Source organism: Devosia ginsengisoli (genome assembly GCF_024707105.1).
GTDB lineage: Bacteria > Pseudomonadota > Alphaproteobacteria > Rhizobiales > Devosiaceae > Devosia > Devosia ginsengisoli_A.
The window spans coordinates 961,992-1,018,288 of record NZ_JANQAJ010000011.1 but is presented as its reverse complement, the minus strand read 5'-3'; the positions used below and the strand labels follow the sequence as shown (position 1 = coordinate 1,018,288).

Below are 56,297 nucleotides of genomic sequence, written 5' to 3'. Positions count from 1 at the left end.
CAATCCCTCCCCATCAAGGGGAGGGAGGCGCTAGCTGCGATACCATGTTCATCGTCTCCCTCCCCTTGTGGGGACGGATCAAGGGTGGGGGTGTTTGGCCCCGATCCGGAGAGGTAGGCCTCAGCCCTCCAGCCCCGGATGCCTTGGTTTGCGGCGGTCCGGGAAGAGCGGGATGACATTGTCGGTGGCACGGCGGGTCGGCACGGGATGCGGTGTCGGCAAGGGGGCGCGATTGCGGCGGTCGGGGCCGCGATAGCCGCCCAGGACGCCGACGACGCTGCGGGTACGCAGGCGCGCCTGGATGCGCTGCAGCAGGTGGCGCGGGGACATCGGCTTGATGATGACTTCGTCGATGCCGGCGCTGATGGCCTGGTGGCGCATCGGCGGAGTGACGGTACGCGTCAGCGCAATGACCGGCACATCCTGGCTGATGAGATCATTGTTGAGGCGGATGGATTCGACCATTTCATAGGCGGGGCGCCCTTCGCGGTCGAAATCGCAGACCAGCATGTCGAGCGGGGCGATGCGCATATAGGCGATGAGCTCAATATCGCTCTCGAACTGACGCACCTTGAGATGCGAGTCGCCGGCCACGACCATCGCCAGCAGCGACGACAGCGCAGTATTGGCCGCAATAATGGCAACGACCTTGGTCGGCTCTGACACTGACTTCCCCGGATAGTAAATGAAGCGTTACCATGGGGAAATGTCGGGAAGAAGAGGCCGGTTCCAGAAATGGATAATGGCTGGGGGAAAAAGATGAGGTGGGCATGAAAAAGCCCGCCGGAGGGCGGGCCTGGATGTTTTCACAAGCTCGGTGTCATCCCGGCCTTGAGCCGGGATCCATCCTGAGATGCATCATGGAACCACCTTGCGGCTGCGGCTCAATCTCGGGATGGGCCCCGGCTCAAGGCCGGGGTGACATCGTGGGTGGGGCGAGATAGTGCCCTTAAGCCGTGGCTTCGTCGAACATCAGCTCGACGTGTTCCCAGTTCACCAGGTTGTCGAACCAGGCTTCGAGATATTTCGGGCGGGCGTTGCGGTAGTCGATGTAATAGGAGTGTTCCCACACATCGACGCCCAGGATCGGGTGGCCGCCATGGACCAGCGGCGACTCGCCGTTCGGGGTCTTGGTGACTTCGAGCTTGCCGTTCTTGACGGACAGCCAGGCCCAGCCGGAGCCGAACTGGGTGGTGCCGGCATTGATGAAATCGGCGCGGAACTTGTCGAAACCACCCAGGTCGGAGTCGATGGCCGCCTGCAGCTTGCCCGGCAGCTTGTTGCCGCCGCCATTGGGCTTCATCCAGTTCCAGAAGTGGACATGGTTGTAGTGCTGGCCGGCATTGTTGAAGAGGCCGGCATTCTTGCCGTAGCTCTCCTTGACGATGTCCTCGAGCGGCAGGATTTCCAGCCCCGAGCCTTCCAGCAGCTTTTCGCCATTGGTCACGTAAGCCTGGTGGTGCTTGTCGTGATGGAATTCGAGCGTTTCCTTGGACATGTAGGGGCCAAGCGCATCATAGGCGTAGGGCAGGGGCGGCAGGGTGAATTTCGTGGACATTGTGGCCTCCGATTTTGGGATAGACGCTGAGGAATTCGGCCAAGCTATAGGCCGATTGTGACGACAGAACAATCAGTTGGAACCGAACGTTCCTTCCAATCCGACCGCATTGAGCGCAAAGGCATAACACTCGGCGGTTTCCTTGAGGCGGTCGAACCGTCCCGAAGCGCCGCCATGGCCGGCCCCCATATTGGTCTTGAGGTATAATGGCGCATTGCCGGTCTTGGTTGCGCGCAGTTTTGCCACCCACTTGGCCGGTTCCCAATAGGTGACGCGCGGATCGGTCAGCCCGGCCAGTGCGAATATGGGCGGATAGGGTTTTGCCGCGACCTGCTCGTAGGGGGCATAGGCGGCGATGCGGGCATAGTCTTCGGCCGAGGCGAGGGGATTGCCCCATTCGGGCCATTCGGGCGGGGTGAGCGGCAAGGTTTCGTCGAGCATGGTGTTGAGCACGTCGACGAACGGCACCTGGGCGATGATGCCGCCCCAGAGATCGGGGCGCAGATTGGCGATGGCGCCCATCAGCATGCCGCCGGCCGAGCCGCCCTGCGCCACGATGCGGCCCCTGGCCGTGTAGCCCTTGTCGACCAGCATTTCGGCGGCGGCGATGAAATCGGTGAAGGTGTTGGTCTTGTGCTCGCGGCGGCCCTCTACGTACCAGCGATAGCCTTTTTCCATGCCGCCGCGGATATGGGCGGTGGCATGGACGAAGCCGCGATCGACCAGCGACAAAGCCGAGATGGAAAAGGCCGAAGGCATGGACATGCCATAGGCGCCATAGCCATAGAGCAGGGCCGGGGCGGAGCCATCGAGCTTCGTGCCCTTGCGATAGAGCACGGTGACCGGCACCTGCTCGCCATCATCAGCGGTGGCGAAGAGGCGCCGGGTCTCGTAATCGGCGGGATTGTGGCCGGAGGGCACTTCCTGCTCCTTGAGCAGGGTGCGGGTGCCGGTTTCGAGATCCATGTCATAGGTGCGCGACGGGGTGGTCGGCGAGGAATAGGTGAGGCGGAAGACGCTGGTGTCGAATTCGTAGCCGACCGACATGCCGAGCGAATAGGCCTCCTCGTCGAACTTGACGGTTTCCTCCGTGCCGGTGCGCAGGTCGCGCACGACGATACGCGGCAGGCCTTCGAAGCGTTCGAGCCGCAGCAGGTGATTGCGGATGACGATGGTGTCGAGGATCAGCACGCCCTGCTGGTGCGGGACGAGGTCGGTCCAGTTCTCGGCGCCGGGATTGTCCACGGGCGCGACGGCGATCTTGAAGTCCTCGGCCCCATCGGCGTTGGTGCGGATATAGAGGACGCCGTCGCGCTCATCGATATCGTATTCGCGGTCGGTGAGGCGGGGGGCGACAAGGCGGGGCTCGCCACCGAGTTCGGCATCGATCAGCCAGCATTCCGAGGTCTGGTGATCGTGGGCGTCGATGACGATGTATTTGTCCGAAAGGGTGCGGCCGACGCCGACGAAGAAGCCGGGGTCTTTCTCTTCGAAGATGATGGGGTCGCTGGCCTGATCCGTGCCGATGGTGTGCAGGCGGATGCGGTAGGGCCGGTGGTTGTCGTCATATTCGGTGTAGTAGATCGCCTTGCTGTCATTGCTCCAGACATAGGAGCCGGCGGTTTCCTTGATGACTTCGGCACTGTCCTTGCCGGTATCGAGGTCGCGGATGACGATGTCATAATATTCCGAGCCGGCGCGGTCGGCGGCCCAGGCGAGATAGCGGTGGCTGCGATCATGCTCGGCCCCGGCAAAGCCGAAATAGGCGTCGCCGGCTTCCACATTGCAGTCGAGCAGGATGGTTTCGGGGCCGCCGTCGCGGGCGGTGCGGACGATGAGGGGATACTGCTTGCCCTCGAGCATGCGCGAATTATAGGCGAAGGGGCCGTCGGGCGAGGCAATGCCGCTGTCGTCCTCTTTGATGCGGCCGCGGATTTCCTTGTAGATGGTATCGCGCAGCTTTTCGGTGCGGGTGCCGAATTCGGCCTCGTAGAAAGCGTTCTCGGCTTCGAGATAGGCGCGGATGTCTCCGTTCAGCGTCTCGGGTTTCTGCATCACCTCCTGCCAGTTATCCGCGCGCAGCCAGTGATAGGGATCGTCGCGCTGGATATTGTGGAAGGTGACTTTATGCGACTTCCTGATGGCGACGGGGGCGGTGGGCTTGGTCATGGCAGGTTCCGTAAGGGCGGGCTCATTCACATAGGACTGCGCGGGAAGGATGGGAAGGGGGCGGGCTCTCGCCTCGTGGCTCCCGTCACCCCACCCTCGGTCCCTCCCCATCTAGGGGAGGGAGGCGCATGGGCGATGTCAGTGATCCAATATTGCCTCACACGCCGCCCGGCTTCCCTCCCCCTTGTGGGGAGGGAGTGAGGGTGGGGTAAGCCACGAGCTCAAACTCAAGACCTTGCGCAGAACTGGGTATCGCGTGCGACCTTCGTTGGACAAACTCCCGCAGCGGGCCGTTTTGACTTGTCGCAGGGTGATCGTTCGATATGGTCTTGCCGCAAGCCGGCCCACAGAGTCGGTTCCCGGGAGTATTGGCGGTTGGGGCTGGGTATGGATGCAAGCATAGCGCTGGTGGCGATAGCGCCATTTGTCGCCGCTTTGCTGGCGCCACTGGTCCATCGCCTCGCCAAACCTTTTGCCGGCTGGGTGCTGGCGCTGGTGCCGGGCGGAATATTCCTCTTTCTGCTGACGCTGATCGAGCCGGTGGTATCAGGCGGGGCCATTTCGGCGCGCATCGACTGGGTGCCGGCCTATGATCTGGATCTGTCCTTTCTCGTTGACGGGCTGAGCCTCACCTTCGCGCTGACCATTTCGGGCATCGGCACGCTGATCGTGCTCTATTCGGGGGCCTATCTGAAGGGCCACCCACACCTCGGGCGGTTCCTCGGTTTCCTGCTGGCCTTCATGGGGGCGATGCTGGGGCTGGTGCTGGCCGACGGCATGCTGGCACTGTTCATGTTCTGGGAGCTGACCTCGGTCACCTCCTTCCTGCTGATCGGTTTTGATCACACGCGGCAGGCGGCGCGGCGTGGCGCCATCCAGGCGCTGGTCATTACCAATATCGGCGGCATGGCGCTGCTGGTTGGCGCCATCATGGTGCACTGGCTCACCGGCCAATGGGAGATGAGCGCGCTGGGCGACGAGATACGCAGCAACGGGCTTTACGGGCTGGTGCTGGCGGCTTTCCTCGTGGCGGCCTTCACCAAGTCGGCGCAGGTGCCACTGCATTTCTGGCTGCCCAATGCCATGGAAGCGCCAACGCCGGTTTCGGCCTTCCTGCATTCGGCGACCATGGTGCAGGGCGGCGTGTACCTGCTGGCGCGCACCACGCCCTGGCTGGGTGGCACCGAGGCCTGGACGCTGATCCTGGTCTGCTTCGGCGGTGCGACTTTGCTCTGGGGCGCGCTGGGCGCGCTCAGGCAGACCGACCTCAAGCAGATGCTGGCGCAGACCACCCTGGCCTCGCTGGGGCTGTCGGTGCTGCTGATCGGGCTGGGGACCGAAGCGGCCATTGCCGCGATGGTGCTCTATTTCGTGGCCCATGCCTTCTACAAGGCGGGGCTGTTCATGGTGGTGGGCGCCATCGACCACGAGGCCGGTACGCGCGACATCACCATTCTGGGCGGACTGGCCGACCGCATGCCGCTGACCTTTATCGGAGCGGCCCTGGCGAGCCTTGCCATGATCGGCCTGCCGCTGACGCTGGGCTATTTCGCCAAGGAAGAAATGTATCTCGGCCTTTTAAGCGGACAGTGGCGCGACATTGCCGTGCTGGTCGTGCTGCTGGCGGGCAATGGCCTGCTGGCGGGCGTGGCCATGCTCGTGCTGGTGCGGCCTTTCCTCGGGCCGGTATTGCCGACGCCGAAACTGGCGCATGAGGCGCCCATTGCCATGCTGGCGGGGCCGCTCGTGCTGGGCGCCGCGAGCATCGTGGCCGCCGTGAGCACCGACTGGCTGGGGCATACGCTGCTCGAACCGGGGGCGGGCGCCATTCTCGGCGAAGCCGTGACCAGCCACCTGACGCTCGCCATCAATCCGGCCAGCGCGATCTTCTGGCTGTCCATCGCCACCTGGGCCTTAGGCTATCTGGTCTATCGGCAGGCCGCGACATTGCGCACGCTGTTGCGGCGCTTCGAGGCGGCTTTGGGCTGGACAGCCGATACGGTGTTCGACGCCGTCATGTTCGGGCTGATCCGTTTCTCGGGCGCGCTGACCCGGCTGCTGCATCACGGCAGGCTGGAAATCTACCTGGTGACGGTCTTTGCCGGGCTGGCGCTGGCGCTGATCGCGCCGCTGGTGGCGCTCAAGGGCTATGACGCTCTGCTGCCGACGGCCGAACTGGGCAATTGGGCGGCCAAGCTGAGCTGGCCGCAATTGCAGCCCTATGAATGGGGCGTGATCGCGCTGGCGCTGATCGGGCTGAGCGCGGTGCTGATGGCCAACAACCGGCTGATGGCCATCCTGGCGCTGGGCATCCAGGGCACGTCGGTGGCGCTGATCTTCCTGCTGTTCGGCGCGCCGGACCTGGCCTTCACCCAGTTCATGGTGGAAGTGCTGTCGGTGGTGATCCTGGCGCTGGTGATGACGCGGCTGCGGCTCGACGAGCGCGACCAGCGACCGCTGGAGGATCTGGCGCGCGACGGCACGCTGGCGCTGGTCTGCGGCGTCGGAGTGAGCCTGCTGCTGATGGTGGTGCTGTCGGGCGTGCTCGATACGCGGCTGTCGGACCTGTTCACCGCCACCAGCGTGCCGATTGCCCATGGGCACAATATCGTCAACGTCATCCTGGTCGACTATCGCGGTTTCGATACTTTGGGCGAGATTTCCGTGGTCATGGCGGCGGGCATCGCCATCATGGCACTGCTGCGCAGCCGGGCGAAACCGGCCGTGCCACAACCCAAGCCGGCGCCGCGGCGGCGCAGGAAGGCGGCGGCATGAACACGATCATCTTCCGCACTATCGCGCCGCTGATTGTGGCGATCATGCTGATCTTTTCGGTCTATGTCTGCCTGCGCGGCCATAACGAGCCCGGCGGCGGCTTCATCGGCGGGCTGATCGCTGCCTCTTCCATCGCCATTCTCGGCATGGCCAATGGCGCGGAGGAGACGCGGCGGGCGCTGCGCATCGATCCGCTGGCCATTGCCGGATTCGGCGTGTTCATCGCCGGGTTTTCGGGCCTGCTGTCGCTGTTCACCGGTTCGCCCTTCATGACCAGCATCTGGCTTTACCTCGAACTGGGGCAGACCACGGTGCCGCTTTCGACGCCGATGGTGTTCGATATCGGGGTCTATTTCGTGGTCTTCGGCACCATCGCGGCCGTGGCGCTGGCGCTCGAAGGCGACGGCGAGGAGGAGCGCTGATGGATTATGTGCTCGCCGCGCTGGTCGGATGTTTCGTGGCGCTCGGCGTCTATCTGCTGCTGTCGCGCTCTGTGATCCGCATGCTGCTCGGCATGACCATTCTGGGCAATGGCGTGAACCTGCTGATCTTCACCGCCGGGCGGCTGACGCGCGAGATTGCGCCTATCGTGCCGCCGGGGCTGGAGCAGCCAGACGGTCCCATTGCCAATCCGCTGCCGCAGGCGCTGATCCTGACGGCCATCGTCATCGGCTTTGCCATGTTCAGCTTCCTGCTCGTGTTGGCCTTCCGCGCCTATCAGAGCCTCGATGCCGACAATACCGACACCATGCGCGTGGCCGAGCCGGTCGACGAGCCCAACCCGCCGCTGAGCTACTGACATGGTGGAATTGCCCCCTGCAATGATCGAGACCATGACATCAGCCGCCGACTGGGTGGTGGTGCTGCCGCTGGTGCTGTGCCTGATGGGCGCCGCCGCGACGCTGATGCTGCGCCGGTCGGGCGCGCTGACTTTCGTTTTCACCCTGCTGATCCTGGTCGCCGTCATCGCTTGCGAGGTGACGCTGCTGCTGCGCGTACTCGATAGCGGGCCGCTGAGCATGACGATGGGCAAATGGCTGCCGCCCTTCGGCATCAGCTTTGCCGCCGACATTTTCGGCGCCGGCTTCGCGCTGACTGCGGCTGTGGTGACGCTGATCGTGCTGGTTCATGCACAGGGCGAACGCGGCGCCGAGGATGGGCGCGACGGCTTCCACTCCATGGTGCTGTTGCTGCTGGCTGGCGTCACCGGCTCCTTCCTCACCGGCGACCTGTTCAACCTCTATGTGTGGTTCGAGGTGATGCTGATCGCCTCCTTCGGCCTGCTCGTGCTGGGCGGGCGCCCGGCGCAGCTCGACGGCGCGGTGAAGTATGGCTTCATCAATTTCCTCGCCACCACATTTTTCCTGCTGGCGCTGGGCCTGCTCTACGGCCTGCTCGGTACGCTCAACATGGCCGACATCATGCGGGTGGCGCCGGCTGCCAATCCGGCAGCGATGGCGGGCGTGGCGGCCTTGCTGCTGTTGGCCTTCGGCATGAAAGCAGCCGCTTTCCCGGTCAATGCCTGGCTGCCGGCTTCCTATCACACGCCCCCGGCGGTGGTGTCGGCGCTGTTCGGCGGGCTGCTGACCAAGGTCGGTATCTACGCCATGCTGCGGGCGCTGGTCGTGCTGCTGCCCGCCAGCCGCGACCTGCTCGAGCCGGTGCTGGTGGTGATCGCCGTGGCGACGCTGCTGATCGCGCCTTTGGGCGCCATTGCCGAAACCAATCTGCGCCGCGCCCTCGGCTTCTTCGTCATCGGCGGGGTCGGCTCGGTGCTGGTCGGTATTGCCCTGCCGTCGCTGGCCGGGGTGAGCGGGGCCGGGCTCTATGTGTTCCACGCCATCCTGACCATGACGGCCTTCTATCTCGTCGCCGGGCTGGTGGAGCGACGGACGGGGCAGACCGATACCAGGCGCATGGGCGGGCTCTACGCGACGACGGCGCCGGTTTCGATCCTGTTCTTCGTGCTGGTGCTGGCCACGGCGGGCGTACCGCCGTTCCTCGGCTTCTGGCCCAAACTGCTGCTGTTGCAGGCCGGGCTGGGTGAAGGGAGCTGGCTGGGTGGCCTCGTGGCGATCGCATTGCTGGTCAATGCCGTGCTGACGCTGATTGCCGGCTCGCGGCTTTGGGCGCATATTTTCTGGCGCGCGGCGCCCGAGGGCGCAGTCGTGCCGCCGGTCGCCGGCGGTGCTTGGCTTCGCGTCGGCACGACCGGCGCGCTGGTGGCCATCGTGGTTGCGGTGGGCCTTTGGCCCAATGGCATGTTCGAAGCCCTGCGGCTCGGTGCGCCAGACCTGCTCGATCCGTCCCGCTATGTCACCGCCATCGGTCTTGCAGGAGGCACGCCATGAATCCGGCCATGACTGTCGTCGTGCTGGCCCTGATCTGGGCCGCCATTACCGGCACGTTCAGCGGGCTCAACCTGCTCCTGGGCGCCGCCATCGGCATTGTCGCCGTGCTGCTGCTGCGGAAGAATCTCGGGCCGCCGCGCCGCTTCCGCCAACTGCGCAATGCGGCGTCGTTGGCCGCGCTGTTTCTCTATGAACTCGCGGCGAGTGCCGTGCGGGTGGCCATCGTGGTGCTGACGCCGGATATGAAATCGGCGCTGAAGCCGGCCATTATCGCCTTTCCGCTGAGCGTGAAATCGGATGCCGAGATTACCCTGCTGGCCAATCTCATCACCCTGACGCCGGGCACGCTGAGCGTCGATGTGAGCGAGGATCGCAGCCTGCTCTATGTCCATGCGCTGAATTTCGGCACCCGCGAGGGGCTGATCGCCGATATTGCCGGCGGCTTCGAGGCCAAGGTGCGGGAGGTCTATTCATGAGCCCCGCCGACGCCTTGTCCCTGGCCACGCTGATCGCCCTGGTGATGCTGGGGCTGGCTTTGCTGATCTCGGTGGTGCGCATCATCATCGGCCCGACCCTGGGCGACCGGGTGCTGGCGCTGGACCTGATGACGGTCATCGCCATGGGCTTTGTCGGCACCATCGCCATCCGCACCGGGTTGATGCTGTATCTGGATATCGCTATCGCCTTGGCACTGCTGGGTTTTCTCGCCACGGTGGCCTTTGCGCGCTACATCCTGTCCCGCGCGGCAATGCGCAAGGGTGATGCACCATGATCGCCGCCATCGCCATCTATGCCGGCTGTATATTGCTGCTGCTGGGCGCCCTGTTCAGCCTGATCGCGGCCATCGGCGTCGTCCGCCTGCCCGATCTCTATACCCGCATGCACGCCGCCTCGAAGGCCGGGGCAGTGGGTGGTGGGCTCGTCCTGCTGGCGGTGGCTTTACTGTGTTTCGACGTCGGTGTGGGGCTGCGGGCAATTATCGGCTTTGTATTCCTTTTGCTCACCACACCTGTTTCGGCGCATCTCTTAGCAAGAGCAAGTTATCGCACCACTGATCAGTTACAAATGAAGATGGTAGTTGATGAACTCAAGACTAAAGGTGGCCCCAATTCTGCCGCATGATTGGCCATATTTGTAACATGTTAATTGCGGTATATCTGGTTGCGGCCGGCAATAAACAGTCATAGGAATGAATCATGGCTGTGACTGCCCCTTGTCGTGGCCTAATAAGAATAAATGGAAGGTTGAAATATGAGTGACACCGCCGGTGCGGCGACCGGTTACGAGCATGACCTGATTGAGCTCAGTACCGACATCGTCTCAGCCTATGTGAGCCACAACTCCGTCAACGTGACTGATCTGCCCAAGCTGATCACTGACGTGCATGGGGCCCTGCGCGCTCTACAGACTAACGAGGTCCAGGTTCCCGTCGAGGAACTCAAGCCTGCCGTGCCTATTCGCAAGTCCGTTGCTGCCGACTACATCATCTGCCTCGAAGACGGCAAGAAGTTCAAGTCGCTGAAGCGTCACCTGCGCACCCACTACAATCTCTCGCCGGAAGAATACCGCGAGAAATGGGGCTTGCCCGCCGACTACCCGATGGTTGCTCCCAGCTATTCGGCAACGCGTTCCAAGCTGGCCAAGGATAATGGCCTGGGCCGCAAGGCCGCCTGACGCATACCCTCCGCTAAGAGACGTCGCGTCCATCCGGACCCCGGCGACAAAGACGTTCAAACGGTCGCCCCACGGGGCGGCCGTTTGAATTTGTGCGGGACTTATCCCCACGGGCTTTACTCGTTGCAGTATGTAGGAATAAATTCCTTGACTGCGATGAGGCATGCCGATGTACGACTCTCTCTCACCCTTGCATACCACGGTTTCCAGCGCCTGGCGGGGCAGGACGCAATGTGCCTGTGACGAGGTGATAGCCTTGGTGGCACGCCGGAAAAACGTGCCCATTCGTCTGCTTACCCACAAAAGCCGCAGCCGCCTGCCGGTGGCGCGGGCGCGGCAACTGGCCATGTATCTTTCCCATATCGTCCTCGGCCGCAGCCTGCTTGAAATCGCCGAGGCCTTCGGGCGCGATAGGACAACTGTCTCATATGCCTGCGCCGTCATCGAGGATATGCGCGACGACCCACGCTTCGACGAGGAGGTGACCGCGCTCGAGCAGCAAATCGAGGCGGGCATGGCGGGAGCGGAGGCCAGGCACCATGGCTAAGATTCGCGACGACGACGTGCTGGCGCGCCTGGCTGCGCGCGATGCTGCCGGCTCGGCCTTTCTTGCGCCGCACCACCTGGCGGCGGCCGAGCGGCTCGAGCAGATGATTCGCCGCGCCCAGCTCGCCCCGCGCGTGACCATGTCCTACAATCCGGCCAGCGTGGGCGGGGCGCGGGCGGGCAATGGCGTCGAAACGGCCTCGCAGGGCGCCGCCGATGCGCGACTGCGGCTCAGCCGGCTGGCCGGCATGCTGCCGGCCGATTGCTGGGGTGTGCTGTTCGATGTCTGTGGCCTGGGCAAGGGCCTGCAGATGATCGAGGCGGAACGGCGCTGGCCGCGGCGCAGCGCCAAGCTGGTGCTGCGCATCGGCCTCGACCAGTTGGCACAGCAGTTCGGCCTGTCCGCGCATGCGACCGGCACCGGGCGCGGCACGATCGATAGCTGGCTGGAGGCCCGCCTGCCGCTGATTGCCGAGGTCTTAACTACATCTTGAACGGACATAACCGGCTGGTCCGCGGCGTGGTAGAAACAGGCATGCGGCAAAAGTTCGTCACCATCCAATACCTGCGCGGATTTGCGGCCATGCTTGTGCTGGCCTCCCATGCGCTGCTCTATCCATTGGTGGAGGAGAATCTCGGCTATAGCCGCCTAGGCTGGCTCGGCGTCATCCTGTTCTTCGTGATATCAGGCTTCATCATGGTCGCCGTGACCGGGGAGGGGCGATTCTCCGCCCCGGCCTTCCTGCGCCGCCGCTTCATCCGCGTCGTGCCGATGTATTGGGGCGCGACGCTACTGGCCGCGGTGCTGGCGCTGCTGGCGCCGCAAATCTTCAAGACCACGGTCTACGATACCGGGCAATTGCTGCTGTCGCTGCTCTTCGTGCCCTTCTACAATCCGGTGAGCCACGGTATCCACCCGCTCTACAAGCTGGGCTGGACGCTGAATTACGAAATCTTCTTCTATGTCTGCTTCGCATTGCTGGCTTTTCTCGGCGCGCAATCGCGTGTGGTCTGGCTGACCATTGCCTTTACTGCTTTGGCAGTATTGGGCGCATTGTTCCAGCCCGAACCGGCTATTGCCCAATTCTATACCAGCTTCATGCCGCTGGCCTTCTGCGCCGGCGCCTGGCTGGGGCTGGCGACGCTGCGCGGGCGGCTGGGCAGATTATCGAGCTGGGCGATCGGCCTGGCGCTGGTGCTGGGGCTGGCCGGACTGGTGGAAGGGTTCGTCTTCGACCGGGGCATCATGGAAGACGGCTTCGCCTTTATCGGCTTCGTCACCTTCGCCTCGGCGCTGATCCTGCTGGCGGTGCATTTCGAGCCGCGCCTGCCGCGCGTGGCCCTGTTCGAGCATATCGGGGACGCGTCCTACTCGATCTATCTCGTGCATATCTATGAAGTGGCCATCCTGGCCGGGCTCGCCTTCCGGCTGCTCGACCCTGCCGACCTGTGGGCGGACTATTTCGTCGCGGCTGTGTCGATCATGGGTGGCACGCTGGCCGGCATCTTGCTCTATCGCTATGTCGAGCAGCCGGTCCTGCGCTTCTGCAATGGCCTGTTTGGCGGCAGACGCCCCAAAGTGGAAGCCGCTCCGGCCGAGTGATCAGCTCAGCGCCTTGCCTTCGGCCCGGATGCGATTGACCATCGCCACCAGGCCATTGGAACGCTGCATGCCCAGATGCTCGCTCAGGCCGACTTTCCTGAACCAGGCTATGGCATCGGTATCGGCGATTTCCGCGGCCGGACGGCCCGAATAGAGCGCGATGAGGATGGCCACCAGACCCTTGGTGATGATGGCATCCGACTGGCCCCGGAACCGCATGACGGCAAGGCCGCCGGAGCGGTCCACGCTGGACACCAGCCAGACATTGGACACGCAGCCCTTGACCTTGTTTTCGGCAGTCTTGTCGGTCTCGGGCATGTCAGGCAGCGCCTGTCCGAGCTCGATGACGTAATTCAGCCGATCCTCCCAATCGTCGAGGAAGGATAGGTTTTCGGCAATGTCCTGGAAGGCTTGGGGTTCTCTCATGGCCGATTATCTAGTCAAAGCCGCGCGCCATTACCAGAGCCGCCTTGCCGGCGGCTCCGGAGGAATTCGGGTCAGGCCATGGCGGCCTGCTGCCCCGCTGCGGCATGCGCCGGTGCATAGGTGTTGCCACGATAGTGGCGCGTGCGGCGAAGCCGTTCCCGCTTGCTGTCGCGCTTGCGCGGCAGAGGAAAGGCGGGGCTGTGGTAAAGGGCGACGAGGTCGTCGCGGCCGAATGTCGTGCCGCCGACCTTGAGCATGGCGCCATGCAGGCTCACCGGCGCGGCCTCTTCGAGGGCGAAACGGATGGCCTGGGCGGCAGTGGCAAAGGATCGGCCACCCTGCTCGATAGCAGCGTGCCGGTCGCTGCCGAGATAAAGCTCGGCGCGAGCGTGGTAGTCTTGAAATGTCATTATTGTCTCTATGGCCCGGGCCAAGCCGCAGGGCCTTGTCTATGCCCCGGCAATGCCGGAGGCGGCATCCGAGCCCCCGGTGGGGGCTCGGAGCAGTCTTACTTTACGAGCGTCAGGTTCGTCGCCGAAATCTTGCCGTCACGGCCATTCTCGAGCTCATAGGTGACCTTGTCACCTTCATAGAGCCCGGCAAGGCCGGAACGTTCGACGGCCGACACATGGACAAAAGCGTCCTTGCTGCCGTCTTCGGGCGAAATGAAGCCGAAGCCCTTGGTGGAATTGAAGAATTTTACGGTGCCGGTAATCATGGCTTTAATCTCTCAGGTCGTGCCCCGGCCAAAGGCCAGATAGCATCATTGCTGCCGGACACATGTCGGGCAGGGCTAAACGCTCTCAAAAACAGGGGGGTATGACCAAACCGGCGAGCCGGGATCAGATAGCCATGTAGCTCAAACGTATGGACAACATATAGGCGCACCTGCTGCCGATAGCAAGGCAATGGTGTTTGGGCAGGAAAAAGCCCCAAGCACGGGGCAGCGTGCTTGGGGCCAAGGCCAGGGGTCGCTGGAGTGCGTCGCTTGGGGAAGTGACGCGAGCCCTGGGGTCTACTGTCGGGGCCTGGTGGCTCCCGTTAACCCGCCCAGTCCGGCCGAGGCCGGGGCATGGGGGCCGGACCAATCGTCGGAGACTCATGCATGGGTGTACCGACGGACGGGGAAGACTGCAGCGCCGCGGCAATGACGGCCTTGCCGCCGGCGCATTGGAAACTGTCGCATTCGATAGCCTGGATCTGTTCGGCAATGACCTGCTGGCCCGCCGCCATGGCCTGTGCGGACATGGCCTGGGCATCGACGAAGTCGACACCGGGCTTGATCACCATATAGGCGACCGTCAGCCAGAAAACGGAACGAACGACCAGAAACATTGCTTCTTTCCAAGGCTTTGGCAGGACCTTTGCGGCCTGCATCACCGACATTAGAGCGGCCGTCTTAAGCGCCGCTGGGACATTTCGATAAAATTTTAGACAAATGCGCCCGATCGTTTCGGTAGAGGGCAACGGCTTGTTTACGCTAACCCAAGAAAGGACCGCGCCGGGACGCATGGAAGTCTCTGCGGGCGACAGGATTTAAGCTGGCCTTTAGCTCTTGGTCCGCAGGGTAGCGGCAACGAGACCTGAGCCATTCAGGCGTAACTGGTGCCTCCGGCATCCATGACTGCTGGCGTCGTGATAGTGAGTAATGCGTATGCGTAGCCTGTTCTCTTTCGGCGCAAGCAAAGAGATGTCCCTGGCCGTTGCCGGCACCGGCCACCGCCCGGAAATGCTGCGCCGCAAGACGCTGGCCAACAATGCCCGCATCCTGATTCTGTTCAGCGCCCTGGCCATGCCCTTTGCGGTCTATGGGCTGGTGACGGGCACTGCTTTCCCCTTTGCCGTCGCCGTGCTCGGCCTTGCCGGCGGCATGATTACGCTGGCTCTGCATCAGCGCCGGCTGTTCGAAGAAGCGGCGGCCGGACAGGTCTGCATCCTGCTGGCGCTCGGCTGCATGCTGACCCTGGCCGATCCGCGCCTGGGCGATGCGGGCTTGGCCATTGCCGTCATGGCGCCAATCCTGGCCTCGCTGGTGGGGCGCAAACCCCTGCGGCACCAGAGCTGGGCCCTGCTGGCCGGCGTGGTGGGGCTGGCCGGGATCGGCGCGGCTTTTGCAATGCCGGCGATTCCGGTTGGAGCAGGGGCGTTGATGGCCACCGCCATCGTCGCCTTCGTAACCAGTGTCGCGATCATCGCGCATACCGCCAACCGTATCAACGCGGCCTATGAGGTCTATGACAAGGCGCAGATGACCGCCTATCGGCACCTGATCGAGCATGTGCAGGATGGCGTGATCCGCTTTTCCAGCGATGGCGAAATCCTGCTGGCTTCGCGCTCGTCCGAGCAGCTTTTCGGCTGCCGCCGCTATGAATTGTCGGGCGGTGGGCTGGGCGAGCGGCTGCATGTGCTGGATCGCCCCGCCTATCTCACCGCCTTTGCCGACGCCAACCAGGGCGGCAAGTCTCGGGTGATCGAAGTGCGGATGCGCCAGGACGATCCGCGCGCCATGACCAGCGTGCCCCGCTTCATCTGGGTCGAAATCAGCTTTTCGCCGGTGCAGGACGCCGACAATGCCGGGTTGCGGCATGAAGTCGTGGCTTTGTTCCGCGACATTACCAGCCGCAAGGACAATGAACTGGCCATGGCCGAGGCGCGCCGCACCGCCGAGGAAGCGTCGGAGGCCAAGTCGCGTTTCCTCGCCACGATCGGGCATGAATTGCGCACGCCGCTCAATGCCGTGGTTGGCTTCTCGGAAATGATGAGCAGCGGCATCGGCGGGGAGCTGTCGACCACGCATCGTGAATATGCGGGCCTGATTCACCAGAGCGGCAAGCACCTGCTCGAAGTGGTGCGCATGCTGCTCGACATGTCCAAGATCGAGGCCGGCAAGTTCGAATTGCAGACCGAACCTTTTGTGGTCGAAGACATGATCGAGCCCTGCCTCAGCATGGTCGAGGCCATGGCGGCCAAGCACCAGGTGACGCTGGTGACCGATATTGCCAGCCCGCTGCCCCCGCTGGTTGCGGATGAGCGCGCCTGCCGGCAGATCCTGCTCAACCTGCTGTCCAATGCCATCAAGTTCAGCCATCCCGGGGGCAGGGTGACGATCAGCCTCAAGCGGCAGGGCCAGAGCCTCAACCTGTCGGTCAGCGACCATGGCGTCGGCATGGCGCCCGAAGCGCTGACCCGAATCGGTGAGCCCTTCTTCCAGGTGCAGGACGGATTGTCGCGCCGTTATGAGGGGACGGGGCTTGGCCTCTCCATCGTCAAGGGCCTGGTCGACCTGCATGAGGGCACTTTGCGGGCCATGTCCGAAATTGGGGCGGGGACAACGGTCACTGTTTTGCTGCCTATAAACGGTCCGGCAATAAAGACCGACGAAACTGCCATCGTCACTCCTCTCCGCAAAGAGCCAGCCGCCGCTCCTGTTCATTCATGGCAAGACGAAAAAAGAAAAGCGCAATGACGGCAACCACTTTCACCCGCCTGCCTTTGCTGGCGGGCACCGCTGTTGCAACCTCGCTGGGCCGCGCCGGCCTGTGGACCATGTCCCGCTACATGCGGGCGCCACTGGCCTCGACGGGCATGCTGGCGCTGGTCACCCTGACCGCGCTGGCGGCGAGCAACGCCCTCTATTTCCAGACCGCACGGCACCCCGCGCCCTTCTTCGCGCCGGCCATGGATGTGCCGGTGGCCGAGCCGGCCGCCGCGCCCGAGCCCATGCCCGCGCCGGTACGCGAAACGGCCGTCGTCACCACGCCGGTGACGCAGGAAACCACCGGCAGTGTCGCGGCCCCCGCGCCGGTGATTCCCGCTGCGCCCGTCGGCAATAGCGACGCCTTTGCCGTGCAGAAGAAGCTGACCGAACTCGGCCTCTTCAACGGCACGGTCGATGGTTTCTACGGGCCGATGACGGCCAATGCGATTCGCGCCTTCGAGGAGCGCAACGGAATGACGCCGACCGGCGCGATGACGCGTGACGTGATCGACGCGATTCTGCGCGCCGATACGGCGGGCCTGGTGCCGGTGGCCCAGCCGGCGCCGGCGGTGCAGCAGGCGGTTGTCGTGCAGCCTGCGCCGCAGGTTACCCAGCCGCAGCCGGTGGCGCAGCCTGACCGCGTCGTAGCGCGCCTGCCGGATTTGTCGCCGGTGGACCAGGCGGTCGATACGATCGGCAATGCTGCGGCTCAGACCATTGATTCCATCGTGGCCGCCGTCGACGGTGGCCGTACGCCGCCGGCCGCTCCTGCGGTCAAGCCGATTCCGGCCCTGCCGCTGGTGGCGGCGCCCCAGGCCCAGCAGATGCCGGCACCGGTGCAGGTGGCTTCGCTCGAACCCATGGCTCCGCCCGCAGCGGTGGCGCCGGCCAATAATGTGCAACTGGTCAGCCAGATCCAGACGGGACTGGCGAGCCTCGGTTTCTACCATGGTTCGATCGATGGCCATCCGGGCGACGCCACGGCCAAGGCCATCCGCGAATTCGAGAACTTCCACAGCTATCGGGTGACCGGGCAGGTGAACCCCGATCTGGTCGGCCTGTTGCGGCAGGCCGGGGCGGCGATCTAAGCTGGTCGCATGAACAGCATGATCTTACCGGCCCTTGCATGAGGGCCTTGCGCAGCGATTTGTGGTGCGGCGTTTTCGTTCGCCGCCACAACGATCTCGGCAATATTTGCGTGGTGGCGCGCCGCGGCGACCCCATTGCCGGCCAGGTTTTCATCGAGGTCGATCATCTCGATGGCACCCGTTCGCTGTTCACGCCGGCCCCGATGGCCAGCCGCCAGGACGATGCGAGCCTAATCTTCCAGCGCCGCTTCAATCGCGTGGAGCCGCCCAAGGTGACGGAGCGCATCGCCCAGGAGGTCAAATTCGACCCCGATCTCTGGGTGCTGAGCCTCGACCTGCGTGGGGACGATCTCGGCATCGAGGTCATCCAGTAGTCCTCATGGTGAGCCTGTCGAATCATGAGGGCGTGGCAGGATAGCTCCACTCGCTCGACCTCGTGGTTCGACAAGCTCACCATGAGGTCTCTGTTGTTCTCGTAGAGGTTCAGCTCGCGCGACGGGCGCCGATGCGGGCCAGGGCCTCGATGGCCTGATCGACCACCGGATTATGGGCCGGAGCCAGCGTATTGGCCGGGGCACGGCGCGGGGCCGCTTCGACGAAGGGCCTGTATTCGGGCTTGTTGAGCTCGAGCAGGTTCACCTCGCCGCGCCAGGCGCTCATCAGGTAAGCCATTGATTCCGGGGTGACATTGCCGAACAGGGTGGCGAAATCGGCCAAAGCGCGGGAGCGCTCGCTGTCGTGGCTGGTGGCGTGGATCAGCACCTTGAGCCCGTCATAGGCGGTGCAGCCAAAGGCGCGCAGGATGACGAAGAGCGAGGCGCCGGTAACGTCATGCGCGATCTGGCCACAGCGCACTTCGTCGAGCCCGCTGATCTGGGACAGCAGGCGGGTGACTTCGGGACGGCGATTCTCGGAGAAGAGCTTCATCAGCGCCTTGGTCAGCTCGGCATTGGCGACGGTGATCTGCTCGATGGTCTTGCTGATCGGTGCCTTGGGCGTTTCGCGATGGGCGAAAGCCTGGATGACCTTGACCCGGTCGATGTCGGAAAGGTCGAAGAAGGCCGGAGCCAGCAGGGCGGCGTCGAAGTCGGCGCGCTTGGCCAGCGATTCGGCGACCATGTGGTCCATCTGCGCGGAGCGGGCCAGGGCGCTGAGATAAGCGCCGCGCGGCACGATCGAGGTATTGGACGCCAAGGCCCGGTAAACCTTGCGCGAATTCATCTGGAACAGCTTGGCCAGGACGACATTGGAGAGATCGGCGCGGGCCGCGATGGTGGCCGCCGCCGGTACGTCATAGCGGGCGATGATGTCGAGCATGGTGGGCTCGGAGAGGTCGACGGCGCCGGAAAGGAACTGGTTGAGGTCTTCCCCGATATTGTCGACCACCAGTTGTTCGAGGGCAGGGGACAGCATTTCGGCGCGGCCCAGAATGGCGGCGCCCTTGGCGCGGGCCTGCGGGCCGGCAATGGGGAAGAGCCGCCCGGCCAGGGCTTCGAACTGTTCCAATTCGGGATGGGTCGGCTTGCCGCGCCGCGCATAGGCGTCGCAGGCCGCGATCAGCAAGGTATTCGTACGGTCGACGCCGCCCGTCTCGATGAGCAGTTGAAACGTCTCGTAAGGCTGAAAACCAAGCATATCTGGAGGACCGTCTATCCGGAATCGCATCACATTCGATGCGCATTCACTCTTGCCGCGAATTCGTTAGCAGACTGTTAACCTTGACGATCTCTTAATGCGGCTATGAGCGGGTCGGTGCGAGGGGCGTCACGCGACTGATTTGCAGCGCAAAACCGTGGCCTCCAATGGGAATGGAGGAGCGAGCGAACTGGAGGCCGGCTTGGGAAAGCTCGTTAAATTCGATCAGCGGCCAAGAGCCACAAAAGGTGGGGCGGACAAGCCCGGCAACGCCCAGATCCTTATTTTCACCGGGGTACGTTATGAGCGCGGGACATCGCAGCCGCCAAACACCAGGCTCGATCCTACGCGGCCCAAGCGTAAGCGTGGATAAGTTTTCTCGCCTGGCCGGCGCATTGGCCCTGGCCGCCGTGCTGGCCGGCTGCGTCGCGCGACCCGTGGGGGATTTCGGTCGCGCCGCGCCAAGCTGGACCCATGACACGGCCATGCCTGCCGCCGGCGAGGTTATCGCCGCCAACAGGCGGGAGCCGGTTTCGAGCTTCAACAAGACCGACCAGGAAGAGGAGATGCATGACCGCGTCTGGCGCTTCCTGGTGGCCGTTCATGCCAAGGACTGGCAATTCGACAGCGCCGTGGAACTGCAGCGCACCCGCATCGTGCGGCCGCGCGACGAGCGCTTCACCATCGAGCGCTATTACAACTGGCTCAAGACCACCCAGTATCAGTCCTCGCGCACGCGCTATGCGACGGTGGGCCGGCATGTGACGGCCGATATCGACACGCTGCCGACGACCTTTATCGCCATCTGCAAGGTGATCGAGATCGACCGGCAACGCGCCATTGCCTATGGCGGGCTGGGCCACGACCTGCCGCCACGCCTCGGCGAAGAAGTGGCGGCGCGGAAATATGAAAATGACGCTTTTATCGACTGGTTCGTGCGGGCGCTGAACTATCGCTATTCGAGCTATGACTACGCGCTCGACAACCTGCTGGTGGAAACCCCGCATGAGCAGTCGCTGGCGGTGGACGAGGCCTTGCGGCGCATGGCGGTGTTCGTGAACCGGGCCAATCGCCGCGATTTCTGCGCCTCGCCGGGTGGGCATCCCGGTGGCGGAGGCGGTGTCGTCATACCGTCACGCTTCCAGAATATCGGCGACACCGAGATCGTGCTGCCGAAATAGGGCGGTGAGTTGGGGGGTGGGCGTGGAGAGAGCAGCGAGAACCGGCACGGCCGACGAAGTGTTTCTCGCTTTCCTCAAGCTCGGACTGACCTCCTTCGGTGGGCCGATTGCCCATCTCGGTTATTTTCGCGACGAGATCGTGGTGCGGCGGCGCTGGCTGGGCGAGGCCGAATATGCCGACCTGGTGGCTTTGTGCCAGTTCCTGCCCGGACCAGCATCGAGCCAGGTCGGGTTTGCGCTCGGGCTCTATCGGGCCGGGCCGCTAGGGGCGCTGGCAGCCTGGGCGGCATTCACCCTGCCATCGGCCGCCTTGCTGGTGGTCTTCGCGCTGGGCGCGGCCATGCTGGATGGGCCGGTGGCGCAGGGCGTGCTGCATGGCTTGAAACTGGTGGCCGTGGCCGTAGTGGCGCAGGCCGTGTGGGGCATGGCGCGCAGCCTGACGCCGGACCGGCAAAGGGCGACGATTGCCGTGGCGGCGGTTGCCGTGACGATTCTGCTGGCCGGATCGCTGGGACAGGTGGCGGCGATTCTGCTCGGGGGACTGGCCGGGCTGGTCTTCTGCCGGGACGGGGCGGGGATGGCGGCGCCGATGACGCGGTTTCCGGTGAGCCGGACGGTTGGCTTGGTGTGCCTGGGGCTGTTTGCCGTGCTGCTGGTGGGCCTGCCGATACTCGCGGCGTCGGTCAATGCGCATGGGCTGGACCTGTTCGACGCCTTCTATCGCGCCGGTTCGCTGGTGTTCGGGGGCGGGCATGTGGTGCTGCCACTGCTCGATGCCGAGACGGTGGCCAGCGGCTGGGTGAGCAAGGATGCGTTTCTCGCCGGCTATGGGGCGGCGCAGGCCGTGCCGGGGCCGCTCTTTACCTTTGCCGCCTATCTGGGCGCCATGGGCGGGCCGATGCCGAATGGGGTGCTCGGCGCGGGTATTGCGCTGGTGGCGATCTTCCTGCCGGGCATGTTGCTGCTGGTGGGCGCGCTACCCTTCTGGGACGGGCTGCGGGCGCTGCCGCTGGCCCAGGCGGGCATGCGCGGCGCTAATGCCGCGGTGGTGGGGATACTCGGGGCGGCGCTCTACGATCCGGTCTGGACCAGCGCGGTGCTGACACCGCTGGATTTCGCGCTGGCACTGGCCGGCTTCGTGGCCTTGGTGGCCTGGAAGGCGCCGCCCTGGATGGTCGTGCTGCTGCTGGCACTGGCCGGTGGGGTGACCGGCGCGCTCGGATAGGCCACAAGACTGTATGGCGAATCTGCCTTGCGGCAGGCGCGGACAGTCTGGAGATGGTCATGGGTGAACGGGTGCGTATCGCGGTTTTGTTCGGTGGACGGTCGGCCGAACACGATGTTTCGGTACTGTCTGCCACCAATGTGCTGGCTGCGCTGGACCCCGCTCGCTACGACGCCGTGCCTGTTTTCGTGACGCGCGAAGGTCATTGGCTGCTCAGCAGTTTTGATGACGGCGTGCCGGCCCAACCGGCTACAGGCACAGAACTCTGCCTTGTGCCGGGTGGGCGCGGGCGGGTGCTGGCACTGCCGACCGATGGCGCGGCTTACGCCTTGCCCGATATCGATATCCTGTTTCCGGTGTTGCATGGCCTGTGGGGCGAGGACGGCTCGGTGCAGGGACTGGCGGCGGTGGCGCGGGTGCCGCTGGTGGGCTGCGGCATTGCCGGCTCGGCCAATGCGCTCGACAAGGACCTTGCCAAACGGCTGCTGAAGGAGGCCGGGGCGCCCGTCGCGGCGTCGGTCACCATTGTGCCGGATACTGCCCCGGACTTCGCTGCGCTGCGGGATGCGCTGGGCCTGCCGATCTTCATCAAGCCGGCGCGGCAGGGCTCGTCGGTGGGTGTCAGCAAGGTGTCGTCGGAGGCCGACTATCGGGCTGCTCTCGTCGAAGGCTTCAAGCATGACAGCAAGCTGCTGGCCGAGGCCTTCATTGCCGGCCGCGAAGTGGAATGCGCGGTGCTGGAGGACAAGGACGGGAGCTTGTTCGTCTCCCGCATGGGCGAGGTCGTGCCGGCCGCAAGCCACGGCTTTTACACCTATGAGGCCAAGTATATCGATGCCGACGGGGCGGCCCTGCTGGTGCCGGCCAGCCTGCCCGAAACGGTCGAGGCCGCGATGCAGGCGGCAGCCGCCAGGGCGTTCCGGGCGCTGGGCTGCGATGGCATGGCGCGGGTGGATTTCTTCGTGACCGAAGACCTGAAATTCCTGGTCAACGAGATCAACACCATTCCCGGTTTCACCGATATCAGCATGTATTCCAAGGTGATGAATGCCAGCGGCGTCGGCTATGCTGATGTGATCGACCGGCTGGTGGAGCATGGACTGGCGCGCGGCGGCTGACGGGGCAGGATTGCACCATCTCGCGCGGGCGCTATTGTGCCCCGGTTGGCCGGAGGGCGGGGCGTCGGACTTCTGTGGCTTCCGTCACCCCACCCTCAATCCCTCCCCATCAAGGGGAGGGAGGCGCCAGCGCTGACGCCCGTGTTCATCGTCTCCCTCCCCCCTTGTGGGGAGGGATCAAAGGGTGGGGGTGGGCCAAAGCGCCGGACGAATGAACAAGTCGAAATGAACACTTCCGGCTGGCTAGAGGGGATGACATGCATAAGGGGTCCTGCCTGTGCGGCGCGGTGCGCTTCACCGTCGAGGGTGATCTGGCGGCGCCGACGGCCTGCCATTGCACGAAGTGCCGCAAGCATACCGGACATTATGAAGCCGGCACCGATGTGAAGCGCAGTGCACTCACCGTGTCCGGCGAGGAGCATGTGACCTGGTTCTGGTCGTCGGAGAAGGTGCGGCGCGGCTTCTGCGCAATCTGCGGATCGTCGCTGTTTTTCGATCCGCCGCAGCGGGACTGGATCGGCATCTATATGGGGGCCTTCGACACGCCGACGCATGTGAAGCTCGCCATGCATATCTTTGTGGCCGACAAGGGCGACTATTACGACATCGCGGACGGGCTGCCGCAGAACCAGCAATGACTGACGTGGGCGGAGATCGGGTTTGATGGACGCCATTGTGCTGACCGCCACGGTGCATGATCCGGTAGGACGGCTCGCGCCGGCCACGCGGCGGCTGGCCGGTTCCTTGCGGCAGATTTTTCCGCATATCGCCCTGAATGTGTCGGATGCGACCAGGCCCGAAGTGCTGGCGGAACTGGAGGCACTGGGCGCTGATATCATGACCCATGCGGCGGGCGAGGCCATTATCGGCAAGGCGCGGCGCGATGCGGTGGCCATGGCGGCGGGGCGGCCGGCGCTTTATGCCGATTTCGACCACATGCTGCGCTGGATCGAATGCGATCCGGAAGACCTGAGCCATGTGCTGGCCGAGCAGCCGGAGGTCGACATGCTGGTGGTGGGGCGTTCACCCGAGGCGCTGGCGCGCGAGCCGCAGCGGCTGCAGCAGAGCGAGCGGCTGGTCAACCATGTCCACGCCCTGCTGACCGGGGAGAACTGGGACCTGATGTTCGCCATTCGCCGCCTGTCGCCGGCGGCGGCCGACCTGATCGTGCGGGAGAGCCGGGTTGATACGCTGGCCAATGATGTCGACTGGCCGCTGCTGGTGCGTGGGGCGGGGATGGCGCTGGGCTATGCCGAGTCCCATGCGCTGTTCTACCGGACGGTGGAAGAATTCGGCGACGCAGAAGACAGTGGCGATGACGAGCCGCTGCAATGGATCAGGCGACTGGAATTCGCCGCGCAGCATGCCGCGGCGATGCGGCCTTATCTGCGGGGGAAATGAGAAGGGGGCTTGCGCCCCCTTGCCAGGTCAGTGGATGGGGCCGAGGACATTGCCTCGACTGTCTTCCGGCGGGAAGCCGGAGCCGCGAAGCTCATCGAGCGTCATCTCGTTGACGGCATCGATGATCGCCGCGAAGGCCCGCGTCGAGCGCACCATGCCCTCGGTCGGCACCAGTTCGGGCGTGTCGAGGCTGGTGTGATAGATCACATGGTTGATGATGTGGAATGACGGGGCCAGGCCGCCATTCTTGGGCCCATCCTCGACGCCGTAAACCGAGACACCGAAGTCCACGAGCTTCTGCAGCGCCATCTCCTCGAATTCGACGCTGCCAAGGGCATTCCAGCGCGAGGCGCTCATGCTGTTGGTAGGCGTCAGGTTCTCGTTATACATGTAGAGCAGGGTCTCGGACGGATGCTCCATGGTGAGCTTGAGCGCGACCTTGCTCCAATCGTATTGCTCCTGGAAATAGTCGCTTTCCACCCCTTCTTCGGCATCACCATGGTGATGGTCGGGGAAGGAGATGAACTTCATCGTCCTGGGGCGTTCCTCCACCGGCAGTGCCGCATAATGGCGGGCGATTTCGAGCGCGCTGGCCATGCCGGAATTATTGTCCGTTGCGGCCTGGAAGTAGCCGTCTGTATGGGCCAGGACCATGATCTCCTCCTCGCTCGAGCCGGGCAATGTGGCGATGGTATAGGCCGTCTCCACATTGAGGGTTTCGGGCAGGTCGAGATTGAGGGTGAACTCCACGGTTTCACCGGCGCCGAGCCGATCCCGCAGCGCAAAACCCTCGTCCTGGCTGATGGTGACCTGGGGGACTTCCTTGATCCCGCCCTCAGGCTGGAACTGGCCATTGCCGGGCACCGCGATCACATTGATGATCATGGCCGCGCCAAGATCCTTCGCGCGCGTATTGGCATCGAACAGGCCAGCGCGATCGGAAGCCGAGTGGCTTCGTCCGCCCGGCACGAAGGTGGAGTAGATGACGACGGCCTTGCCCGCCACGTCGCGGCCAAGGAAGTCGGCCTCGGCGCCGATACCCACCCAGATGGCTTCGGCCGTCAGGTCTTCCGCATTCGTGCCCATCGTCCCGGAAGCGGGGAAGACCGTGTTCAGCGTGACTGGCTCGCCCCCATCGACGGTATAGCTGGCCGTCCAGCCATTGGGGCGCCAGTCCTGCGGGATGACGAAGGGTATGGTTTCGATGGTCATGCCCAGACGCTCATATTCGTCCGTCATGTATTTCATGCCCTCGCGGTCGGCGTCGGTGCCGGGGAACCGCCCCCACCACTGGCTGTTCACACTGTCCCGATAGTCGAGCGCGATGGCGGAGAGGTTGACGATATCCTGCTTCATGCGGGGGCCGTCGATGTCCGCATAGGCCTCCTGGCCCGGCTTCAGGGGGAATTCGGGATATTGCTCGTCGCTGAACAGCGTCGTGGCGTGATCGCGGGGCAGGCCAACGCCGAATTGCTCGGCGGTGGCGGGGCCGTCATCCATCTGCGCGAATGCAGGACCGGCGGCGGCAACCCCCAATGTCACGAGGGTCGCATTCAGCAATCTCCTGGTCGTTCTGGAAAAGTTCGTCACAATATTGCTCCTCAAATAGTCAGACTCCGGCCCATGCAGGCGGGTCGAAAAATGGAGCCGCGTGCTCTCCTCGGGTCCGGTGCCCTCCTCTTCGCAAGTCGCGTGCCAAACGGAAAAACCTGCAGATGGGCGCGTTTTATCGGCGCATCGGCAATTCGTTGCCGAGGGTTCGCGGGAATTTGGCAAGATATTGCCGATGGAGGCCTGTCGCCGCCGGCGCTTCTAGCCCCGCGTGCCGCATTCGACTTCGGACAGTTCCTGTTCGAAGCGGTGGCGCATGGCCTGGTGGGGCGGGGCGAGGCGGACGAGGATGAGGAGCTGGTCGCTGGTGGATTCGACCACGAGCAGGCCTTCGGCGATGTCGAGCTGCTGCTGGGCCAGCAGGCGTGTCTGGGCCGCGTTGAAAATGCCCAGTTCGAGCGTCTTGCCGATGCCGTCGCGATTGGTGGTCGAATAGGTGACGATGCCGGACGTGTTGAACAAGGCTACCGACCAGAAGGCCTCGGGCAGCACGCCGCTGACATAGGCGGGGCCATTGTCCAGATCGACGCGGCAGAGGCCGTAGGCCAGGGCGGGGTCGAGCCCCAGCGAATTGGGCTCGCCGGCCACGACGCGGGGCAGGATGACCATGCGGTTATCGGCATCGAGATCGGCCACGCGGCTCCACACCGACTGTTCGGCCAGGGCCGGCAGGGTGAGGATGACCACGATATGGATGATGCCGCCCAGCACCACGCCACCCAGCAGCCAGAGCAGGAAGCGGATCATGCGCATGCCCCACGGATGATCGATGGCATCGAGGCATCGCTGGAAAAGCCGGAAAAGGCAGCGGTGTCGTAAAGGGTCAGCACCAGCTTGAACGGACCTTCGCCGGTCAGCTCCAGCCAGTTGAGGGGCTGGATCTGCGTGCCGACATTGATGATGATGGAGCCATCTTCGGCACGGGCAATGGCGCTGCTGCGCATGGCGGGGGTGACATCGGGCGCGGCGATATTGATGCCGGCCTCGTCCTGCGCCACCAGGGTCCAGAAGGTGGCGAGCGGGGTCTTGCCGTCGATGCGATAGGTGCAGTTGCGGGTGAGCGGCTGGCCGTCGCTATCCGACGTGGCAGTGAATTGCAGGCCCTCGGACTGGCCGAGCTCGAAGGCGGCGGTGCGCGCGAGATGGCCGCGCGTATAGGGATTGGGCGCGTTGGCGCCGACATCGGGCCAGGCGGCCCACGGCCCCACCTGCGCCACGCCGAACAGGCGCCCGTCGGTGAGGGCATAATAGCTGAGGCCGAACCCGACCCCCAGCGCCACCGCAATCATCATGAGCAGGTAGAATACGAAGCGCACGGTTCAGCGGCTCGGAAATGCTGGAATCGGCATGGGCGGCGGAACCTGAGCGCGGAGTAGCTGGACTGGTTGTAGCAAGGGGGGGCGGGGAGGCGGAAGGGCGGTTATTGGCCACCGGTCAATTGGGTTGGACCATCGTGGTCGTCATTGGCCGCACGGGCCGATAGCTGCAGCCCCAGTGCCCGCATGACTCCCAGCAGGGTGGAGAGGCGCGGGTCACCCTTGTCGCTGAGGCCTTGTAAAGTCCTTCACGGGCGCCCGATCTTCCGGGGTTTTGAGGAAGTCCTGAATATCAAACTTGGTGGTTTCGAGGGGCATCAGAGTTCCTTTGCCATCTGCTTGCCTGGCGATATCGCGGTTTTAGGATGGGTCTGACATCAAATCAGATCGTCGATTGTGACGCGCAGGGCTTCGGCCAGCTTGCGCAGGGTTTCGACGGAGCCGGTTTTGCGCCGGGCTTCAATGTCGGCGATCTGCACGCGATTGACGCCGGATGCGGCGGCCAGGGCGGACTGGGTCATGCCGCGCAGGTTGCGGAATACACGGACCGGGCTCTCGCCGTCGATCATGCGGTCGACAAATTCGGATGGAATCAGCTCTTCGCGGCCTGCCGCAAGGTCGGCCTTGATACGATTGTAAGTCTCAAGATCGGCAAGATCTTCGGCTGCCTCGCGGAGGCGATCGTATTCGGCACGTGGAATTGTGATCATTTCGTTCAACAGCGATCTCCCTTACCCATAGATACTGCCTCTCGGCCCGATCTCCAGAATTTCAAGGACGACGCCATCATCCATGATGACTCGCCAGTCACCAACGCGAAGCCGGATCAGGTTGCTGCCGTGCAGGGCCTTTATATTGTTGGCCTGGGACGATGGCTCGGCGGCGAACTCGTGAATCTTGTCGCGAATGCGCCGCGCGGTGTTTTGCGGCAGGCGGCCAAGGGTGCGCAGCGCGGCTTTGGTGTAGACGACTGGCTTCACAAGCCTAAATGTAGCTCGGGACTACATTGTAGTCAATAACTACATCCCCTGCATCCCGGCCGGCACGCTCGCCTGATGCCCTGCCGGCACGGCGGTCTCCAGCGTCGCCGCAAACCGCCCGGCCAGGTCGACCAGTTTGCGGGCGGCGGCAGGGGTGAGGCTGGGGGGGCGCTGGATGATTTCTTCTTCCAGCGCATCGGGATCGGCTTCGGCGACCACCTGCGGTTCGGGCACGAAATCGACGCCGAAGACCGGCAGGATTTCGATATTGGTATGGGCATAGGCCATGAATTTCTGCCAGGCCATGGCGGGCAGCGTACCGCCGGTGAGGTTGCGCGTGGCATGATAGTCGTCATTGCCCATCCAAACGGCGGCGACGTAGTTGCCGGTAAAGCCGCAGAACCAGGCATCGCGGTAGGATGAGGTGGTGCCGGACTTGCCGAGCACGGGCACGCCCTCGATGCGGGCGCGGGTGCCGGTGCCGCCGGTGACGACGCCACGCAGCATGGAATTCATGTTGGCCACGGTGGTTTCGCTGAGCACGCGCTCGCGCGGGGCATCGGGATCGACCTCATAGACCAGTTCGCCATTGAGGGTGGTCATGCGGGTAATGCCATAGCCCGGGGTCTTGTAGCCGTGATTGGCGAGCACGGCATAGGACGAGGTCATGTCCAGCACCGACACCGAGGCGACGCCCAGCGCCAGCGAGCGGGTGACCGGATAATCGGCCTGCAGGCCCATGCGGTGGCTGAGTGCGGCAATGGGCTCGCGACCGGTCTTGATCGAGAGGGTGACGGGGACCGTGTTGAGCGACTGGGCAAAGGCGCTGGCCAGGGTGACCGTACCCTTGTAGTTGCGGCCGTAATTGACCGGGCACCAGTCGCCGATGCAGACCGGGCGGTCGGTGATCAGATCGCTGGGCGTCAGGCCCAATTGCTCGAAGGCTTCGGAATAGACGAAGATCTTGTAGGCCGAACCGGGCTGGCGGGTGGAGACGATGGCGCGGTTGAACTGGCTCTTGGCATAGTCGGTGCCGCCGACCATGGCGCGAATGGCGCCCTGGGTATCGGTGACCACCATGGCGGCCTGGCTGACATCGTATTGCGCGCCCTGTTCGAGAATGGTCGAGACCACGGCCTCTTCGGCATATTTCTGTAGCGTGGTGTCGATCGTGGTACGGACGACGAAATTGTTGCTCGCGTGGTGATGCGCCTCGATCAGGTCCTTGGATTGCTCGAAGGCCCAGTCGAGGAAGTAATTGGGAGAATTGGCATCGTCGGCTCGGCTGATCGGGGTGGCCGGATGACGCCGTGCCGCAGTGACCTGGCCCTCGGTGAGGAAGCCGGCCGCCACCATGTTGGAAAGGACCAGATTGGCGCGGCCGCGTGCGGCAGCCAGATCGACGTGGGGCGCATAGCGGGTCGGGGCCTTGAACAGGCCGGACAGCATGGCGGCCTCGGCCAGGTTGATGTCCTGCACCTTCTTGCCGAAATAGTAGTCGGAGGCCGCCACCACGCCGAAATTGCCGCCGCCCATATAGGCGCGGTCGAAATAGAGCTTGAGAATCTGGTCCTTGGAATAGTGCCATTCCAGCCAGACGGCGAGGAAAGCCTCGATGATCTTGCGCTCCAGCGTGCGCTCCGAGGAGAGGAACAGGTTCTTGGCGAGCTGCTGGGTGATGGAGGAGCCACCCTGGGTGGAATTGTCACCGGCGGCATTGCTCATCAGCGCGCGCAACGTGCCGACCACGTCGATGCCGAAATGGTCGTAGAAGCGCCGGTCCTCGGTGGCCAGCGTCGCCTTGAGCAGGTAGTCGGGCATGTCGTCGAGGGCGACGGAATCGTCCGAACGGATGCCGCGGCGGCCAATCTCGGTACCATAGCGATCCTGGAACAGGACCGAATAATCCTCGGCCTTGTTGAATTCGCCCGAAGCGGTGGCGTCGAAGGCGGGCAGGGCCAGGGCCGCCATCAGCACGCAGCCGATGGCGAAGAAGGAAAAGCCGTCGCTGAGAATTTCCACGAAGAAGCGGCGGATACCGGCGACGTGGAAAATGCTCATGAAATCCTGGAAGCGCGTATAGCCACGGCCCAGCGCCTGCCAGAATTCGTAGAGCGAGGAATCCAGCCACGCATCGGCGGCGAGCATGCTGCCCGATTTCTTGCGCTTTTCCTTGGTATAGAACGGATCCTGCACCAAATGTCCCCGGAGCTGGTTTCACGGACTGTTGTCCGCAAGCGGCGATCAACGCAATGCAATCGCTGGAATATGATTGCGTTGCGTCACAGACAAGGGCAAACCGGCAACAGGCTTAGCGGCTGCCCGGAAAATCTGCTCTGGCGGCCAGAGCAAGTTTCCAAGCAGCCTTTTACCAGCCGCGAGTTAAAATGGCCTTCTGGGAAGAAAAAACGCTGGACGAAATGACCGATGCGGAGTGGGAAGCCCTCTGCGACGGCTGCGGCCGCTGCTGCCTGATCAAGCTGGAGGACGAGGAGATCGGCCTGCTGATCACCTCGGACGTGCGCTGCCAGTTGCTCGACGGCGATACCTGCACCTGTACCGACTATCCCAACCGGCAGAAGAAGGTGCCCGACTGCATCAAGCTGACGCCGCAGAATGTGCGGGAAATTCCCTGGATTCCCACCACCTGCGCCTATCGCCGCATTGCCGAAGGCAAGGGTCTGGCCTGGTGGCACCCGCTGGTCTCGGGCGACCCGCAGACGGTGGTGGATGTCGGCGTCTCGGCGCGGGGCCGCACCTTCGCCGAAAAGGACGTCGCCCCCGGCGAATGGGAAAACCACGCCGTAGACTGGCCCGAATGGGACCCGCCGGAGCGGCTTTAGCCTGTGTTGAGTTTCGCGTGATGGCGGCCTGCAAACGACAGCTTTCTGCGCTTCCGGTGCTCACGTACCAAACGTACGCTCCGCTCGGGTTCTCGAAACCCGCCGTTTTTGGCTCGCCCTGACGTGAGACTCAACACAGGCTAGGACCGCACGAAGGCGAGAAGCGGTGCAAAATCGTGATTATCGGCCGCATGCAGGGCGGCCAGATAGGCTTGGCGGGTTGCGCCGGCGGAGTCGAGGCTGTGGCGGCCCCAGGTGAAGGGTGCGACGCCGAGCTGGCGACACATGAGGTCGGCGGCGAGTCGCGTATGGCGTCCGTTGCCATTGGTGAAGGGATGGATCAGCACGAGGCCATGATGGAATCGCGCGGCCAGCTCGTCAGGCGGCCAGGTCTGGTTGGCGCGCCAGTAACCCACGTCATCGAGAAATTGGCGCAGCCGAATGGGAATCTCGTGCGGCAGGGCGCCGATATTGGTTTCGACCTGCCGCAACTGACCGGCCCATGACCAGACATCGTCGAACATGCGGCGGTGCAGCCGGCGCAGGTAGTCTTCTGACGTCAGCGCGACCCGGCTGCGCAGCGCCCAGGCGCGGCCGGCAAGGATATTGGCTTGCTCGGCCGCGTTGAGCTCTTGGCGGGTAGTGATCCACGATTGGCGCAGGCCGCGCTGATCCCGAGGGTGGAGAGGTGTCGATCCCTCCGGCCCGGCAAAGATGTCAGTCATTGTCGCGCCACAGATCGCGTTCGGAGATGTGATCTTCGATATAGTCCCTGACCTGCTGTCCCAAGGGACCGGTGACCTGCTGGTCCTCCAGCGCCATAGTGTGGGCAACGCCGGATATGGCGGCCATGGCCAAGGCCTCGGCGCGCCGTTGCACCAGGGCTTCCAGCGACGTGTTGGGGACCAGTGCATAGACCAGGGTGCAATCCATGGCGGTGGCGGCCCGACGTAACGTGTCGAGCGTTATACTGCCCTTTGCTTCGGAAAGCTCCATATCGGCAACGGACTGCCGGCGAACGCCCATTATCTTGCCGAGTTGGTCGGCGGACATTCCCAACACATCCCGCATAGCCCTGACCCAGCCTTTTTGCCGGGGGGTGATACTGGCCTGCCGGTCGCAATGGCGCGAGCCGGTTGTCCAGCTTTTCGCGGGCGTGCAGCAGTTTCCGATTCCAAGCCATCGCATGCTCCTTTGCAGGTCATGACCTGACATTACGAAAATTTTGGCAGGTTAAGGCCTGTCATAAAATATAACTTGTAAGGCTATAGCCTGTCAATATATGTCAAATAGCAGGGTATAGCCTGTCATCAATTTGGTCTGGTGGGAGGTCTCTCCTACGTATTTACACGTCATTAACCATTCCTGTGGCCTGATCCCGCGCAGCGCGAGCCTAGGATGGGCGATGACCATGACCGACACCGCGATTATCAAAGATCAGAGCGAGCCGTTCTGGACCCGGGTCCGGACGGCTTTGGCGCTGTTGCGACCTGTGCGGCAGGAGCGGGTGCCGGCCTATGGGCAGGCGGCCATTGCGCGATCCATCGGCATGAAGCCCAAACTGGGCGAGCGGATCGAAGGCGAGCTGGTGCGGGGCTGGAACCATGCGGCGGCGCGGCATGTGTCGCTGAGCCTGCTGGTGATCGAGATCGACCGTTTTGCCGACTATTTCACCGCCTATGGCAAGGTTCAGGCCGACCAGTGCCTGCTGACCGTGATGCGGGCCATTGCCGATGTGCTGCCGCGCGAAGGCGATAGCTGCCTGCGACTGGGCAGCGCCAGTTTCGTCATCGTGCTGCCCGACATGCCGGCGCTGATGGCGCGGGCAACGGCCGGCAAGATTGCCGAAGCCGTGCGGCAACTGGCCATGCCGCACAAGGAAAGCCATGCCGGCATCGTGACGCTGGGTATGGGACTGGCCGTGACCAATCCACGCGGCGGCTATGACAAGAAATTCTTCGAGGCCGGCGCCGAGGCGCTGAAGAAGGCCCGCCGCCGCGGCATGGGCCGTATCGAAGGCGTGGATCTGCGGCCGGCGCAGGAGCGCAAGCGCCGGGCGGCTTGAGGCCGGCCCCGTCCTTCCTTCTCCCCTTGCGGGAGAAGGTGCCCGAAGGGCGGATGAGGGGTTTTGTCCTTTACATCTAGGCATGGGGTAACGCAGACCCCTCACCCGCTTTTCCGCTGACCGCGGAAAAGCCCCCTCTCCCGCAAGGGGCGAGGGGGCGGCTCCACTCCAGCCGATATGGCTCCACTCTTGTTGCTGGTCCGGCTTGCCAGCGGTGGCGTGAGCCACTAAGAAGCCCGTCCCAAATCTTGCCCGTCGCGTTTTCCGAACCGGAAAGTGGTGCCCACTTTTCGGAAAGCGCTTTTTGCGCCGGCGGGCGCTTTCCTTTCGGATGGCAGCCATGACCCTTGTTTGCGGCCTCGACTTCGGCACGTCCAATTCGACCATTGCACGGCGCGACAGCGGCGGCGTGCCGCAATTGCTCAAGCTGGAGGACGGGCGCGAGACCATTCCCAGCGTGATCTTCTTCGGCTTCGAGGATGACCGGATGTATTTCGGCCGGCAGGCGGTGGCCGAATATGTGACCGGTGCCGAAGGAAGGCTGATGCGCTCGCTCAAGAGCGTGCTGGGCACGAGCCTGATCGGGGACACGACGCGGGTCAAGGCGCGCAGCTATGGCTTCATCGAGATATTGGGCATTTTCATCGCCGAGCTGAAACGTCGGGCCGAGGCGGAGCTGGGCGGACCGGTCGATACGGTCGTGTGCGGGCGGCCGGTGCATTTCGTCGATGACGACCCGGTGGCCGATGCGGCGGCGCAGGGGCAGTTGGAAAGTGCGGTGCGCGCCCAAGGGTTCCGGCAGGTCGATTTCCAGTTCGAGCCGATCGCGGCGGCGCTGGATTACGAGCGGCAGGTGACCAGCGAACAGTTGGCGCTGATCGTCGACCTGGGCGGCGGCACGTCGGACTTTTCGGTGGTGCGGGTGTCGCCGGAGCGGGCGCGGGCGGCGGAGCGGGGCGACGATATTCTGTCGACCGCCGGCGTGCATGTCGGCGGTACGGATTTCGACCGGCTATTGTCCATGGGCAAGGTGATGCCGGAACTGGGGCTGGGCACGCGGACGCTTGATGGCAAGAGGCACCTGCCGGTGGCGCCTTATCATGATCTTTCCACCTGGCACCGCATCAACCGGCTTTATACGGCGCAGACCCTGCGTGACCTGCGCGGGACGCGGCGCGAGGCGCGGGTGCCCGAGCGGGTGGAGATGATGATCGAGTTGATCGAGGACCGGCTGGGACACCGGCTCGTCGGCGCGGTGGAAGCGGCCAAGATCGCGCTGTCGGACGCGGCGACGACGGATTTCGCCTTTCCGGTGCGCGACCGGTGGATCGAGACCACGATTGAAATCAATGATTTGACCACTGCGCTGCACAATTCGGTGGAGCGCATTGAATCAACAATTGAAGAGGCGTTGCGCCGGGCAGGGGTATCGGCCGAGGCGGTCGACAGCCTGATCTTGACGGGTGGATCGACGCAGGTGCCGGCGATCGCCGCGCGGCTGCGGGCGCTGTTTCCGGCGGCGGAACTGGTGCGGACGGACGTGCTGGGCAGCGTGGGGCTGGGCCTGGCGCTGGATGCGGCGCGGAAGTTCGGGTGAGCATGAACCCAATCTGAACATCAGGTTCGCGATGGGTTCAGTGCGGTTATGGCATTTGCGCGGTCAACCAAACTCATTCACGCCGTGGCGCCCTTGCGGGCTGGCCTTCGGCGTGCCGTCGAGGAGACGACCATGACTGTTGCAAAGACCATTGCCGCCGCCGTTCTGGCCCTTTGTGCCGCGGCCCCCGCCTTCGCCCAGGACCTGACCCCGGTCGGAACCTGGCAGACCACGACCGGTGAGTCGCGCTATGCTGTGAGCTATTGCGGCGATGGCACCGAACTCTGCGCCAAGCTGACCTGGCTGCGCAAGGATGCCCAGACCCCGGAAAACCTCGCGCTGCTGAATCAATATGTGGTGCAGGGCGCCCAGGCCACCGCCGAGAACAAGTGGCGCGGCACGGTGAAATACGAGGGCCATACCGTGTCCGGCTCGGTGACGCTGGTCAACGAGAGCAGGCTGAGCCTGCAGGGCTGCAAGCTGATCGCCTGCCAGAAGGTGGATTTCGTACGGATCTGATTTTCGGCGGAATGCTGAAGATTGGAGGCCCCGTTGCGCTGCAGCGGGGCTTTTTCTTATCCATCTTATCCCCGCGTCACGGTGATCGGCTATAGTTCAGGCATGGTCACGAAATTGGGTCACGAGACGGAGCCGGGGGCTCCGATCCGCTGGGATATCATCCGGGCGGAATATGAGGGTCGCCACTTCCTGCCCGCCGTCATCTGCAAGCGCCACGGCATCACGCTGGCGCAACTGCGCTATCGGCGGGAGGTCGAAGGGTGGCCCAGCATAAGGGCACGCGTGGTGCGCCATGAAGACCTGGTGGCGCGGATGCTCAAGGTTCTCGACAAACAGATAAGGCGACTGGAGGCGGCGGTGGACGAACCGATCGACAAGCAGGCCAATGTGCTGAGCATACAGGTCAAGACGCTCGACAAGCTGATCGAGATGGGCGCGGCGCAACGCAATGTGGAGCCGCCGACCAGGAAGGACATGACCGACCTGCGCAACAAACTGGCCAAGCGCATTGAGCAATATCGCAATCGCTGAACCGGATGGCCCCCTGTTCGTCGATCAGCCGAAGCTGACCCCGCAAGAGTTTGCCGACCGCGTAGACGACGCGGAGGCCGTGTATTTCGACTGGAATTCCTGGGCGCTGGACAAGCAGCGGCCGCCGAAGGGCGACTGGACCACCTGGCTGCTGCTGGGCGGTCGCGGCTCGGGCAAGACACGGGCCGGGGCTGAATGGGTACGGAGCCTGGCGGCGCAGGAAATCGGGCCGATCGCTTTGGTGGGCGAAACCATGGCCGAAGCCATTTCCATCATGGTGCGCGGGGAGAGCGGCATATTGAATGTGTGCTCCGAACTCGAGCGGCCGACGCTGAGAGGGCAGCGGCTGATCTGGCCCAATGGGGTCGAGGCCATGGTGATGTCGGCATCGGACCCGGACCGGTTCCGCGGGCCGCAATTCGCGGCAGCCTGGTGCGACGAGCTGGAATTGCTCTCGCCGGAAAATGCCGGGGCCAAGGGCTTTGGGCAGGAGCAGCAACAGGAAGACGTTGTCGGTGCGAGCTTTGCCGTGGCTTTCTGCGAGGGCGAGGTGCACCGGCTGGGGCGCATCTGGACCGATGGGCAACTGCTCGATACGGCGGGGCTGACGCTGCGTTTTTATCGCGGCACCGAAGACCAACTGCCCGACGGGCTGATCGAGGCCACGCAGGGCGTGGCGCCAGCCTATCGGGGGCTGTGCTATCTCGTGGTCGAGCAATTGCCGCTCAACCGCTTTGGCAACCGCATTCCGCAACTGTCGGTGGAATTGTGCCGGGTGGTGGGGGACCTGGAACCCGATATTCGCGCGGTGACCATCATCCCTGGGGCGACGGAATTCGGCTATGATCCGGTGCCGCGCGTGCGCATTGCCGGGCCGGGGCAGACGGTGGGCGAGAATACGCATCTCGCCGCCAATGTCAGCGACTGGACGGCCTCGATCGACGAACTGGTCGCGCTGTGCCCTAATCTCGAGCATGTGGCGCTTGTCGTGACCTGGTTCGGCAATGACCTGCGCTGCGGCAATTGCGCCATCGGGCCGCGTGTCGAGGCGGCCGACAGGACCGTGCAGGGCACGAGCTGGAGCGTGGCCGGGCTGGGGCGCGGCGACGTGCCTGTCGTATCGAGCCATGATGGCGGGGCGGCCTATGGCGGCACGCCTTCGGACGCATCGGTGCGGGCGGCGATTGCCGACCTCAAGGCACGCGGACTGCGCGTGACGCTCTACCCCATGGTGATGATGGATGTGCCGGCGGGCAACGGCCTGCCAAATCCCTATGGCGGGACGGGGCAGGCGGCCTATCCCTGGCGCGGGCGGATCACCTGTCACCCGGCGCCGGGGCGGGCGGGATCGCCGGACAAATCGGCGGCAGCGGCGACGCAGGTGGCGACATTTGCGGCGGCCTATCGGCAGATGGTGCTGCATTATGCCGGACTGGCCGTGGCGGCGGGTGGCGTCGATACGCTGATCATCGGCTCGGAAATGGTTGGCCTGACCACGGTGCGCGGGGCGGGCAACAGCTTTCCCTTCGTTTCGGCGCTGGTGACGCTGGCGGCCGATGTGCGGGGCGTGGTGGGCGCGGGGACGAAGCTGACCTATGCGGCGGATTGGAGCGAATATTCGGGCTACCAGCCGGGCGGGGGCGAAAAATTCTTTCACCTCGATCCGCTCTGGGCCTCAGCCAATATCGATGCTGTCGGCATCGACAATTATATGCCGCTGGCCGATTGGCGGGACGGGCAGGGCCATGCGGATGCGACTCTGGCGGCGTCTACGCATGACCTTGACTATCTCATGGGCAATATTGCCGGCGGCGAGGGCTATGACTGGTTCTATGCCAGTGATGCCGACCGGCGGGCGCAGGTGCGGACGCCGATCACTGATGGGGCGCATGGCGAGCCGTGGGTGTGGCGCTACAAGGATATTCGCAACTGGTGGAGTCAGGCACACCACAACCGGCCGGGTGGGGTGCGCAATGGCAGCCCGACGGCGTGGGTGCCGGGCTCGAAGCCAATTCTGTTCACGGAGTTGGGCTGCGGCGCTGTCGACAAGGGGGCGAACCAGCCGAATATCTTCGGCGACCCCAAGAGTGCCGAGAGTGGGCGGCCGTATTTTTCGACCGGGACGCCAGATCCGCTGATCCAGCGGCAGGTATTGCGGGCGCATCAGGCTTTCTGGCGCAATCCGGCCAATAATCCGGCCGGCATGGTCGATGTCGAGCGCATCTATCACTGGACCTGGGACGCGCGGCCCTATCCGGCCTTTCCGGCGCTGAGTGATGTGTGGGCCGATGGCCCGAACCATCGCAACGGCCACTGGCTGACCGGGCGGCTGGGCGGCATGGCGAGCGACGAATTGGCCAGGGCCGTCGCCGCGGACCATGGGGTGGCACTGAGCGCCGAACCGGCTGCGCCGCTGGTGGGCGGGTTGGTGCTGGGCCATGCGACGACCGCGCGCGAGGCGCTGGAGCCGTTGCTTGATGCGACGGGGCTGAGCCTGCGCAACGGGATTGATGGCCTGCATCTGGGCCTGGCGCGGCGAGGCGGGGCGATGGCGCTCGACGCTGAAGAATTGGCGCAAAGCGAGGGCGCGACGCTGTCGCGGAAGCGCGGCGATCCGGCCGAGGCGCCGGGGCGGCTGGCGCTGACCTATCTCGACCGCGAGCGAGACTACCTGAGCGGTACGGTGACGGCACTGACCGACGGGACCGGGCCGCTGGTGGGCGAGGTCATGGCAATGACGCTGGATGGCTCGGGCGCGCGGCTGGCCGCGGAGCGGATGCTCGATGGGCGCAGCGCGCAGCGCGAGACGCTGGATTTCAACCTGCCACCTGCGGCGCTGGCGCTGGAGCCGGGGGACCTGGTGGAAATCGATGGGCTGGCCGAAGGGCCGTTCGAGATCAGCGAAATCCGCGATGGGCTGATGCGGCGGGTGACGGCGCGGACGCTGCCTTCGGGAACCGCCGTGGCGACCGGGATCGATCGGCCGTTGGCCGGGGGCACGAGGCCGGCGGTGCGGTCGCTGCCGCTGGTGGCGCTGGCGCATCTGCCGCCGTTGCCCGCCGACCCTGGCCGGTCGCGGCTGGTGGCCGCGGCCTATGCGCAACCCTGGCCGGGCAGCGTGCAACTGGTCGATGACGCGACCGGGGCGCTGGCGGTGAACCTGCCGCGGCGCGGGCTGCTGGGGACGCTCGAAACACCATTGCTGCCGGGACCGACAGGCGTGTGGGATCGGGGCAATGTCATCGAGGTGACGCTGCTGGCGGGGCACCTGGCCTCGGTGGAACCGCTGGCCGCGCTGTCGGGCGGCAACCGGTTCGCCATCGAGGGGGCCGGCGGTTGGGAGGTGATCGGCTTTGCCGAAGCCGAACTGGTTTCGGCCGGGCGTTATCGGCTGAGCCGGTTGTTGCGCGGACTCGAAGGCACGGAGGCCGGTTCGGCAACCGCCGGGAGTCGCGTGATGGTGCTCGACTCCCGGGCGGTGACGCTGCCGATGGAGCCGCGCCTGTTGGGCGAGATGCGGGATTTCCGTGTCTATGCCGGGGCGAGCGATATCGAAGGCACGAGCCTCACGGCCGAGACCGGGTTGGGGCCGGCTCTGCCGCTGGCGCCGGTGCATCTGCGGGCTTTGCGCGATGATGCCGGCGATATTGGCCTGACCTGGATGCGGCGCAGCCGGGCCGATGGCGATGGCTGGGGCGTGGCCGACAGTCCGCTGGAACACGCGCCCGAGCGCTATCGGATCACGATCCTCGATGGCGGGACGGCCGTGCGGGTGCTGGAAACCGGCATGCCTTCCGCTAGCTATGCGAGCGCCGCGCAGGTGGCCGATTTCGGCGCGCTGCCGGCGGCGTTCGATTTCACGATTGAGCAACTGAGCCCGGTTCTGGGCGCGGGGCATGCGGCGCAGGGGGAATTCCATGGCTAGAAGCCGGTTCGATATTTGCCTCGACGAGGTGCTGCGCCAAGAGGGCGGCTATGTCGACCATCCGTCCGATCCCGGCGGGGCTACCAATATGGGCATTACCCACAAGACGCTGGCGCGCTGGCGCATGGTGTCGCCGTGGTGGAACCTGCCCAAGAGCGCGGTGATGGAATTGCAGCGCCCGGAAGCGGCGAAGATCTATCGCGCCAGCTATTGGGATCGCTGCCAGGCCGGGCAATTCCCCGCCGGGCTCGACCTGGCTCTGTTTGACTTCGCCGTCAATTCCGGTCCCGACCGGGCCATCCGCACGCTGCAGGCCGAACTCGACGTGGCTGCCGACGGACAGGTGGGGCCGCTGACGCTGGGCGCGGTGGAGAGCTATGCCGCGCGCAAGGGGCTGGGTGTGCTGATCGGCGCGCTCTGCGACCGCCGGCTGGCTTTCCTCAACCGTTTGCCGACTTTCGCCACGTTCGGCCGCGGCTGGACCAACCGTGTTGCCGCGGTACGAGCCGCGGCGCTGGCTACTTCCGGCACGACGGCGCCGGTCGATACGATCACACTCTGGAGAACGATCATGGATATTCTCAATGGCTACAAGACCTATATCGTCGCTGCCTTCATGCTGCTGGCGGGCCTGGCGCAAATGCTGGGAATCGACCTGCCGGCACTCGAGGGCAGTTCGGCGGGCCAGCTCATCATGGAAGCGCTGGCCGTGCTGTTCCTGCGCAAGGGGCTGAAGGGCGATATCGGGCGGGCTTGAGGCTCAAAAATTTGGCTAAAGACTTGCGCTTTGCCTCATTCATGTCCCATTCAGCAACGTCGCCCTAAGTTGCTGCCATGAAAACCTTGACCTCGAAATTCCTTGCTTCGATCGCAGTCGCGCTGGCGGTTGGCCTTGCCTCGACCGGGGCGGCCAATGCGCAGGCGTGCCTCGACAAGCGCCAGATCCAGGATGCGGTGTCGTCCGGCCAGATCATGTCCCTCGATGCCGTACTGGCTTCGGCCGGCGTTGGCGGCAGCGCGGAAATCCTTTCCGTTCAGGTATGTGACGAAGGCGGCAGGCTCGTCTATATTATCGGCGTACTGACGCCCGAGGGGGAAGCTCAGAACCTGGTTCTGAGCGCGCAGTAACGCATAGACGCATCGGGGGCCTGCAAATGCGTATTCTTGTTGTCGAAGACGATACCAATCTCAACCGTCAGCTCAAGGAAGCCCTGACCGAGGCCGGTTACGCGGTCGACGTGGCTTTCGATGGCGAGGAAGGCCACTTCCTTGGCGATACCGAACCCTATGACGCCATCGTGCTCGATATCGGCTTGCCGCAGATGGACGGGCTGTCGGTGCTCGAGGAATGGCGCCGCGCCGGCAAGACCACACCGGTGCTGCTGCTGACGGCGCGCGACCGCTGGAGCGACAAGGTGCAGGGCATTGATGCCGGTGCCGACGATTATGTCGCCAAGCCCTTTCACATGGAGGAAGTGCTGGCCCGCATCCGCGCGCTGGTGCGGCGGGCGGCGGGGTTGGCCTCCAACGAGATCGTGGCCGGCGCCGTGCGGCTCGATGCGCGCTCGGGCAAGGTGACGGTCGATGGCCAGTCGGTGAAACTGACCAGCCACGAATTGCGGCTGTTGAGCTATCTCATGCATCACAAGGGCAAGGTCATCTCGCGGACCGAACTGACCGAGCATCTCTACGACCAGGATTTCGACCGCGACAGCAACACGATCGAAGTGTTCGTCGGTCGCCTGCGCAAGAAGCTGCCCGAAGATTGCATCCAGACGGTGCGCGGGCTGGGCTACCAGATCGCCGAAGACTGAGAGGGTCTGGTTTGGCACAATTGCCCAGTAGACCTCATGGTGAGCTTGTCGAACCACGAGGTCGTGCGTTCGAGCCTCCACTCGCGCCCCCTCGTGGTTCGACAGGCTCACCATGAGGGCTCTTTCATTGCTCCGTCTGGATCGCCATGCGTAAGGGGTCTATCGCGGCGTCATTGTTCTGGTTGTCGGCGGGCTGGCTGGTGCTGGCGCTGGTGGCGACCGGGTTTCTGCTGACCGACCTCTATTCGCGGGCGCTCGATGCCTCGCTCTCGGAAACGCTCGAGTTTCATGTCGAAAGCCTGGCCGGCGCCCTGCTGGAAGAGGGCGATCCGTCCAGCGCCGATATTGCGCTCAGCGATCCGCGCTTCGACCGGCCACGCTCGGGCTGGTATTGGGCCATTCGCGATGCCGACGGCGCACTCTACAATCTTTCGACCTCGATGGTCGGGATCGACCTGCCTGAGATGACCGGATCGCCAGATACGCTCGGCCGCCGCACCGCGATCATGGACGACGTCTTCGGTACGCGCATGCGCGTGGTGGAGCGCACGGTGACGCTGGCTCCGACCACCTACCGGATCATCGTGTCCGGCAATCTGAGCGAAATCCTCGAACTGGTGGAAGGCTTTCGCGGTCAGGCCTTTATCGTGCTGGGGGCCGTGGGGGTGATGTTGGCCATCATGAGCGCCATCGTGGCGCGGTTTGCCCTGCGGCCGATCGACCGGCTAAGCGCCGCCATCGAAAGCGTGCGCGAGGGCGAGAGCGTCGCCGTGACCGGCACCTATCCCCGCGAAATCGCGCCGCTGGCCGAAGAGGTCAACGAATTGCTGCGCTCCAATGCGCAAATCATCGAGCGGGCGCGCAACCAAGTGGGCAACCTGGCCCATGGGCTCAAGACCCCCATTGCCGTGCTGCGCAACGAGGCTGCGGCCCGCAAGGGGGCGCTGGCCGATGTCGTGGTGACCGAGAGCGAGAAGATGAGCACGATGGTGGCCACCTATCTCGAGCGGGCGCGGCTGGCGGCCCGCACCTCGGTGGTGGGCAAGAAGGCCGACCCGACCATGATCATGCTGCGGCTAACGCGCGTGATGCGCAAGATTCACCCCGATGTCACCATTGCCTTCCAGCGCCCCGATGCGTCTCTGCCGTGGTTCCGCGGCGACGAGGCGGACCTGGAGGAAATGGCGGGCAATCTGCTCGACAATGCCTGCAAATGGTCCAACGGCCAGGTTGGGGTGCGGCTCGATGCCGAGCGCAGCGAGACCGGCACCATGCTGCTGATCCGCATCGACGACAACGGCCCCGGCCTTTCGGAGGAAGATGCGCAGAAAGCGTTGCGCCGCGGTGTCAGGCTGGATGAAAAAACACCGGGAAGCGGTCTGGGACTCGATATCATCAAGGAACTGGTGGATGTCTATGGCGGCGGCCTGGCGCTCAAGCGCTCGGCGCTGGGCGGGCTGCTGGCGGAGTTGCGCCTGCCCACCGCCCGGCTGAGCGCCATGGCCAGGCCAAATGCAACCTGACGCACTTTCGCCGCATTACGACAACAAGAGCCTCTATAACGACCACGAGATAGTCACATCATGAATCGCATCGCCCTAATCGCCGCGCCGTTGCTTGCCTTGACCCTGGCCGGTTGTGCCAGCACCGGTCCGACCCAGGTGGCGCAGGCCCCGGTGGTGATGGCCCCGGTAACCCCGCAGCCGCTGGTGGCGAGCCCGGCCCAGACGACGCAGCAGGCCTTGCTGACCACTAGCGTGGCCAATGGCTTCGTCGATCCGGCTGCTTTGGCGATCATGACGGCCAAGGATTCGGCCGAAGCCAACAGCGCCCAGTTCTATGCGCTGCAATTCGGCCGCCCCGGCGCCCCGCGCCAATGGGCCGGCGACAAGGGCACGACCGGCACGGTGGCCGTCGGCCCCTATGTCCGCGTCAACAATCTCGATTGCCGTGACTTCACGCATACGGTCAAGGCCAATGGCCAGGACTATGTGAAGAAGGGCACCGCCTGCCGCGAGCAGAATGGCAACTGGGCTGTCGTGCAGGGCGCCGCCTGAGACTACTCGGATAAAGCTCGCAGGCTTTCCGCATAAGGATTGTTTACCAACGCGCTATAGGGTTTGGGACGAATTCGTTTTCCAGACCCACTGCGTTGATGTCCCAAGCCGCCAATAAAAGTGAAACGCCGGCCTCCGCCGCGCCCCGCCGGGCCGGCCGTATGGCTGGGCGTCCCTTTGCCGGCCTCATCGATGCGATCCTGGTGCAGGACCCCGTCTCGTTCCCCTTTGCCGGATCGGTGACGCGTGCCCATGCCGAGGCCGGCTGGGTCTGGGTTTATCGCGATCTCTGCCCCGACCTGATCTCGGCCGATGGCGTGGCCAGCGGCAATTTCTCGGCCAGCGACCTCGAAGCCGTCATGCCCGATGTGCTGGCGCGCATGAAGGATGGCCTGGCCGCCGTCGCCAAGGACCCCGAAAAGGATCGCCGCCTGCGCGCCGCCCTGGGCAGCACCGAAGCCCGCGACGCCCTGCCAACCATGATGATGGCCTTGCGCAGCCGTGCGCTGCTGGCCAAGGCCAAGGCTTTCGGCAAGGCGGTCAATACCATTACCGACGATGGGGCGCTGGGCGTGGCCCTACAGTCCATGCCTCTGCAGGACCAGGCTCTGGCTTCGCTGCTGTTCCATGCCGCGCTGAGCCAGATTGCCAATCCGACCCGGCTGGTCACCACCATCATCAAGCTCTCGGGCAATGCCACCGAAGCTGCGGTGATCCGCATGGGTTTCAGCCCGGTCATCGACGCCATCCTGGCGCATGCACAGAATCAGATCCACATCCTCCAGCCGATGGGTGCCTTTGCCGATATCGATCTGGTCTGCCGCAGCCTTGAGCGCTTTCACCGCCTGGTGCGCTCGCTGAGCGGCTATATCGAATTCGCCCGTGGCAGCCGCTGGGCCATGGTGCTGTCGGCCATAACCAAGCAGGTCTCCGACCGCATCGAACCGCGCCTGCGCGATGTCGTTTCCGATATCAACCAGGCCATGCGCCGCGGCCGCGAAGGCAGCGATCGGCTGGACAATGACCGGATCCTGGCCGCTATCAACGGCGTCTATCTGTTGGCGACCATCCGCGAATGCCGCGATTCGCTGGCGCTCAATGCCCTGTTCGACCAGGCCTGGAGCCAGACCGGCCAGGCGCTGGAAGTCCATCTGCAGCGCAATCTCGACCTTATCCGGCAAAATCCCGCCGACCCGGTCATCAGCGCGCGGCTCGATGCCGGCATCAAGATGGCCGAAGTCCGCTTCAATCCGGAATATGCCGATACGCTGAAGCGCGCCCGCGCTGCCGCCGAGCGCCGCAACTAGTTTCCGTCAGGGCGATACGGCTCCACCAGCCTGATGCCGACGGCGCGGCTGGGTTCGCGCACCCATGCCGTCTGCCCGGCACTGCCGGTCACGAGGGCCACGGCCTTGTCCCCGACAATCCGCACCACGACGCCGATGGCCCTGAGCGGATCGGACATATCCGCATTGGAATAGATCAGCGCGCCCATATCGAGCTGCCGCGCGTCGTGTGGGGCGACCAGCCACAGTGTTGCGCCCTCGTAGCGACCGGTCAGGTAGCTGGGCGGCAGGGGCAGGGGGATCGGCTGAGGGGCCGATATCGTCCTCCCCGCTCTCGACCGCCACCATGGCGACGCGCTCCTGTGCCACGATGCCGGCGCTGGCGGCCGGAATGGCGCCAAGCTGCACGCCGGCGGCGATATCGGCGATATCGAGCGGTTGCGGCGTATCGGCTAGCGACCAGCCGGGCGGCTTGGGCGCGAAGGGCAGCCAGGCCGGCCAGCGCGACACCACCTTGCGCGGCCGCTCGATATGGCGCCAGCCGCCATCGAGAAAGACCGGCTGCGCCGCCTCATCCGGCTCGTCGCCGACAGGGGCTGGCGCGTCGGGCGTTTCATAGATCGGATCGATCAACCGGTCCTCGACCAGCCGGCGCTGGCGGCCGAGCAGCACATCGACCGCATCGCTGCCGCTGGCCAGGCATGCGCTGCGGCTGAGCCAGCCGGCGGCGCTGCCGGCCAGTACGATGCCATCAGGACCGGCATGCGGCTCGAGCCGGGCGCTCGATCCATTCCAGGCGCTTTCTCCGCCCGCCATATGCCAGAGCGTAAGATCGGGTTGCCAGCCGCCGCTGACCACCAGCCGGTCGACGGTCAATGCCGGCTCGGCCCGTGAAAATCCCTCCATCGATAATTGCGGCATGACGGTGAGCCCGCCGCCCTTCGGCGCAGCTGCCGCCGACGCGACGATGGTACCGGCCGCCAGGGTGATGCCATAGGCCTTGGAGAATTCGATGAAGCGCGACTGCGGGCGTGGGCGCGAATCCACGATGCGCGGCACGGTTATGCCGGCATCGGTCGCCAGCATGGCGAGGCGATAGGCGGGGCTGCTGCTGGTGGCGACGAGGGCCGTTGCGCCCGGCCAGACGCCATGCAGTTGCGCCAGCTCGAACGCTTCCAGCGTGCCCGCGACACCGGGCAATCGATTGCCCGGAAACAGCGGCAGCCGCTCCAGCGCCCCGGTGGCGAGGATGATATGGCGTGCGCGGATATCGATGACGCGTCCGGTCGGGGTGCTGTCGAGCATTTCGACCTGATGCAGCCGCACCACGCCGGGGCGCAGGGCAAAGGCCTCGGCACTGGTCAGCACGGTGATGGCGTCGGCTTTGGCGACGGCGGCACGGAGGCGCGCAATGGCCTCGTCGGGCGTTTCCTCACCCTCCTGCGTGCCGAAGAGGCGCGTCTTGCCACCCAGAAAGGGCGTCGCTTCGGCCAGCACGACCTGCAGGCCGCGTTTGGCTGCAGCCAAAGCCGCCGACAAGCCCGCAACGCCGCCGCCGACCACGACGAGATCGGCTTGCGGGCCTGGCGCGGCCGGCGTACCGAGCCAGGGTCGGGCCAGCGCGTCGGGGCGGTCAAGATCGATAGCGAGCGAGCGCCCATAGCGCCGCAGCAGGCGGGTAATGGGGTTGCCCTTGGTCTTCCTCGCGCTGGTGAGATAGTCGGCGCCATCGGTGGCAAGGGTGCGCTCCATGGGCAAAGCGCGCTGGTGATCGCCGGCCAAAGCGGCAAAGCTGATAGCCGGGGCATGACGGGACGAGAGGGCCAGCACGGCGCCGTCGCGCCGTCCCACCGTGTCGATGCCGGAAGCCAGCGCCGCGCTGAGCACGGTGTCGCCGGCAAAACCGGATATCACACGGCCATCCAGCCGAAATTGCAGCGGCTTGGTGCGGTTGATGGCGCTGCCGTGGAAATGATGCTGCCGGTCGGTGCCGAGACGGTTGGGCTGGCCCTTCATGCCATCCCTCCGAACTCGGCCACGGCCGAGGCTGCGGTGGGGCGATCCACCAGCCGCGCACCAAGCCAGGCATTTTCGGCCGGCGCGGCCACGCCGCAGAGCCAGCGCGCAATCGCGGGGGCGAGGAAGGCGCCGGTGGGGCCGAGACCGGCCAGCACATCCGGCCCGCTGCCGCTCAGCCGTCCCACGGCGGGGGCTGCATCGGCAGTTACCACCGCTTCATAGCTCGATTGCCCGGCCTGGCGGAATTCCCGCTCCCGCCCCAGCAGCACGCCCAATGCGGCAGCGAAGGGATCGATGGCGCCGGGACCGATAGCCGCGATGCCGCGTTCGGCCTGCTGCACCAGGGTCAGCCCGGTATCGAGCCGGTGCATCAGCGCCGCCGCCATGGGCCGGGTCGGCTCGGTGGCGACAGTGCTGTGGACCCGGCGGGTCAGCAAGGGTGGCCACAGTGCCTTGGGCGCATGTGCGAGAATGGCGGCATCGTCCGCCAGCACGGCCTGGCCGATCTCGACGCGGTCTTCGCCCGAAACCAGCTCGGCGCTACCATCAGCATGCACTGTGAGGGCGTCGCCATCGAGCAGGCGGCGCACCCTGTGCTGCTCCAGCCAGCGATCAAGCCCCGCTTCCAGCGTCGGCCGGTGCAGCAGCACGGCGTCGCGCAGCAGCAATCCGTCGCGGCCCATGCCGAGGGCGCTTGACGGCACCAGCTCGGCCGCATGGCCGAAGGCAAGCGCCATGTGGCGGATATGGGCCAGGGCTTCCTTGCCGTCAGGCATTTCGCTGAAGAAGATCGGATCGATCCGCGACCAGGCGCGGCGCCCGCCGATGCGCGAAATGAGTTTCAGCGCCTCGGGCAGGCCGGCCCTGAGCAGGGCCCAGCTTTCCGGCCGCGTAATCTGCGCGACCGACAGGTCGACGGCGCGCGGCAGGCGGTAGCCCGACTGGCTTTCCCCGGAAAACACCACCGCCTTGCCATGCGTGGACGCCAGCAGCCCCGCGACCAGCCGGGCTGTTGGCGTCGATCCGACGATGACAAAATCGGCGCGGGCCTCACTCATGCCGCGGTGCTTGCCATCGGCAACGCATCCGCGGCAATGCGCGCCTGTGGCAATGCGTCCGCCCCACGATCGCGTGTTTTGGTGGTTTTTCGCCGCATTGGGCTTATAGATGGCCTCATCTTGCCGCGTGCCGGCGTCAAGCATCCAGGGCCCATGCTTTTCTGGTTCATCGCTATCGCCGTTACCGCCATTGCCTGCGCTGCACTTTTTTACGCGGCGGGTTCGCGTGCGGTCAACGCAGGCACTCCCGAATTGGACGATGCCAACAGCCATTTTCGCCTCGTGCTTGCCGGGATCGACGCTGATCTGGCTGCCGGCAAGCTGGGCGAGGCCGAAGCGACGGCCGCGCGCGGCGAACTGGCGCGCGAAATCCTGCGCCTCAAATCCGAAACCGGCCGAGTCGCCGGCACCGGACCGGCCTTCGGTCGTACCACCCTGCTTGCGGGGCTTGGCGGGGTCGCCGTGCTGGCCTTGGGGCTCTATGCGCTGCTCGGCAACCCTGATCTGCCCAGCCAGCCCCTGGCCGATCGCAGCGATGTCGCGGCGCAGCAGATCGACATCGACGCGGCCATTGCCCGCATCGAGGCCCAACTCACCGCCAATCCCGACGATCTGCGCGGCTGGACGGTCATTGCCCCGGCCTATCTCGAAATGGGCCGCTATGCCGATGCCGCGCGCGCCTATCGCCGCATGATGGAACTAGGCGAGCCGACGCCGGACCTGCAGACCAATCTCGCCGAAGCCCTGTTGCTCGGCGCTGGCGATGCGGGCTCCGACGAAGCCATCGCGCTGTTGCGTGCCGCCGCCGATGCCGACCCGTCCCACGCCATGTCGCGGCTCTACCTGGCCTCGGTGCTGACGGGGCAGGGGCATTATGACGAGGCGATTCCGTTCTGGAATGCCGCCCTGGCTCTATCCACGGGCGACGAACCCTGGCTGACGGCGGCGCAGCAGGGGCTTGCCGTGGCGCAGAATGGCGGCGTGGCCCCGGCCAATGCGCAGGAGGCCGAAATGATCGGCCAGATGGTCGGCGGCCTGGCCGACCGGCTGGCTGCGCAAGGCGGCAGCGTCGAGGAATGGACGCAACTGGTGCGGGCCTATCTCGTGCTGGGCGACACTGCTCGCGCCCAGGCCGCCTATGACGATGCCGTCGCCGCCTGGCCGCAGGCCTTCGATCGGGGCGAACTCGATACGCTGGCGCTCGGGGCCGGCCTCACCCTCAATGGAGCCACGCCATGACCATGCCCACCGTCCGCAAGCAGGGCTGGTCGCGCAAGCAGAAGCGGCTGGCCGTCATTGCCGGCCTGGCCGTGGTCGTGGCGCTGGCGACGACGCTGGTGCTGGTGGCCCTGCGCGACCAGATCGTTTTCTTCTATTCGCCCTCCGACGTCGTGGCCCGCGAGATCGCGGCCGGCACGCCGATGCGCCTGGGCGGATTGGTCAAGGACGGCAGCTGGACCCGTACCGGCCAGGACAACAGTTTCGTGGTGACCGACGGCGCGCAGGATGTCGCCGCCCGCTATACCGGCATATTGCCCGACCTGTTCCGCGAAGGGCAGGGCGTGGTGGCCGAGGGTAGCCTCGGGCCTGACGGGACGTTCATGGCCACCAATGTGCTGGCCAAGCATGATGAGAATTACATCCCCAAGGAAGTCGTCGACGCGCTGAAAGCCAGCGGCGAATGGCGGCCGGAGGGTGGGCAGTGATGATCGGAACTCTGTGCCTAAAATACCCCCACCCTCACTCCCTCCCCACAAGGGGGAGGGAAGCCTGCCCGGTGGTCGGGGATGCACTGTGCCAAGTGCCCTCGTCTCCCTCCCCCTTGTGGGGAGGGATCAAGGGTGGGGGTAATGTTCCCGCATTCTCGAATGTCGAGGCTCCCCGAGCATGAGCATCGAACTCGGCCACTTCGCCCTCATCCTGGCTTTCGCCATTGCCACCGTTTCGGCGGTTGGCGGCTATGCCTTCTGGCGCTCGGGCCAGCGGATCGCGCTGGTGCTGAGCCAGGGCGCGGTGCTGCAGTTCATTCTCGTAGCCGTGGCCTTCGCCGCACTGATCCAGGCCTTCGTCACCTCCGATTTCAGCCTGCTGCTGGCGGCGAACAATTCCCATTCGCTGAAGCCGCTGATCTTCAAGATTTCAGGCGTCTGGGGCAATCACGAAGGCTCGATGGTCCTGTGGATCCTCATCCTCGTGGCTTTCGGCGCCATGGTGGCCGCCTTCGGCCGGCGCCTGCCCAGTGATCTCCTGGCCTTGGTGCTGGCAACGCAGAGCCTGCTCACCGCCGCTTTTGCCGGCTTCACCATCTTCACCTCCAACCCCTTCGCCCGGCTGATTCCGGCCCCCATCGAGGGCAATGACCTCAATCCGGTGCTGCAGGATATCGGCCTCGCCATCCATCCGCCGCTGCTTTACGCGGGCTATGTCGGCTTTTCGATCTGCTTCTCCTTCGCCATCGCCGCTTTGGTTTCCGGCCGTATCGACCAGGCCTGGGCACGCTGGGTGCGGCCCTGGACCATGCTGAGCTGGACCTTCCTCACGCTCGGCATCGCCATGGGCTCCTACTGGGCCTATTACGAGCTTGGCTGGGGCGGCTGGTGGTTCTGGGACCCGGTGGAAAATGCCAGCTTCATGCCCTGGCTGGCCGGCACCGCTCTGCTCCATTCCGCGCTGGTGATGGAAAAGCGCAATGCACTGAAAATCTGGACGATCTTCCTCTCCATCATCACCTTTTCCCTGTCGCTGCTCGGCACCTTCCTCGTGCGCTCGGGCATCCTGACTTCGGTTCATACCTTCGCCAGCGATCCGACGCGCGGGCTGGTCATCCTGACGCTGCTGGCGCTGGTCATTGGCGGCGCCTTCGCGCTCTTCGCTTTCCGCGCCTCGACCCTGCGACAGGGCGGCCTCTTCGCCCCGGTCAGTCGCGAAGGGGCGCTCATCCTCAACAACCTGTTCCTCGCCACCGCAGTCGGCGCGGTGCTGGTCGGTACGCTCTATCCTTTGCTGCTCGATGCCCTGGCCGGCACCACCATTTCGGTGGGCGCGCCCTTCTTCGATCTCACCTTCGGCACCCTCATGGCGCCCTTGCTGCTGGTGCTGCCCTTCGGGCCGCTGCTGGCCTGGAAGCGCGCCGATATCCTGGGCGCGGCCCAGCGGTTGATCGGCGCGGCGGCACTGGCCATCTTCGCCACTATCCTGATCTCGGCGCTGGGTGGCGTCAGCATATCGCTGGCCCCGCTTGGCCTGCTGCTCGGCTTCTGGGTAGCCTTTGGCGCCATTGCCGAACTGGTCGACCGCAGCAAGCTCGGTCGCATTCCACTGGCTGAAAGCGCCCGCCGCCTGTTCGGCCTGCCGCGCTCGGCCTGGTCCACTGCCATTGCCCATTTCGGCATCGGCATCACCGTGCTGGGCATCGTCGCTACCACGGCCTGGGAGACCGAACGGGTCACCACGCTCAACCCCGGCGAAACCACCGAACTGTCGGGTTACACCATCGCCTTCGACAGCTTCGCCCAGGTTCCGGGACCGAATTACATTTCCGACGAGGGCCGTTTCACCGTCACCGCCCCCGGTGGCGGCACGCGGCAGATGCTGGCCGACCGCCGCACCTATGTCGCCTCGGGCATGCCCACCACCGAGGCGGCCATCGAGACCTATGGCTTCTCCCAGCTCTATCTCCAGCTCGGCGAGCCGCTGGACGACACCCATGTCGTTCGCATCTGGCACAAGCCCTATATCACGCTGGTCTGGCTGGGTGCGCTGTTCATGGCCGGGGCCGGATTTCTCTCGCTCACCGACCGCAAACTGCGCGTCGGTGCCCCGCGCCGGGCGGCCAAACAAACGCCCCAGGCCGCCGAATGACCTGGCTCCGCGCGCTCCTGCTGGCTTTGTGCCTCGCGACCCCGGTCGTCGCGCTGAGCCCCGACGAAATCCTCCCCGATCCGGTGCTGGAGCAGCGCGCGCGCGACATTTCGGCCGGCCTGCGGTGCCTCGTCTGCCAGAACCAGTCGATTGACGACAGCGATGCCGACCTGGCGAAAGACCTGCGCGTGCTGGTGCGCGAACGGCTGGTTGCCGGGGACAGCGACGAGGCGGTGCGGCAATATCTCGTCGATCGCTACGGCGAATATGTGCTGCTCAATCCGCGCGTGAACAGCCACACCATCCTGCTGTGGATCGCTGCGCCCGTGCTGCTGCTGGCAGGCTTGGGAACGCTGGTCGTGGTCGGCCACCGGCGGCGGGCGGTCGAGGCGGGGCTGAGTGCCGAGGAGCAGGCGGCGCTGGACGAGCTGAGGTAGCAGAAGCATTCCTGCCACGCCCTCGTGGTTCGAGGGTCGCTTACGCTCCCGCCTCACCATGAGGGCTACTGGAACATCGAGCTATAAGTAGTCCTCATGGTGAGGTGCGCGTTCTTCACGCGCCTCGAACCACGAGGGCGTGGCATTGGCGGTGCCACAATCGCCGCCCCATTCCCGCCGCCAACATTGCCAAGGTTTAATGTTGGCGCAACCTCGCAGAAAGATCGTCCGTTCCATATCTAGACCCCACAAGCTGTTGAGGGCTTGCCGAAGGAGAATGATTACATGCGCTCGACCATTCTGAAGCGTACCAGCCGCTGGCTCGGGGCCTCCGCCCTGGCGCTGCTGGTCGGTATCGGTGGCGTTTCCACCGCTTTCGTCATGACCGGTCAGGCCGCCACTGCCCAGGTGCAGAATGCCGCCCAGATCATCGTTCCCGAAGCGACGCAGCCGCATGCCGGCTTTGCCGACCTGGTGGAAGCGGTCAAGCCGGCCGTGGTGTCCATCCTCGTGGAGGCCGAGGAAAGCCCGCGCAACGTGCAGCGGCGCGGCGGCGAGTTCAATTTCAACTTCCCCGACCTGCCCGAAGATCATCCCTTCCATGATTTCTTCGATCAGTTTGGCGACCAGTTCGGCCGGCAGGGTCCGCGCGGCGAGCAGGCTCCCCGCCATTTCATGGCCGCCGGCTCGGGCTTCGTGATCTCGCCTGACGGCTATATCGTCACCAACAACCACGTCGTCGAGAATGCCACCAAGGTCACCGTCGTCTTCGACGATGGCACCGAACAGGTTGCCGAAATCGTCGGCACCGATGAGCGGACCGATTTGGCCGTGGTCAAGATCGAGGGCACGGACCTGCCTTTCGTCAATTTCGAGACCGAAGCCAGCCGCGTTGGCGACTGGGTGGTTGCCGTGGGCAACCCGTTCGGCCTTGGCGGCACCGTGACCGTGGGCGTCATTTCGGGTTCGGGCCGCAATATCGGCGGCTCCAACTATGGCGATTTCCTGCAGATCGACGCGGCCGTGAATACCGGCAATTCGGGCGGCCCGGCCTTCAACACCAAGGGTGAAGTGGTCGGCGTCAACACCGCCATCTATTCGCCCAATGGCGGCAATGTCGGCATCGCCTTCGCCATTCCGGCAGCCACCGTCAAGGGCATCGTTCAGCAGTTGATCGACAGCGGCACCGTCACCCGCGGCTATCTCGGCGTCGGCATCCAGGATGTGACCCGTGACATTGCCGATGGCGTGGGCCTCTCCGAAGCCAAGGGCGCCATTGTCAGCAATGTCGCCGAGGACGGCCCTGCCGGCCCGGCCGGCGTCAAGTCGGGCGATATCATCACCGCAGTCGATGGCGATGCGATCGACGACGCGCTCGACCTCAGCCGCACCATTGCCGGCAAGTCGCCCGACTCCACCGTCGAGCTGACCGTCTGGCGTGATGGCGCCGAGACCAGGCTTTCGGTGCAGCTCGGCACGCTGAATGAAGAGCAGGTGGCCCAGGCCGACCAGGGCCAGAGCCCGGTTCCGCCCGCGCCGCTCCCGGCTGAAACCAGCGTCGGCCTGACCCTGGTGCCGAACGCCGACGGTTCGGGTGGCCTGCTGATCCAGAATGTCGAGCCGGATTCGGCGGCTGCCGAAAAGGGCCTGGCGGTTGGCGATGCCATCCTCGAAGTCAACAATACGCCGGTCAACAGCCTCGATGAATTCGAGGCGGCCCTTGACGCGGTCAAGGCCCAGGGGCGCAATACCGCCCTGATCAAGGCCAGCCGCGACGGCAATGACCGCTTCATCGGCCTGCCGCTGGCGGCCGAGTAATACTCTCCTGCGGCTCCGGGGCTTCCCCGGGGCCGCTCCCGCCAACCACCACGGAGCGTCGCGGTGAAAATCCTGCTGATCGAAGATGATCGGGAAGCCGCGAGCTATCTCATCCAGGCCCTCGACGAAGCCGGCCACATCACCCATCACGCCGCCGATGGCGAAACGGGTTACGCCATGGCCTCGGGCATGGATTACGAAATCCTCATCGTCGACCGCATGCTGCCCCGCCGCGATGGCCTCTCCATCGTCGAATCCTTGCGCGCCGAGGGCGACAAGACCCCCGTTCTCATTCTGTCGGCGCTCGGCGAGGTCGATGATCGCGTGACCGGCCTGCGCGCCGGCGGCGACGACTACCTCACCAAACCCTACGCCTTTACCGAACTGCTGGCGCGCGTCGAAGTGCTGGCGCGCCGCTCCAGCCCCTCCGAAGCCGCCACCAGCTACCAGGTCGCCGGTCTCAGCCTCGACCGGCTCTCCCGCAAGGTCGAGCGGGATGGTGAAACCGTGCTGCTGCAGCCGCGCGAATTCCGCCTGCTCGAATATCTGATGAAGAATGCCGGCAAGGTGGTGACCCGCACCATGCTGCTCGAAAATGTCTGGGACTATCACTTCGATCCGCAGACCAATGTCATCGACGTGCATATGTCGCGCCTGCGCTCCAAGATCGACAAGGGCTACGCGACCCCGCTGTTGCATACCGTGCGCGGCGCCGGCTACATGATCCGCGAGTAGATCTTGACCCGCTTTGCCCAGATCTGGCGCACATCGACGGTCAGGCTGACGGCGACGTTCATCCTGATCTTCTCGCTTTTCGCCATCCTGCTGCTGGCCTTCATCACCTGGCAGTCCAGCGTGCAGATCCAGCGCCAGCAGGCCAATGACATCGACCGCGAAGTGCGGGTGCTGCAACGCATCGACGCGGTGCAGGGCATCCGTGCCCTGGCTTTTGCCCTCGAACGCATCTCCCGTGCGCCGGGACCGGGTGTCTATTATCTCGGCGACGCCACCGGCCAGTACCTGCTCGGTAACGTCACCGATGTGCCGCCCGATGTGCTGATCGAACCGGGCATCTACAGCTTCGATTACGAGCGGGCCAATCCCTTCATCGATCCGCCTGACGATGCCGATAGCCCGCCGCGCCGCATACGCACCGGCTTTGCCGTGGTGCGCTCGGTCGAACTCAGCAACGGCATGCGGCTGGTCGTCGGTCGCGATGTGGTGGAGCGCCAGGGCTTTTCCGCCATCATCGTGCAGAGCTTCCTGTTCGGCGTGCTCGGCATCATCCTGTTCTCGCTGGTGGCCGGCGGCATCACGGCCCGCCGCGTGCTCAAGCGCATCGACACCATCCGCGATACCTCGACCAAGATCATGTCGGGCAACCTCTCCGAGCGTGTCCCGGTCACCCGCCGCAATGACGAATTCGATGGCCTCGCCACCAATCTCAACGCCATGCTCGACCGCATCGAGCAATTGCTGCAGGGGCTCAAGGAAGTCACCGACAATGTCGCGCATGACCTCAAGACGCCGCTCACCCGCCTGCGCAACCAGGCCGAATCCGCCTTGCGCGACGGCGCCAGTGACGACGTCCGCCAGCAGGCGCTGGAAACCACCATTGCCGAGAGCGACCGCCTGATCCAGACCTTCAATGCCCTCCTGATGATCGCCCGCGCCGAAGCCGGCGCCCCCTCCGGCGCGCTAGCCGACGTCGATGTCAGCGCCGTAGTGGCCGACATGGCCGAGCTCTACAGCCCCGTGGCGGAGGACGAGGGCATCGTTGTCGAGACATCGATCGCCGAGGGCCTGCATCTGCGTGGCAATCGCGAGCTCATCGGGCAGGCCATGGTCAACCTGCTCGAAAACGCCGTCAAATACGCCAAGCCCGAAGGGGAAGGGCAGGGCCGCATCACCGTCGGCCTGCGCCAGCATGCGGGCCGCGTGCTGATCGAAGTCGCCGACAACGGCCCCGGCATCCCCGAAGCCGACCGCAAGCGCGTGCTGGAGCGCTTCGTGCGTCTGGAGAAAAGCCGCTCCGAACCGGGCTCCGGCCTGGGCCTGTCGCTGGTCGACGCGGTGGCCCGTCTGCATGGCGGCACATTCCGCATCGAGGACAACGCTCCGGGCGTGCGCGCGGTGATCGATCTGCCTGGGGCTTAGTTTCAACCAGATGAGTGGAGCCACCCCTCGCCCCTTGTGGGAGAGGGGGCTTTTCCGCGTCCAGCGGAAAAGCGGGTGAGGGGGTGCTGCGCTCTCCCATGCTTGAATGTATGTGGAGCAACCCCCTCATCCGCCCTTCGGGCACCTTCTCCCACGAGGGGAGAAGGGGAGCGCA

Annotated in this window: 55 protein-coding genes and 1 pseudogene; 38 read left to right on the top strand and 18 right to left on the bottom strand. The window is 64.8% G+C overall.

Annotated elements, in window-relative coordinates:
- Positions 1-120: 120 nt before the first annotated feature.
- From NVV79_RS19060 to NVV79_RS19050, 3 genes are all read right to left on the bottom strand, one after another.
- Entirely contained in the window at positions 121-666 is a 546-nt protein-coding gene (locus NVV79_RS19060) for a two-component system response regulator (RefSeq protein WP_303992639.1), read from the bottom strand.
- Between the two features lie 283 nt (positions 667-949).
- Entirely contained in the window at positions 950-1,558 is a 609-nt protein-coding gene (locus NVV79_RS19055; protein WP_303992636.1) for a superoxide dismutase, read from the bottom strand.
- Positions 1,559-1,630: 72 nt separating this feature from the next.
- Positions 1,631-3,727, bottom strand: coding sequence for a S9 family peptidase (locus NVV79_RS19050; protein WP_303992633.1), 2,097 nt, complete (start codon positions 3,725-3,727; stop codon positions 1,631-1,633).
- Between the two features lie 387 nt (positions 3,728-4,114).
- Here NVV79_RS19050 and mbhE point away from each other — a divergent pair, with 387 nt between their 5' ends.
- The 11 genes and pseudogenes from mbhE (at position 4,115) to NVV79_RS18995 (ending at position 12,676) form a co-directional block, all read left to right on the top strand.
- Entirely contained in the window at positions 4,115-6,502 is a 2,388-nt protein-coding gene (mbhE, locus tag NVV79_RS19045) for a hydrogen gas-evolving membrane-bound hydrogenase subunit E (protein ID WP_303992631.1), read from the top strand.
- Positions 6,499-6,924: a Na+/H+ antiporter subunit B gene (locus NVV79_RS19040; RefSeq protein WP_303992628.1), complete on the top strand. Its 426-nt coding sequence runs from the start codon at positions 6,499-6,501 to the stop codon at positions 6,922-6,924. The genes mbhE and NVV79_RS19040 overlap by 4 nt, the downstream gene beginning before the upstream one ends.
- Complete coding sequence (locus NVV79_RS19035; RefSeq protein ID WP_303992625.1) at positions 6,924-7,301, top strand: Na+/H+ antiporter subunit C; 378 nt, start codon at positions 6,924-6,926, stop codon at positions 7,299-7,301. The genes NVV79_RS19040 and NVV79_RS19035 overlap by 1 nt, the downstream gene beginning before the upstream one ends.
- 1 nt (position 7,302) lies before the next feature.
- Entirely contained in the window at positions 7,303-8,853 is a 1,551-nt protein-coding gene (locus tag NVV79_RS19030; RefSeq protein ID WP_303992624.1) for a proton-conducting transporter membrane subunit, read from the top strand.
- Positions 8,850-9,329 (top strand): Na+/H+ antiporter subunit E, encoded by a 480-nt coding sequence (locus NVV79_RS19025; RefSeq protein ID WP_303992621.1) that lies wholly within the window; start codon positions 8,850-8,852, stop codon positions 9,327-9,329. The genes NVV79_RS19030 and NVV79_RS19025 overlap by 4 nt, the downstream gene beginning before the upstream one ends.
- Positions 9,326-9,595 (top strand): annotated as a pseudogene (locus NVV79_RS19020) (cation:proton antiporter); the annotation flags it as partial. The gene NVV79_RS19025 and the pseudogene NVV79_RS19020, both read left to right, overlap by 4 nt.
- A 26-nt stretch (positions 9,596-9,621) precedes the next feature.
- On the top strand, positions 9,622-9,975 hold the full coding sequence (gene mnhG, locus NVV79_RS19015) for a monovalent cation/H(+) antiporter subunit G (protein ID WP_303992616.1): 354 nt from the start codon (positions 9,622-9,624) through the stop codon (positions 9,973-9,975).
- A 129-nt stretch (positions 9,976-10,104) separates the two neighbouring features.
- Positions 10,105-10,527, top strand: a complete 423-nt coding sequence (locus NVV79_RS19010; protein ID WP_303992613.1) for a MucR family transcriptional regulator — start codon at positions 10,105-10,107, stop codon at positions 10,525-10,527.
- A 163-nt stretch (positions 10,528-10,690) separates the two neighbouring features.
- Positions 10,691-11,074 carry a helix-turn-helix domain-containing protein gene (locus NVV79_RS19005; RefSeq protein ID WP_369684745.1) on the top strand — a complete coding sequence of 128 codons (384 nt, stop codon included), beginning with the start codon at positions 10,691-10,693 and terminating at the stop codon, positions 11,072-11,074.
- Positions 11,067-11,567 carry a DUF6456 domain-containing protein gene (locus NVV79_RS19000; RefSeq protein WP_303992610.1) on the top strand — a complete coding sequence of 167 codons (501 nt, stop codon included), beginning with the start codon at positions 11,067-11,069 and terminating at the stop codon, positions 11,565-11,567. Before NVV79_RS19005 ends, NVV79_RS19000 begins: the two co-directional genes overlap by 8 nt.
- A 41-nt stretch (positions 11,568-11,608) precedes the next feature.
- A complete protein-coding gene (locus NVV79_RS18995; RefSeq protein WP_303992607.1) occupies positions 11,609-12,676 on the top strand; it encodes an acyltransferase in 1,068 nt (355 codons plus the stop codon).
- Here NVV79_RS18995 and NVV79_RS18990 read toward each other — a convergent pair whose 3' ends face one another.
- The 4 genes from NVV79_RS18990 to NVV79_RS18975 form a co-directional block, all read right to left on the bottom strand.
- Complete coding sequence (locus tag NVV79_RS18990; RefSeq protein ID WP_303992604.1) at positions 12,677-13,102, bottom strand: SufE family protein; 426 nt, start codon at positions 13,100-13,102, stop codon at positions 12,677-12,679. It abuts the gene before it with no gap.
- Positions 13,103-13,173: 71 nt separating this feature from the next.
- Positions 13,174-13,512, bottom strand: coding sequence for a hypothetical protein (locus NVV79_RS18985; protein ID WP_303992601.1), 339 nt, complete (start codon positions 13,510-13,512; stop codon positions 13,174-13,176).
- A gap of 98 nt (positions 13,513-13,610) precedes the next feature.
- Positions 13,611-13,820, bottom strand: a complete 210-nt coding sequence (locus NVV79_RS18980; RefSeq protein WP_056227426.1) for a cold-shock protein — start codon at positions 13,818-13,820, stop codon at positions 13,611-13,613.
- Between the two features lie 323 nt (positions 13,821-14,143).
- Positions 14,144-14,437, bottom strand: coding sequence for a hypothetical protein (locus tag NVV79_RS18975; protein ID WP_303992597.1), 294 nt, complete (start codon positions 14,435-14,437; stop codon positions 14,144-14,146).
- Positions 14,438-14,792: 355 nt separating this feature from the next.
- Here NVV79_RS18975 and NVV79_RS18970 point away from each other — a divergent pair, with 355 nt between their 5' ends.
- Genes NVV79_RS18970 through NVV79_RS18960 form a run of 3 tightly spaced genes read left to right on the top strand, consistent with a single transcriptional unit; the run spans position 14,793 to position 18,042 of the window.
- Positions 14,793-16,568, top strand: a complete 1,776-nt coding sequence (locus NVV79_RS18970; RefSeq protein ID WP_303992593.1) for a PAS domain-containing sensor histidine kinase — start codon at positions 14,793-14,795, stop codon at positions 16,566-16,568.
- Positions 16,565-17,668: a peptidoglycan-binding protein gene (locus NVV79_RS18965; RefSeq protein WP_303992590.1), complete on the top strand. Its 1,104-nt coding sequence runs from the start codon at positions 16,565-16,567 to the stop codon at positions 17,666-17,668. The genes NVV79_RS18970 and NVV79_RS18965 overlap by 4 nt, the downstream gene beginning before the upstream one ends.
- A gap of 47 nt (positions 17,669-17,715) precedes the next feature.
- On the top strand, positions 17,716-18,042 hold the full coding sequence (locus NVV79_RS18960) for a DUF1491 family protein (RefSeq protein ID WP_303992587.1): 327 nt from the start codon (positions 17,716-17,718) through the stop codon (positions 18,040-18,042).
- Positions 18,043-18,151: 109 nt separating this feature from the next.
- On the opposite strand, the gene NVV79_RS18955 is transcribed toward NVV79_RS18960, so the two are convergent.
- Positions 18,152-19,303: a DUF2336 domain-containing protein gene (locus tag NVV79_RS18955; protein WP_303992585.1), complete on the bottom strand. Its 1,152-nt coding sequence runs from the start codon at positions 19,301-19,303 to the stop codon at positions 18,152-18,154.
- Positions 19,304-19,668: 365 nt separating this feature from the next.
- Here NVV79_RS18955 and NVV79_RS18950 point away from each other — a divergent pair, with 365 nt between their 5' ends.
- The 5 genes from NVV79_RS18950 (at position 19,669) to NVV79_RS18930 (ending at position 24,228) form a co-directional block, all read left to right on the top strand.
- Entirely contained in the window at positions 19,669-20,484 is an 816-nt protein-coding gene (locus NVV79_RS18950; protein ID WP_303992583.1) for a hypothetical protein, read from the top strand.
- 22 nt (positions 20,485-20,506) lie between these two features.
- Positions 20,507-21,709 (top strand): chromate efflux transporter, encoded by a 1,203-nt coding sequence (gene chrA, locus NVV79_RS18945; protein WP_303992580.1) that lies wholly within the window; start codon positions 20,507-20,509, stop codon positions 21,707-21,709.
- A gap of 53 nt (positions 21,710-21,762) precedes the next feature.
- The gene (locus tag NVV79_RS18940) at positions 21,763-22,827 is read left to right on the top strand and encodes a D-alanine--D-alanine ligase family protein (protein WP_303992577.1); all 1,065 of its coding nucleotides are present in this window, start codon (positions 21,763-21,765) and stop codon (positions 22,825-22,827) included.
- Positions 22,828-23,084: 257 nt separating this feature from the next.
- Complete coding sequence (locus NVV79_RS18935) at positions 23,085-23,465, top strand: GFA family protein (protein ID WP_303992574.1); 381 nt, start codon at positions 23,085-23,087, stop codon at positions 23,463-23,465.
- A gap of 22 nt (positions 23,466-23,487) precedes the next feature.
- A complete protein-coding gene (locus tag NVV79_RS18930; RefSeq protein WP_303992571.1) occupies positions 23,488-24,228 on the top strand; it encodes a hypothetical protein in 741 nt (246 codons plus the stop codon).
- Positions 24,229-24,255: 27 nt separating this feature from the next.
- Here the strand turns inward: NVV79_RS18930 and NVV79_RS18925 are convergent, their stop codons facing one another.
- The 6 genes from NVV79_RS18925 to NVV79_RS18900 form a co-directional block, all read right to left on the bottom strand.
- Positions 24,256-25,818 (bottom strand): M28 family peptidase, encoded by a 1,563-nt coding sequence (locus NVV79_RS18925; protein ID WP_303992568.1) that lies wholly within the window; start codon positions 25,816-25,818, stop codon positions 24,256-24,258.
- A gap of 222 nt (positions 25,819-26,040) precedes the next feature.
- Complete coding sequence (locus NVV79_RS18920) at positions 26,041-26,586, bottom strand: hypothetical protein (protein WP_303992566.1); 546 nt, start codon at positions 26,584-26,586, stop codon at positions 26,041-26,043.
- Positions 26,583-27,155: a DUF1214 domain-containing protein gene (locus NVV79_RS18915; protein WP_303992563.1), complete on the bottom strand. Its 573-nt coding sequence runs from the start codon at positions 27,153-27,155 to the stop codon at positions 26,583-26,585. The genes NVV79_RS18920 and NVV79_RS18915 overlap by 4 nt, the downstream gene beginning before the upstream one ends.
- Before the next feature lie 377 nt (positions 27,156-27,532).
- The gene (locus tag NVV79_RS18910) at positions 27,533-27,865 is read right to left on the bottom strand and encodes a helix-turn-helix transcriptional regulator (RefSeq protein WP_303992786.1); all 333 of its coding nucleotides are present in this window, start codon (positions 27,863-27,865) and stop codon (positions 27,533-27,535) included.
- Between the two features lie 21 nt (positions 27,866-27,886).
- Complete coding sequence (locus tag NVV79_RS18905) at positions 27,887-28,135, bottom strand: type II toxin-antitoxin system RelE/ParE family toxin (RefSeq protein WP_303992561.1); 249 nt, start codon at positions 28,133-28,135, stop codon at positions 27,887-27,889.
- Between the two features lie 39 nt (positions 28,136-28,174).
- Entirely contained in the window at positions 28,175-30,331 is a 2,157-nt protein-coding gene (locus NVV79_RS18900; RefSeq protein ID WP_303992558.1) for a transglycosylase domain-containing protein, read from the bottom strand.
- Positions 30,332-30,522: 191 nt separating this feature from the next.
- Between NVV79_RS18900 and NVV79_RS18895 the strand changes: the two genes are divergently transcribed.
- On the top strand, positions 30,523-30,978 hold the full coding sequence (locus NVV79_RS18895; protein ID WP_303992553.1) for a YcgN family cysteine cluster protein: 456 nt from the start codon (positions 30,523-30,525) through the stop codon (positions 30,976-30,978).
- A gap of 140 nt (positions 30,979-31,118) precedes the next feature.
- Here NVV79_RS18895 and NVV79_RS18890 read toward each other — a convergent pair whose 3' ends face one another.
- Both NVV79_RS18890 and NVV79_RS18885 read right to left on the bottom strand, forming a co-directional pair.
- Positions 31,119-31,703, bottom strand: a complete 585-nt coding sequence (locus NVV79_RS18890; RefSeq protein WP_303992551.1) for a mobile mystery protein B — start codon at positions 31,701-31,703, stop codon at positions 31,119-31,121.
- Positions 31,696-32,031, bottom strand: a complete 336-nt coding sequence (locus NVV79_RS18885) for a transcriptional regulator (RefSeq protein WP_369684744.1) — start codon at positions 32,029-32,031, stop codon at positions 31,696-31,698. The genes NVV79_RS18890 and NVV79_RS18885 overlap by 8 nt, the downstream gene beginning before the upstream one ends.
- 358 nt (positions 32,032-32,389) lie before the next feature.
- Here NVV79_RS18885 and NVV79_RS18880 point away from each other — a divergent pair, with 358 nt between their 5' ends.
- The 11 genes from NVV79_RS18880 to NVV79_RS18830 all read left to right on the top strand — a co-directional run bounded on the left by NVV79_RS18880 (position 32,390) and on the right by NVV79_RS18830 (position 44,793).
- Positions 32,390-33,043, top strand: coding sequence for a diguanylate cyclase (locus tag NVV79_RS18880; protein ID WP_303992547.1), 654 nt, complete (start codon positions 32,390-32,392; stop codon positions 33,041-33,043).
- Between the two features lie 340 nt (positions 33,044-33,383).
- Positions 33,384-34,640: an Hsp70 family protein gene (locus tag NVV79_RS18875; protein ID WP_303992544.1), complete on the top strand. Its 1,257-nt coding sequence runs from the start codon at positions 33,384-33,386 to the stop codon at positions 34,638-34,640.
- 132 nt (positions 34,641-34,772) lie between these two features.
- Positions 34,773-35,159, top strand: a complete 387-nt coding sequence (locus tag NVV79_RS18870) for a DUF2147 domain-containing protein (RefSeq protein ID WP_303992541.1) — start codon at positions 34,773-34,775, stop codon at positions 35,157-35,159.
- A 102-nt stretch (positions 35,160-35,261) separates the two neighbouring features.
- Complete coding sequence (locus NVV79_RS18865) at positions 35,262-35,690, top strand: hypothetical protein (RefSeq protein WP_303992539.1); 429 nt, start codon at positions 35,262-35,264, stop codon at positions 35,688-35,690.
- Positions 35,668-39,615 (top strand): glycoside hydrolase TIM-barrel-like domain-containing protein, encoded by a 3,948-nt coding sequence (locus tag NVV79_RS18860; protein WP_303992537.1) that lies wholly within the window; start codon positions 35,668-35,670, stop codon positions 39,613-39,615. Before NVV79_RS18865 ends, NVV79_RS18860 begins: the two co-directional genes overlap by 23 nt.
- Complete coding sequence (locus NVV79_RS18855; RefSeq protein WP_303992534.1) at positions 39,608-40,372, top strand: glycoside hydrolase family 108 protein; 765 nt, start codon at positions 39,608-39,610, stop codon at positions 40,370-40,372. Before NVV79_RS18860 ends, NVV79_RS18855 begins: the two co-directional genes overlap by 8 nt.
- A gap of 77 nt (positions 40,373-40,449) precedes the next feature.
- The gene (locus tag NVV79_RS18850) at positions 40,450-40,743 is read left to right on the top strand and encodes a hypothetical protein (RefSeq protein WP_303992531.1); all 294 of its coding nucleotides are present in this window, start codon (positions 40,450-40,452) and stop codon (positions 40,741-40,743) included.
- Between the two features lie 26 nt (positions 40,744-40,769).
- The gene (locus NVV79_RS18845; RefSeq protein ID WP_146288456.1) at positions 40,770-41,429 is read left to right on the top strand and encodes a response regulator transcription factor; all 660 of its coding nucleotides are present in this window, start codon (positions 40,770-40,772) and stop codon (positions 41,427-41,429) included.
- 146 nt (positions 41,430-41,575) lie between these two features.
- A complete protein-coding gene (locus tag NVV79_RS18840) occupies positions 41,576-42,952 on the top strand; it encodes a sensor histidine kinase (protein ID WP_303992527.1) in 1,377 nt (458 codons plus the stop codon).
- A 60-nt stretch (positions 42,953-43,012) separates the two neighbouring features.
- The gene (locus NVV79_RS18835; RefSeq protein WP_303992524.1) at positions 43,013-43,486 is read left to right on the top strand and encodes a hypothetical protein; all 474 of its coding nucleotides are present in this window, start codon (positions 43,013-43,015) and stop codon (positions 43,484-43,486) included.
- Between the two features lie 161 nt (positions 43,487-43,647).
- Entirely contained in the window at positions 43,648-44,793 is a 1,146-nt protein-coding gene (locus tag NVV79_RS18830) for a hypothetical protein (RefSeq protein ID WP_303992522.1), read from the top strand.
- Between the two features lie 6 nt (positions 44,794-44,799).
- Here the strand turns inward: NVV79_RS18830 and NVV79_RS18825 are convergent, their stop codons facing one another.
- Complete coding sequence (locus tag NVV79_RS18825; RefSeq protein ID WP_303992520.1) at positions 44,800-46,788, bottom strand: FAD-dependent oxidoreductase; 1,989 nt, start codon at positions 46,786-46,788, stop codon at positions 44,800-44,802.
- Positions 46,785-47,849, bottom strand: coding sequence for a hypothetical protein (locus NVV79_RS18820; RefSeq protein WP_303992517.1), 1,065 nt, complete (start codon positions 47,847-47,849; stop codon positions 46,785-46,787). The genes NVV79_RS18825 and NVV79_RS18820 overlap by 4 nt, the downstream gene beginning before the upstream one ends.
- Before the next feature lie 153 nt (positions 47,850-48,002).
- On the opposite strand from NVV79_RS18820, the gene ccmI reads away from it, so the two are divergent.
- The 7 genes from ccmI to NVV79_RS18785 all read left to right on the top strand — a co-directional run bounded on the left by ccmI (position 48,003) and on the right by NVV79_RS18785 (position 56,122).
- On the top strand, positions 48,003-49,088 hold the full coding sequence (gene ccmI / locus NVV79_RS18815; RefSeq protein ID WP_303992514.1) for a c-type cytochrome biogenesis protein CcmI: 1,086 nt from the start codon (positions 48,003-48,005) through the stop codon (positions 49,086-49,088).
- Positions 49,085-49,555, top strand: a complete 471-nt coding sequence (ccmE, locus tag NVV79_RS18810; protein WP_303992511.1) for a cytochrome c maturation protein CcmE — start codon at positions 49,085-49,087, stop codon at positions 49,553-49,555. Before ccmI ends, ccmE begins: the two co-directional genes overlap by 4 nt.
- A gap of 181 nt (positions 49,556-49,736) precedes the next feature.
- Complete coding sequence (locus NVV79_RS18805) at positions 49,737-51,710, top strand: heme lyase CcmF/NrfE family subunit (protein WP_303992508.1); 1,974 nt, start codon at positions 49,737-49,739, stop codon at positions 51,708-51,710.
- Positions 51,707-52,147, top strand: a complete 441-nt coding sequence (locus tag NVV79_RS18800) for a cytochrome c-type biogenesis protein (RefSeq protein ID WP_303992506.1) — start codon at positions 51,707-51,709, stop codon at positions 52,145-52,147. Before NVV79_RS18805 ends, NVV79_RS18800 begins: the two co-directional genes overlap by 4 nt.
- A 285-nt stretch (positions 52,148-52,432) precedes the next feature.
- A complete protein-coding gene (locus NVV79_RS18795) occupies positions 52,433-53,965 on the top strand; it encodes a Do family serine endopeptidase (protein WP_303992503.1) in 1,533 nt (510 codons plus the stop codon).
- A gap of 63 nt (positions 53,966-54,028) precedes the next feature.
- A complete protein-coding gene (locus NVV79_RS18790) occupies positions 54,029-54,700 on the top strand; it encodes a response regulator transcription factor (protein WP_303992500.1) in 672 nt (223 codons plus the stop codon).
- Between the two features lie 3 nt (positions 54,701-54,703).
- The gene (locus tag NVV79_RS18785) at positions 54,704-56,122 is read left to right on the top strand and encodes an ATP-binding protein (RefSeq protein ID WP_303992498.1); all 1,419 of its coding nucleotides are present in this window, start codon (positions 54,704-54,706) and stop codon (positions 56,120-56,122) included.
- Positions 56,123-56,297 lie beyond the last annotated feature (175 nt).

What these genes read in the sequence shown, in the direction of transcription:
- NVV79_RS19055 (WP_303992636.1), bottom strand. Translation starts at nt 1,558, where the DNA reads ATGTCCACGAAATTCACCCTGCCGCCCCTGCCCTACGCCTATGATGCG.
- NVV79_RS19050 (WP_303992633.1), bottom strand. Translation starts at nt 3,727, where the DNA reads ATGACCAAGCCCACCGCCCCCGTCGCCATCAGGAAGTCGCATAAAGTC.
- mbhE (WP_303992631.1), top strand. Translation starts at nt 4,115, where the DNA reads ATGGATGCAAGCATAGCGCTGGTGGCGATAGCGCCATTTGTCGCCGCT.
- NVV79_RS19040 (WP_303992628.1), top strand. Translation starts at nt 6,499, where the DNA reads ATGAACACGATCATCTTCCGCACTATCGCGCCGCTGATTGTGGCGATC.
- NVV79_RS19035 (WP_303992625.1), top strand. Translation starts at nt 6,924, where the DNA reads ATGGATTATGTGCTCGCCGCGCTGGTCGGATGTTTCGTGGCGCTCGGC.
- NVV79_RS19030 (WP_303992624.1), top strand. Translation starts at nt 7,303, where the DNA reads ATGGTGGAATTGCCCCCTGCAATGATCGAGACCATGACATCAGCCGCC.
- NVV79_RS19025 (WP_303992621.1), top strand. Translation starts at nt 8,850, where the DNA reads ATGAATCCGGCCATGACTGTCGTCGTGCTGGCCCTGATCTGGGCCGCC.
- mnhG (WP_303992616.1), top strand. Translation starts at nt 9,622, where the DNA reads ATGATCGCCGCCATCGCCATCTATGCCGGCTGTATATTGCTGCTGCTG.
- NVV79_RS19010 (WP_303992613.1), top strand. Translation starts at nt 10,105, where the DNA reads ATGAGTGACACCGCCGGTGCGGCGACCGGTTACGAGCATGACCTGATT.
- NVV79_RS19005 (WP_369684745.1), top strand. Translation starts at nt 10,691, where the DNA reads ATGCCGATGTACGACTCTCTCTCACCCTTGCATACCACGGTTTCCAGC.
- NVV79_RS19000 (WP_303992610.1), top strand. Translation starts at nt 11,067, where the DNA reads ATGGCTAAGATTCGCGACGACGACGTGCTGGCGCGCCTGGCTGCGCGC.
- NVV79_RS18995 (WP_303992607.1), top strand. Translation starts at nt 11,609, where the DNA reads ATGCGGCAAAAGTTCGTCACCATCCAATACCTGCGCGGATTTGCGGCC.
- NVV79_RS18990 (WP_303992604.1), bottom strand. Translation starts at nt 13,102, where the DNA reads ATGAGAGAACCCCAAGCCTTCCAGGACATTGCCGAAAACCTATCCTTC.
- NVV79_RS18985 (WP_303992601.1), bottom strand. Translation starts at nt 13,512, where the DNA reads ATGACATTTCAAGACTACCACGCTCGCGCCGAGCTTTATCTCGGCAGC.
- NVV79_RS18980 (WP_056227426.1), bottom strand. Translation starts at nt 13,820, where the DNA reads ATGATTACCGGCACCGTAAAATTCTTCAATTCCACCAAGGGCTTCGGC.
- NVV79_RS18975 (WP_303992597.1), bottom strand. Translation starts at nt 14,437, where the DNA reads ATGTTTCTGGTCGTTCGTTCCGTTTTCTGGCTGACGGTCGCCTATATG.
- NVV79_RS18970 (WP_303992593.1), top strand. Translation starts at nt 14,793, where the DNA reads ATGTCCCTGGCCGTTGCCGGCACCGGCCACCGCCCGGAAATGCTGCGC.
- NVV79_RS18965 (WP_303992590.1), top strand. Translation starts at nt 16,565, where the DNA reads ATGACGGCAACCACTTTCACCCGCCTGCCTTTGCTGGCGGGCACCGCT.
- NVV79_RS18955 (WP_303992585.1), bottom strand. Translation starts at nt 19,303, where the DNA reads ATGCTTGGTTTTCAGCCTTACGAGACGTTTCAACTGCTCATCGAGACG.
- NVV79_RS18940 (WP_303992577.1), top strand. Translation starts at nt 21,763, where the DNA reads ATGGTCATGGGTGAACGGGTGCGTATCGCGGTTTTGTTCGGTGGACGG.
- NVV79_RS18935 (WP_303992574.1), top strand. Translation starts at nt 23,085, where the DNA reads ATGCATAAGGGGTCCTGCCTGTGCGGCGCGGTGCGCTTCACCGTCGAG.
- NVV79_RS18920 (WP_303992566.1), bottom strand. Translation starts at nt 26,586, where the DNA reads ATGATCCGCTTCCTGCTCTGGCTGCTGGGTGGCGTGGTGCTGGGCGGC.
- NVV79_RS18910 (WP_303992786.1), bottom strand. Translation starts at nt 27,865, where the DNA reads ATGATCACAATTCCACGTGCCGAATACGATCGCCTCCGCGAGGCAGCC.
- NVV79_RS18895 (WP_303992553.1), top strand. Translation starts at nt 30,523, where the DNA reads ATGGCCTTCTGGGAAGAAAAAACGCTGGACGAAATGACCGATGCGGAG.
- NVV79_RS18890 (WP_303992551.1), bottom strand. Translation starts at nt 31,703, where the DNA reads ATGACTGACATCTTTGCCGGGCCGGAGGGATCGACACCTCTCCACCCT.
- NVV79_RS18885 (WP_369684744.1), bottom strand. Translation starts at nt 32,031, where the DNA reads ATGTCCGCCGACCAACTCGGCAAGATAATGGGCGTTCGCCGGCAGTCC.
- NVV79_RS18880 (WP_303992547.1), top strand. Translation starts at nt 32,390, where the DNA reads ATGACCGACACCGCGATTATCAAAGATCAGAGCGAGCCGTTCTGGACC.
- NVV79_RS18875 (WP_303992544.1), top strand. Translation starts at nt 33,384, where the DNA reads ATGACCCTTGTTTGCGGCCTCGACTTCGGCACGTCCAATTCGACCATT.
- NVV79_RS18870 (WP_303992541.1), top strand. Translation starts at nt 34,773, where the DNA reads ATGACTGTTGCAAAGACCATTGCCGCCGCCGTTCTGGCCCTTTGTGCC.
- NVV79_RS18865 (WP_303992539.1), top strand. Translation starts at nt 35,262, where the DNA reads ATGGTCACGAAATTGGGTCACGAGACGGAGCCGGGGGCTCCGATCCGC.
- NVV79_RS18855 (WP_303992534.1), top strand. Translation starts at nt 39,608, where the DNA reads ATGGCTAGAAGCCGGTTCGATATTTGCCTCGACGAGGTGCTGCGCCAA.
- NVV79_RS18850 (WP_303992531.1), top strand. Translation starts at nt 40,450, where the DNA reads ATGAAAACCTTGACCTCGAAATTCCTTGCTTCGATCGCAGTCGCGCTG.
- NVV79_RS18845 (WP_146288456.1), top strand. Translation starts at nt 40,770, where the DNA reads ATGCGTATTCTTGTTGTCGAAGACGATACCAATCTCAACCGTCAGCTC.
- NVV79_RS18840 (WP_303992527.1), top strand. Translation starts at nt 41,576, where the DNA reads ATGCGTAAGGGGTCTATCGCGGCGTCATTGTTCTGGTTGTCGGCGGGC.
- NVV79_RS18835 (WP_303992524.1), top strand. Translation starts at nt 43,013, where the DNA reads ATGAATCGCATCGCCCTAATCGCCGCGCCGTTGCTTGCCTTGACCCTG.
- NVV79_RS18830 (WP_303992522.1), top strand. Translation starts at nt 43,648, where the DNA reads ATGGCTGGGCGTCCCTTTGCCGGCCTCATCGATGCGATCCTGGTGCAG.
- NVV79_RS18825 (WP_303992520.1), bottom strand. Translation starts at nt 46,788, where the DNA reads ATGAAGGGCCAGCCCAACCGTCTCGGCACCGACCGGCAGCATCATTTC.
- NVV79_RS18820 (WP_303992517.1), bottom strand. Translation starts at nt 47,849, where the DNA reads ATGAGTGAGGCCCGCGCCGATTTTGTCATCGTCGGATCGACGCCAACA.
- ccmI (WP_303992514.1), top strand. Translation starts at nt 48,003, where the DNA reads ATGCTTTTCTGGTTCATCGCTATCGCCGTTACCGCCATTGCCTGCGCT.
- ccmE (WP_303992511.1), top strand. Translation starts at nt 49,085, where the DNA reads ATGACCATGCCCACCGTCCGCAAGCAGGGCTGGTCGCGCAAGCAGAAG.
- NVV79_RS18805 (WP_303992508.1), top strand. Translation starts at nt 49,737, where the DNA reads ATGAGCATCGAACTCGGCCACTTCGCCCTCATCCTGGCTTTCGCCATT.
- NVV79_RS18800 (WP_303992506.1), top strand. Translation starts at nt 51,707, where the DNA reads ATGACCTGGCTCCGCGCGCTCCTGCTGGCTTTGTGCCTCGCGACCCCG.
- NVV79_RS18795 (WP_303992503.1), top strand. Translation starts at nt 52,433, where the DNA reads ATGCGCTCGACCATTCTGAAGCGTACCAGCCGCTGGCTCGGGGCCTCC.